This is a genomic window from Pelotalea chapellei (genome assembly GCF_018531195.1).
Lineage (GTDB): Bacteria > Desulfobacterota > Desulfuromonadia > Geobacterales > Pseudopelobacteraceae > Pelotalea > Pelotalea chapellei.
Genome location: NZ_JAHDYS010000013.1, coordinates 1 through 57671, shown reverse-complemented (window position 1 = coordinate 57671; position 57671 = coordinate 1). Strand labels below are relative to the sequence as shown.

General features: G+C 51.4%; 52 protein-coding genes, 1 other RNA gene and 1 riboswitch (1 of these 54 running past the window's edge). Of the genes, 49 read left to right on the top strand and 4 right to left on the bottom strand.

Annotation, left to right across the window (positions count from 1 at the left end):
* The 12 genes from xerD to KJB30_RS13470 all read left to right on the top strand — a co-directional run.
* On the top strand, positions 1-368 hold the end of the coding sequence (xerD, locus tag KJB30_RS13525) for a site-specific tyrosine recombinase XerD (RefSeq protein ID WP_214300184.1). 520 nt of this gene lie to the left of the window's left edge; 368 of the gene's 888 nt are visible here — the last part of the coding sequence; its start codon lies beyond the left edge, outside the window; the stop codon is at positions 366-368.
* Between the two features lie 197 nt (positions 369-565).
* On the top strand, positions 566-1336 hold the full coding sequence (locus tag KJB30_RS13520) for an MBL fold metallo-hydrolase (protein ID WP_214300182.1): 771 nt from the start codon (positions 566-568) through the stop codon (positions 1334-1336).
* Between the two features lie 138 nt (positions 1337-1474).
* Positions 1475-2770 (top strand): adenylosuccinate lyase, encoded by a 1296-nt coding sequence (gene purB / locus KJB30_RS13515; RefSeq protein ID WP_214300180.1) that lies wholly within the window; start codon positions 1475-1477, stop codon positions 2768-2770.
* On the top strand, positions 2763-3872 hold the full coding sequence (locus KJB30_RS13510; protein WP_367618988.1) for a mechanosensitive ion channel family protein: 1110 nt from the start codon (positions 2763-2765) through the stop codon (positions 3870-3872). The genes purB and KJB30_RS13510 overlap by 8 nt, the downstream gene beginning before the upstream one ends.
* A complete protein-coding gene (locus KJB30_RS13505) occupies positions 3857-6859 on the top strand; it encodes a phosphoribosylformylglycinamidine synthase subunit PurS (RefSeq protein ID WP_214300178.1) in 3003 nt (1000 codons plus the stop codon). The genes KJB30_RS13510 and KJB30_RS13505 overlap by 16 nt, the downstream gene beginning before the upstream one ends.
* Positions 6860-6865: 6 nt before the next feature.
* On the top strand, positions 6866-8674 hold the full coding sequence (recQ, locus tag KJB30_RS13500; RefSeq protein ID WP_214300177.1) for a DNA helicase RecQ: 1809 nt from the start codon (positions 6866-6868) through the stop codon (positions 8672-8674).
* A gap of 100 nt (positions 8675-8774) precedes the next feature.
* Positions 8775-9602 carry a phosphoribosylformylglycinamidine synthase subunit PurQ gene (locus tag KJB30_RS13495; protein ID WP_214300175.1) on the top strand — a complete coding sequence of 276 codons (828 nt, stop codon included), beginning with the start codon at positions 8775-8777 and terminating at the stop codon, positions 9600-9602.
* A gap of 45 nt (positions 9603-9647) precedes the next feature.
* Positions 9648-11066, top strand: coding sequence for an amidophosphoribosyltransferase (purF, locus tag KJB30_RS13490; protein WP_214300173.1), 1419 nt, complete (start codon positions 9648-9650; stop codon positions 11064-11066).
* 2 nt (positions 11067-11068) lie between these two features.
* Positions 11069-11617, top strand: coding sequence for an orotate phosphoribosyltransferase (gene pyrE / locus KJB30_RS13485; protein WP_214300171.1), 549 nt, complete (start codon positions 11069-11071; stop codon positions 11615-11617).
* Complete coding sequence (locus KJB30_RS13480) at positions 11617-12366, top strand: TlyA family RNA methyltransferase (RefSeq protein ID WP_214300169.1); 750 nt, start codon at positions 11617-11619, stop codon at positions 12364-12366. The genes pyrE and KJB30_RS13480 overlap by 1 nt, the downstream gene beginning before the upstream one ends.
* A gap of 10 nt (positions 12367-12376) precedes the next feature.
* Positions 12377-12721, top strand: a complete 345-nt coding sequence (locus KJB30_RS13475; RefSeq protein WP_214300167.1) for a histidine triad nucleotide-binding protein — start codon at positions 12377-12379, stop codon at positions 12719-12721.
* 17 nt (positions 12722-12738) lie between these two features.
* Positions 12739-13278, top strand: a complete 540-nt coding sequence (locus KJB30_RS13470; protein ID WP_214300165.1) for a DUF4124 domain-containing protein — start codon at positions 12739-12741, stop codon at positions 13276-13278.
* Between the two features lie 76 nt (positions 13279-13354).
* Here the strand turns inward: KJB30_RS13470 and KJB30_RS13465 are convergent, their stop codons facing one another.
* The 3 genes from KJB30_RS13465 to KJB30_RS13455 all read right to left on the bottom strand — a co-directional run bounded on the left by KJB30_RS13465 (position 13355) and on the right by KJB30_RS13455 (position 16512).
* Positions 13355-14653: an Nramp family divalent metal transporter gene (locus tag KJB30_RS13465; RefSeq protein ID WP_214300162.1), complete on the bottom strand. Its 1299-nt coding sequence runs from the start codon at positions 14651-14653 to the stop codon at positions 13355-13357.
* An 18-nt stretch (positions 14654-14671) separates the two neighbouring features.
* Positions 14672-15937, bottom strand: a complete 1266-nt coding sequence (locus KJB30_RS13460; protein WP_214300160.1) for a magnesium transporter — start codon at positions 15935-15937, stop codon at positions 14672-14674.
* A 61-nt stretch (positions 15938-15998) separates the two neighbouring features.
* Positions 15999-16164: riboswitch (M-box (ykoK) riboswitch) on the bottom strand.
* A gap of 147 nt (positions 16165-16311) precedes the next feature.
* Entirely contained in the window at positions 16312-16512 is a 201-nt protein-coding gene (locus tag KJB30_RS13455) for a GSU3473 family protein (RefSeq protein ID WP_214300159.1), read from the bottom strand.
* A gap of 173 nt (positions 16513-16685) precedes the next feature.
* Between KJB30_RS13455 and smpB the strand changes: the two genes are divergently transcribed.
* Together smpB and ssrA are read left to right on the top strand one after the other, a co-directional pair.
* Complete coding sequence (gene smpB, locus KJB30_RS13450) at positions 16686-17144, top strand: SsrA-binding protein SmpB (protein ID WP_214300158.1); 459 nt, start codon at positions 16686-16688, stop codon at positions 17142-17144.
* A 78-nt stretch (positions 17145-17222) separates the two neighbouring features.
* Positions 17223-17575: a transfer-messenger RNA gene (gene ssrA, locus KJB30_RS13445) on the top strand.
* 162 nt (positions 17576-17737) lie between these two features.
* On the opposite strand, the gene KJB30_RS13440 is transcribed toward ssrA, so the two are convergent.
* Entirely contained in the window at positions 17738-17974 is a 237-nt protein-coding gene (locus tag KJB30_RS13440) for a hypothetical protein (protein WP_214300157.1), read from the bottom strand.
* A gap of 339 nt (positions 17975-18313) precedes the next feature.
* Here KJB30_RS13440 and KJB30_RS13435 point away from each other — a divergent pair, with 339 nt between their 5' ends.
* The 35 genes from KJB30_RS13435 to KJB30_RS13270 all read left to right on the top strand — a co-directional run bounded on the left by KJB30_RS13435 (position 18314) and on the right by KJB30_RS13270 (position 57254).
* Positions 18314-19045, top strand: coding sequence for a type I restriction-modification enzyme R subunit C-terminal domain-containing protein (locus KJB30_RS13435; RefSeq protein WP_214300155.1), 732 nt, complete (start codon positions 18314-18316; stop codon positions 19043-19045).
* A 69-nt stretch (positions 19046-19114) separates the two neighbouring features.
* Positions 19115-19390 carry a type II toxin-antitoxin system Phd/YefM family antitoxin gene (locus KJB30_RS13430; protein WP_214300153.1) on the top strand — a complete coding sequence of 92 codons (276 nt, stop codon included), beginning with the start codon at positions 19115-19117 and terminating at the stop codon, positions 19388-19390.
* Positions 19391-19394: 4 nt separating this feature from the next.
* Complete coding sequence (locus KJB30_RS13425; protein ID WP_214300151.1) at positions 19395-19706, top strand: type II toxin-antitoxin system RelE/ParE family toxin; 312 nt, start codon at positions 19395-19397, stop codon at positions 19704-19706.
* A gap of 195 nt (positions 19707-19901) precedes the next feature.
* Positions 19902-20531, top strand: coding sequence for a transposase (locus KJB30_RS13420; protein WP_246545690.1), 630 nt, complete (start codon positions 19902-19904; stop codon positions 20529-20531).
* A gap of 697 nt (positions 20532-21228) precedes the next feature.
* Positions 21229-21783, top strand: a complete 555-nt coding sequence (tssJ, locus tag KJB30_RS13415) for a type VI secretion system lipoprotein TssJ (RefSeq protein ID WP_214300149.1) — start codon at positions 21229-21231, stop codon at positions 21781-21783.
* The gene (gene tssK, locus KJB30_RS13410; protein ID WP_214300147.1) at positions 21780-23174 is read left to right on the top strand and encodes a type VI secretion system baseplate subunit TssK; all 1395 of its coding nucleotides are present in this window, start codon (positions 21780-21782) and stop codon (positions 23172-23174) included. Before tssJ ends, tssK begins: the two co-directional genes overlap by 4 nt.
* A gap of 31 nt (positions 23175-23205) precedes the next feature.
* Positions 23206-23886: a DotU family type IV/VI secretion system protein gene (locus KJB30_RS13405; protein WP_214300140.1), complete on the top strand. Its 681-nt coding sequence runs from the start codon at positions 23206-23208 to the stop codon at positions 23884-23886.
* 1 nt (position 23887) lies between these two features.
* Positions 23888-27349, top strand: coding sequence for a type VI secretion protein IcmF/TssM N-terminal domain-containing protein (locus KJB30_RS13400; protein WP_214300138.1), 3462 nt, complete (start codon positions 23888-23890; stop codon positions 27347-27349).
* Positions 27350-27480: 131 nt separating this feature from the next.
* Entirely contained in the window at positions 27481-29850 is a 2370-nt protein-coding gene (gene tssA, locus KJB30_RS13395; RefSeq protein ID WP_214300133.1) for a type VI secretion system protein TssA, read from the top strand.
* A 78-nt stretch (positions 29851-29928) separates the two neighbouring features.
* The gene (tssB, locus tag KJB30_RS13390; protein WP_214300131.1) at positions 29929-30417 is read left to right on the top strand and encodes a type VI secretion system contractile sheath small subunit; all 489 of its coding nucleotides are present in this window, start codon (positions 29929-29931) and stop codon (positions 30415-30417) included.
* Between the two features lie 9 nt (positions 30418-30426).
* Complete coding sequence (gene tssC, locus KJB30_RS13385; RefSeq protein WP_214300129.1) at positions 30427-31908, top strand: type VI secretion system contractile sheath large subunit; 1482 nt, start codon at positions 30427-30429, stop codon at positions 31906-31908.
* Positions 31909-32019: 111 nt separating this feature from the next.
* Entirely contained in the window at positions 32020-32505 is a 486-nt protein-coding gene (locus tag KJB30_RS13380; protein WP_214300127.1) for an Hcp family type VI secretion system effector, read from the top strand.
* A 72-nt stretch (positions 32506-32577) separates the two neighbouring features.
* Positions 32578-32871 (top strand): hypothetical protein, encoded by a 294-nt coding sequence (locus tag KJB30_RS13375; RefSeq protein WP_214300125.1) that lies wholly within the window; start codon positions 32578-32580, stop codon positions 32869-32871.
* Between the two features lie 44 nt (positions 32872-32915).
* Positions 32916-33284, top strand: coding sequence for a hypothetical protein (locus tag KJB30_RS13370; RefSeq protein ID WP_214300123.1), 369 nt, complete (start codon positions 32916-32918; stop codon positions 33282-33284).
* A 364-nt stretch (positions 33285-33648) separates the two neighbouring features.
* A complete protein-coding gene (tssE, locus tag KJB30_RS13365; protein WP_214300121.1) occupies positions 33649-34059 on the top strand; it encodes a type VI secretion system baseplate subunit TssE in 411 nt (136 codons plus the stop codon).
* Positions 34034-35821, top strand: a complete 1788-nt coding sequence (gene tssF / locus KJB30_RS13360; RefSeq protein WP_214300119.1) for a type VI secretion system baseplate subunit TssF — start codon at positions 34034-34036, stop codon at positions 35819-35821. Before tssE ends, tssF (KJB30_RS13360) begins: the two co-directional genes overlap by 26 nt.
* On the top strand, positions 35785-38589 hold the full coding sequence (tssF, locus tag KJB30_RS13355; protein WP_214300117.1) for a type VI secretion system baseplate subunit TssF: 2805 nt from the start codon (positions 35785-35787) through the stop codon (positions 38587-38589). Before tssF (KJB30_RS13360) ends, tssF (KJB30_RS13355) begins: the two co-directional genes overlap by 37 nt.
* Before the next feature lie 23 nt (positions 38590-38612).
* A complete protein-coding gene (locus KJB30_RS13350) occupies positions 38613-39194 on the top strand; it encodes a lysozyme family protein (protein WP_214300115.1) in 582 nt (193 codons plus the stop codon).
* Entirely contained in the window at positions 39191-39892 is a 702-nt protein-coding gene (locus KJB30_RS13345) for a hypothetical protein (RefSeq protein ID WP_214300113.1), read from the top strand. Before KJB30_RS13350 ends, KJB30_RS13345 begins: the two co-directional genes overlap by 4 nt.
* A 219-nt stretch (positions 39893-40111) precedes the next feature.
* Entirely contained in the window at positions 40112-42205 is a 2094-nt protein-coding gene (locus KJB30_RS13340; RefSeq protein ID WP_214300111.1) for a type VI secretion system Vgr family protein, read from the top strand.
* Positions 42206-42236: 31 nt separating this feature from the next.
* Positions 42237-42743 carry a DUF6484 domain-containing protein gene (locus KJB30_RS13335; protein WP_214300109.1) on the top strand — a complete coding sequence of 169 codons (507 nt, stop codon included), beginning with the start codon at positions 42237-42239 and terminating at the stop codon, positions 42741-42743.
* Positions 42731-43984, top strand: a complete 1254-nt coding sequence (locus KJB30_RS13330) for a TIGR02270 family protein (RefSeq protein WP_214300292.1) — start codon at positions 42731-42733, stop codon at positions 43982-43984. Before KJB30_RS13335 ends, KJB30_RS13330 begins: the two co-directional genes overlap by 13 nt.
* Positions 43981-45024, top strand: a complete 1044-nt coding sequence (locus KJB30_RS13325) for a 3-oxoacyl-ACP synthase (RefSeq protein ID WP_214300107.1) — start codon at positions 43981-43983, stop codon at positions 45022-45024. The genes KJB30_RS13330 and KJB30_RS13325 overlap by 4 nt, the downstream gene beginning before the upstream one ends.
* 44 nt (positions 45025-45068) lie before the next feature.
* A complete protein-coding gene (locus KJB30_RS13320) occupies positions 45069-46193 on the top strand; it encodes a hypothetical protein (protein WP_214300105.1) in 1125 nt (374 codons plus the stop codon).
* Positions 46174-46728 (top strand): hypothetical protein, encoded by a 555-nt coding sequence (locus KJB30_RS13315; protein ID WP_214300103.1) that lies wholly within the window; start codon positions 46174-46176, stop codon positions 46726-46728. The genes KJB30_RS13320 and KJB30_RS13315 overlap by 20 nt, the downstream gene beginning before the upstream one ends.
* 42 nt (positions 46729-46770) lie before the next feature.
* The gene (locus KJB30_RS13310) at positions 46771-47151 is read left to right on the top strand and encodes a DUF4150 domain-containing protein (protein ID WP_214300101.1); all 381 of its coding nucleotides are present in this window, start codon (positions 46771-46773) and stop codon (positions 47149-47151) included.
* A gap of 29 nt (positions 47152-47180) precedes the next feature.
* Complete coding sequence (locus tag KJB30_RS13305) at positions 47181-47549, top strand: hypothetical protein (RefSeq protein WP_214300099.1); 369 nt, start codon at positions 47181-47183, stop codon at positions 47547-47549.
* 126 nt (positions 47550-47675) lie between these two features.
* Complete coding sequence (locus KJB30_RS13300; protein WP_246545689.1) at positions 47676-49571, top strand: amidohydrolase family protein; 1896 nt, start codon at positions 47676-47678, stop codon at positions 49569-49571.
* Positions 49568-50764 (top strand): TolB-like translocation protein, encoded by a 1197-nt coding sequence (locus KJB30_RS13295; protein ID WP_214300095.1) that lies wholly within the window; start codon positions 49568-49570, stop codon positions 50762-50764. Before KJB30_RS13300 ends, KJB30_RS13295 begins: the two co-directional genes overlap by 4 nt.
* 32 nt (positions 50765-50796) lie before the next feature.
* The gene (locus KJB30_RS13290) at positions 50797-52026 is read left to right on the top strand and encodes a hypothetical protein (protein WP_367618987.1); all 1230 of its coding nucleotides are present in this window, start codon (positions 50797-50799) and stop codon (positions 52024-52026) included.
* Between the two features lie 321 nt (positions 52027-52347).
* Complete coding sequence (locus tag KJB30_RS13285) at positions 52348-53190, top strand: T6SS immunity protein Tli4 family protein (RefSeq protein WP_214300093.1); 843 nt, start codon at positions 52348-52350, stop codon at positions 53188-53190.
* Between the two features lie 49 nt (positions 53191-53239).
* Positions 53240-54247, top strand: coding sequence for a T6SS immunity protein Tli4 family protein (locus KJB30_RS13280; RefSeq protein ID WP_214300091.1), 1008 nt, complete (start codon positions 53240-53242; stop codon positions 54245-54247).
* 32 nt (positions 54248-54279) lie between these two features.
* Complete coding sequence (locus tag KJB30_RS18055; protein WP_246545688.1) at positions 54280-54984, top strand: alpha/beta hydrolase; 705 nt, start codon at positions 54280-54282, stop codon at positions 54982-54984.
* Entirely contained in the window at positions 54981-56165 is a 1185-nt protein-coding gene (locus tag KJB30_RS18050; RefSeq protein ID WP_246545687.1) for a hypothetical protein, read from the top strand. Before KJB30_RS18055 ends, KJB30_RS18050 begins: the two co-directional genes overlap by 4 nt.
* Before the next feature lie 84 nt (positions 56166-56249).
* Positions 56250-57254, top strand: a complete 1005-nt coding sequence (locus KJB30_RS13270; RefSeq protein ID WP_214300089.1) for a DUF2169 family type VI secretion system accessory protein — start codon at positions 56250-56252, stop codon at positions 57252-57254.
* Positions 57255-57671 lie beyond the last annotated feature (417 nt).

Below are 57671 nucleotides of genomic sequence, written 5' to 3'. Positions count from 1 at the left end.
AACGGCTTGTCCCCATTGGCGAGTCAGCCTGTCAGCAGGTTGCTGCATACGTGGAAGGAACTCGCTTTAGACTCGATCCCCAGGGGCACAACATCCATCTTTTCCTTTCCCGCCTGGGGGATGCCATGACCCGCCAAGCGTTCTGGAACATCATAAAGAAGCGCTCTCTTTTGGCCGGCATCCGCAAGAATATCTCCCCCCACACCTTGCGGCATTCGTTTGCCACCCATCTGCTGGAAAACGGAGCAGATCTTCGCAGTGTGCAGATCATGCTCGGCCATGCTGATCTTTCCACCACCCAGATCTATACCCATGTCACCCGGGAACGGTTAAAAAAGCTGCATCAGCAGATCCATCCGCGGGGTTGATGCTCCTTATCAGCGAGGGCGGCAGGTCGTTGTGGTTTGTCTGGCGGCATGATTAACCTTGAAACTCTGACGCTCTTCTTGTATAAATTACGCTTCTGTTTTTTGCCCGCAGGCATCCGCTGCAAATAGTAAATCCCTAATTTTTAAGCAATATAAACAAGCAGCTTTATGTTCTGGCCGCTTGTACTGGAGCCTGTGTGAAAATCTGTTCGCTGGCAAGCGGCAGCAAGGGGAACTGTCTCTATATCGAGACCGGTGATACACGGGTACTGATCGATGTAGGCCTGTCCCTGCGCGAGACGTTGCTGCGCATGGAGGAGCGGGGTCTGGATCCGGCCGGCGTTCAGGCTGTTCTTGTTACCCATGAGCATATCGACCACATCCGTAGTGCAGGTTCCTTTGCCCGCAAGTTCAAAATTCCTGTGCTTGCCAGTCACCTGGTTCACCGCAAGGCGGAAAAATACCTTAAAAAAACCAGTGTCATCGAATTTGAGTCCGGCTGTACAATGAACTTCAGGGATATCCGGATTGATCCTTTTCCGATAACCCACGATGCCTGTGACCCGGTCGGTTTTGTCCTCGAATCGCATGAAGGAACCTGCGGATCTGCGACTGACCTGGGAGTAGCGACGCGTCTGGTAACCGAGAAGCTGCGCGGCTGTCGTTTCCTGTATATCGAGTCCAATCATGACATGGACATGCTGATGAACGGTCCCTATCCCTGGGAGCTGAAGCAGCGTATCAAATCCCGCCATGGCCATCTATCCAATGCAGAATCACTGGAGCTGCTGCATGAACTGGCCCATGAGGGGCTGGAGGTGCTGGTGATGGCCCATCTCTCCGAAGTGAACAATCATCCCGATCATGTTGTTCGTTCCACAGGGAGCTTTCTGGCTGATCAGAATATCTGCGCACCGGCTGTTATCATCGGTGATCAGTTCCGGGCCAGCCAGGTGATTGAAATCTGAATTTTTCCACTATGCTTCTTCTTTCTTGCTTCTACGTGTACTTATCAAAAGCTTTAACCACGAAGAATATGAAGGGTCAGAAGCCAAAACTTAACCTTGATCTTAAGCTTGTATATTTAATCCAAAGGAGTTTTTAAAATGATCCCACGTTACACCCGTCCAGAGATGGCAAAAATCTGGGAGCCGGAAAACCGGTTCCGTATCTGGCTTGAAATCGAGACTCTGGCATGTGAGGCCCAGGCAGAACTGGGCGTGATTCCCAAGGAAGTGGTGCCGGTTATCCGCGCGAAGGGCAACTTCAATATCGAGCGAATTGATGCCATTGAGGCCGAAGTCAAGCACGATGTCATTGCTTTCCTCACTTCGGTGTCCGAGTTCGTCGGCCCTGAAGCGCGTTTCATTCACCAGGGGATGACCTCCTCCGATGTTCTGGATACCTGCCTGTCGGTCCAGCTGGTGCAGGCTGCCGATGAACTGCTGGCCGACCTTGACATGCTGTTGGAGTCTCTCAAGCTGCGCGCCCTGGAGCACAGGGATACGGTCTGCATGGGGCGTTCGCACGGTATTCACGCTGAGCCGGTAACCTTTGGTCTCAAGCTGGCTTCCTTTTATGCCGAAATGCAGCGCAACCGCGTGCGTCTGGCGGCTGCCCGGGAAAATATCGCCACCGGCGCCATTTCAGGAGCGGTCGGCACTTTTGCCAATATCGATCCTTTTGTGGAAGAGTACGTCTGCGGCAAGATGGGACTTAAGCCCGAGCCGGTTTCGACCCAGGTCATCCCGCGCGACCGTCATGCGGAATATTTCTGCGCCCTTTCCATTATCGCCTCCTCCATCGAGCGCATCGCCATTGAGGTGCGTCACCTGCAGCGCACTGAAGTGCTGGAGGCGGAAGAACAGTTTACCAAGGGGCAGAAAGGCTCTTCAGCAATGCCCCACAAACGCAATCCCATTCTTTCCGAGAACCTGACCGGCCAGGCCCGCTATGTCCGTTCCTTCTGCATTCCGGCCCTGGAAAACGTGGCGCTGTGGCATGAGCGCGACATTTCTCATTCCTCGGTGGAGCGCTACATTGCTCCTGACGCTACGGTTGCCCTGGATTTCTCCCTGCGCCGCCTTAATGGCCTGATCAAAAACCTGGTGGTCTATCCAGACAACATGCTCAGGAATCTCAATCAGATGAAAGGACTGGTCTTTTCCCAGAAGATCCTCCTTGATCTGACCCAGTCCGGTGTCTCCCGTGAAGATGCCTATCGACTGGTGCAGAAGAACGCCATGAAGGTTTGGGAAGAGGGGAAGGATTTTCAGACCGAATTGCTGGCAGACCAGGAAGTTGTCGGTGCCCTGGGTGAAGCCAAGATTCGCGAGTCTTTTGATCTCAATTATCACCTCAAACATGTAGCCACCATCTTCAAGAGGGTCTTCGGTGAATAGACTGCTTGCATTAATTCAGGGATTGTTTTTTCCCCAGGATACAGATGACACCATGCTGCTCTGGGCCAAGGAAATTCTTGGCGCCCTGCTGATTCTCGCATTTTTCTATATGCTGGCACAGCTGGCAGCACTGGCTCTTGGAAAGTGGGGCAAGAGGCTGGCGAGTTTTACTTCGACAGATCTTGATGATCGCATCCTGCAGCGCATCATTCCCCATGTGTCGCGCCTGCTGATCACGCTCGGATTTTATCTGGCCGCCCAGTCACTTCCGCTGCCGGGAAAGGCCGTACCTGTCGTTTCAGGAATCATCTTTATTGTCCTGGTTGTCATCGTCTTCAACCTTGCCTACCATATTCTTGATGAGCTGCTGAAATGGTATCTGGCCGGCAAACAGTCTGCTGATAATGCTTTGCTGTCACGCCAGATGGTGCCCATCGTGGAGAAGATCGCCACGCTGTTCATGATGGGAATCGCACTGATCACCATTCTTACTCATTTCAACTATGATGTGTTCTCCCTGGTGACGGCATTGGGTATCGGTTCTCTTGCTATCGGTATGGCTGCCAAGGACACCTTGGCTCACATGATTTCAGGTTTTACCCTCATGCTGGACCGCCCTTTCCATATCGGAGACCGCATCAAACTCTCCAACGGAACTGTTGGCGATGTAATTGATATAGGTCTGCGCTCTACCAAAATCCAGGGGCTGGATGCGACGCTGCTGATCATTCCCAATGCTGATTTGTGCAACTCTACCGTGATCAACATGGTGAGACCGTCATCTGTTACCCAGGGTCGTATCTCTGTTGGCGTCGGATATGGCAGTAATATTGAGCAGGTCAAGAACCTGCTGGTGGAATTAGCCCGTGAAGATGCTGAGACCATTGAAGAGCCGGGGCCGCTGGCCCAATTTACCTCATTCGGCGAAAGTGCCCTTAATGTCGTGCTGCTGTTCTGGGTGAGCGATCCAAACCGCATCGGGGCAGTAACTGATCGTCTGAACTGTGCCATCCTGAACCGCTTCCGCGAATCACAGATCGAGATCCCGTTTCCCGTCAGAACGGTGATTATGGAGAAGGAACTACCATGCCCAACAGAATAGAAATAGCCCTTAAAGATGGTGTCCGCGATGCCCGTGGTGAGCGGATCAAACGGGAAATCGAACATTTTCTGCACCTTGCGGTTGATGAAGTGCGCACTATCGACGTCTATACCGTTGATGCGGCCCTTACACCCAATGAGCTGGAGCAGGCTGCTGCAGGCCCGTTCAGCGACCCGGTCATTCAGACATGGAGTATCGATCGCCCACTGGCCCATGGATTTGACTATGCAGTGGAAGTAGGTTTTCGTCCCGGTGTGACAGACAACGTGGGGCGTACGGCCCGGGAGGCTGTGGAATATCTCACTGGAAGGAAGTTTGCTGCCGGTGAAGGCGTCTACTACGCGGTGCAGTACCTCTTCAAGGCGCAGCTGCAAAGCGCTGATGTCGATAAGATAGCCACCGGCCTGCTCTGCAATACTCTGATCCAGCGCTACAGCGTGCTTTCAGCGTCTGACTTCATGGCTAGGCGCGGATTTTCTGCCACAGTACCAAAGGTCAGTGATTCGGTAGGGACGGCCGGCCGGTCGCCCGTGCAGGAAATCGACCTGAACGTTTCGGATGAAGAGCTGATGCGGATCAGCAAGGAGGGGGTGCTGGCCCTGACTCTGGATGAGATGCAAATCATTCAGGCCCACTACCGGGATCCGGAAGTTGTGGCGGCCCGTTCAAAGATCGGCCTGGGAGCAAAGCCGACTGATGTGGAGCTGGAGTGCCTGGCCCAGACCTGGTCGGAACACTGCAAACACAAGATTTTTGCCGGCACCGTTCAATATGAAGATGAAAAGGGCAACAAGCAGGAGATCAAGTCCCTCTTCAAATCGTTCATTCAACGTACTACCAAGGATGTGCGCGAGAAGCTGGGGGAAAAGGATTTCTGCCTGTCCGTTTTCAAGGACAATGCCGGAGTGATAAAGTTCAACGAAAAGCATTCGCTGGTCTTCAAGGTGGAAACCCACAATTCCCCCTCGGCCCTTGATCCCTACGGCGGGGCTTTGACCGGTATCGTCGGCGTGAACCGCGATCCTTTCGGTACAGGCCAGGGTTCCAAGCTGATCTTTAATACCGACGTATTCTGCTTTGCCGACCCGTTCTATGAGAAGCCGCTGCCCTCACGCCTGCTGCATCCCCGCCGCATTTTCGAGGGAGTAGTGGAGGGCGTTGAACATGGCGGCAACAAGAGCGGTATCCCGACTGTCAACGGCTCACTGGTTTTCGACGATCGTTTTGCCGGCAAACCGCTTGTTTTCTGCGGTACCGCCGGGCTGATGCCCGCCGAAGTGAACGGCCAGCCTGGCCAGGACAAGTTCATCAAGCCGGGCGACCTGATCGTGATGACCGGCGGCCGCATCGGCAAGGACGGCATCCACGGCGCCACCTTCTCTTCTGAAGAGCTGAACGAGAATTCACCGGTTACTGCCGTGCAGATCGGCGACCCGATCACCCAGAAGCGTATGTTCGACTTCCTGATCCGGGCACGGGACAAAGGGCTGTACCGGTTCATCACCGATAACGGTGCCGGCGGGCTCTCTTCATCCATCGGCGAGATGGCTGGAGAGTGCGGCGGCTGCAGGATGGACCTAGCCAAGGCGCCGCTCAAGTATCCGGGACTGACCCCCTGGGAAATTTTGATTTCCGAAGCCCAGGAGCGTATGTCCCTTGCGGTGCCCCCCGAGAAGGTCGATGAATTCCTGGCCATGGCCGGCAGGTTTGGCGTCGAGGCAACGGTGCTGGGCGAATTCACCGACAGCGGCGTGTTCCATATGCTCTATGGTGAGCGTACTGTGGCCTGGCTGCCGATGGATTTCATGCATGAGGGCTTGCCCCCCATGCAGCTGCCGGCAAAGTGGACACCTCCACAGCACGATGAGCCGGTGCTGGAGGAAAAGAATGACTATACCGCTGACCTCAAGGAGCTGCTGTCATCGCTCAACATCTGCTCCAAAGAGTCTGTCGTCAGGCGTTATGACCATGAGGTGCAGGGTGGCTCGGTGGTCAAGCCATTCACCGGCGTAGCTAACGACGGCCCTTCGGACGCGGCTGTAGTGCGGCCGATCCTGGAATCTTTCGAAGGTGTGGTTACTGCCCACGGCATCTGCCCGCGCTATTCGGATATCGATACCTATCACATGACCGCCAACGCCGTTGATGAGGCGATGCGCAACTATGTTGCCGTGGGAGGTTCGCTTGATCTGGTGGCCGGCCTGGACAACTTCTGCTGGTGCGATCCGGTCCTGTCCGAGAAGACTCCCGACGGCGACTACAAGATGGCCCAGTTGGTGCGCTCCAACCAGGCACTTTACGACATCTGCATGGAATACAACCTGCCGCTGATTTCCGGCAAGGACTCCATGAAAAACGACTTCTACGACGGTTCCACCAAGATTTCGATTCCGCCGACGCTGCTTTTTTCGGTGATCGGCAAGATTGAGGATGCCAGGAAGAGCGTGACCATGGATGTCAAGCGACCGGGCGATATCGTCTATATTCTCGGAAAAACAGGTAATGAACTTGGGGCTTCGGAGTATCTCACCCTCAAGGGCTTCACCGGCAATACGGTGCCTCATGTGGATGCAGCCAAGGCATATCGTCGCTATCAGGCCTACCACCAGGCAGTACTGCAGGGCGTGGTTGCATCCTGCCATGACCTCTCCGACGGCGGCCTGGCGGTTGCAGCTGCAGAATCAGCCTTTGCCGGAGGATATGGCCTGCAGATAGATCTTTCCCGCATGCTCTGGAAAGGGGACGCTGCTGCCCGAAACGATTTGGCGCTGCTCTTCTCCGAGTCAGCTTCCCGGCATCTTGTTACTGTCCGGCCGGACCAGCGGGAGGCATTCGAATCAGCCATGAGCGGCAACTGCTTTACTTCCATCGGAACGGTAACCGAGGAGAAAGAGCTGGTTATCACCGGCCTTTCCGGCGCTGTCGTGGTCAAGGCGGATCTGGCCGGGTTGAAGGAAGCCTGGCAACAGACGCTGCGGGAACTGTAGCGTATTGTGACCGCAACCATCCATCATACCCTTGCCACTGTTTTTGGTTTCCATGAATTTCGGGCGCCCCAGCAGGAGGTTATCGAGCGGATTGTTGCGGGTGAAGATGTTTTTCTGGTCATGCCGACCGGAGGAGGCAAATCCCTCTGTTACCAGATTCCGGCGCTGCACCGGAATGGATTGGCGATTGTCGTCTCACCGCTGATCTCTCTGATGAAGGACCAGGTTGACAGCCTGGTTGCAAACGGTGTGGCAGCCGCTTGCTTCAACTCCTCGCTTTCGGCAGATGAAGCGAGGCGTGTATCACTGCAGATGGAGAAAGGCGAACTGAACCTGCTTTATGTGGCTCCAGAGCGGCTGATGCAGGCGGATTTTCTGGAGCGTCTGGCAGGGATGCAGCTTTCCCTGATTGCAATTGACGAGGCCCATTGCATTTCCCAATGGGGACATGATTTTCGTCCAGAATATACGCAGCTTGGCCGGTTGCGCGGCCTGTTCCCACGGGTGCCGATCGTTGCCATGACCGCCACGGCTGACCCGGAGACCCGCAAGGACATCATCCGCCAGTTGGGCCTTGAGCAGATGACGGTGTATGTGGCGGGCTTTGACCGTCCCAACATCACCTATACCGTGCTTCCGAAGCACAAACCGTTCAACCAGCTTGAAACGTTCCTGGCCGGCCGGCGGGATGAGGCCGGTATCGTCTATGCCCTGAGCAGGAAGCGTGTCGAGCAAATTACGGAACGCCTGCGGAGCGCCGGAATTGTTGCCGGTGCCTATCATGCCGGACTTTCAGACACAGAGCGCAAGCGGGTGCAGGATGCCTTTCAGCGTGACGATCTGCGGGTTGTGGTGGCGACAGTGGCGTTCGGCATGGGTATCGACAAGCCTAATGTGCGTTACGTAGTCCATTTCGACATGCCAAAGAGCGTGGAGAGCTACTATCAGGAGACCGGCAGGGCGGGGAGGGATGGTTTACCCTCCGAGGCTCTGATGTTGTTCGGCATGGGTGATGTTATGACCGCCCGCGCGCTGATCGAGAACAGCAACAATGCCGAACGTGTACGGATCGAGATCCAGAAGCTGAATGCCATGGTTGCCTATGCCGAGGCGTTGACCTGCCGGCGTCGGGCACTGCTCTCCTATTTCGGGGATCAGAGAGACCATGACTGTGATAACTGCGATATCTGCACAAATCCTCCCCGGCGCTTCGATGCCTCGGAACATGCCCGCAAGGCCCTTTCCTGTGTCTATCGGGTCGGCGAACGCTTTGGTGCGGGATATGTGATAGAGGTTTTGCGCGGCAGCAAGAGCCAGCGCATCATTGACCTGAAACATGACCGGCTTTCCACCTACGGAATAGGCGCCGACCTTTCGGCCGGTGAGTGGGAAAACATCATCCGTCAGCTGATCCATCTCGGCTATTTGGTGCCGGATTACAGCCGCTATGGTGTGCTCGGTCTCTCTCCTGCTGCGCGTCCCGTTTTAAAGGGTGAAACAGAGGTTATTCTAGGTCTGCCCCGTGAACCCATAAAGGTTGCCGAGCGGGTACAGAAGCAGGTTGCCGCAAAAAAAGTGTACGACAAGGAGTTGTTCAATGTCCTGCGGGCTACCCGCAAGGCAATTGCCGACGAGGCGAGCGTGCCCCCTTTCGTGGTATTTTCCGATGCGACTCTGGTGGAAATGGCTTGCATGCTGCCGGGCAATGAACGGGAACTGAGGCAGATCAGCGGAGTGGGGGATCATAAACTGAAGCTGTACGGAAGAGCTTTTCTCGAGGCAATTGCCGAATATCCGGCACTCGCTCAAACCTGAAAAAGCGATCCGGAAGGTTGAAATATTCTAAAGGACACGCCGGTCGCGATTTAGTAAGATGAACAAGATTGCTGCTGATAATCAAGGAGAACAGGAATATATGGCACAGACACGCGCAATAGTCATAACCGGCAACGGCACCAATTGCGAGATGGAGGCGGCCCACGCCTGCCGTCTTGGCGGCTTTGACGAGGCGGTTATCGCCCATATTGCCGAAATTCTTTCCGGCGAAATCCGGCTGGACGATTTTCACTTCCTCAATCTCACCGGCGGCTTTCTGGACGGTGATGACCTAGGGAGCGCCAAGGCACAGGCCAACCGCCTGAAGCACGCTACAGTCGCCGGCACAGGGGAGAAACTGGTAGAGCAGTTCACCCGCTTCATCGCTGACGGCAAGCTGATTCTTGGGGTCTGCAACGGATTCCAGCTGATGGTCAAGATGGGCATGCTGCCCGGATTCGATGGCAACTATCTTTCCCAGACAGTGACCCTTACCCATAATGACTGCGGACGTTTTCAGGATCGCTGGACCTACCTGAAAGTTGACTCCGCTTCCCCATGCATCTTTACCCGCGGAATCGAAAAAGGCATCTATCTGCCCATGCGACACGGCGAGGGCAAATTCATGTGTGATACGGATGAAACATTGCAGCGTATTGAGCGCGAGCATCTGGGAGTATTTAGATATTCGGACCCTGACTATGCAGCAGCAGCCATGGAATTTCCTGCAAATCCCAATGGATCCCAGAATGCCATTGCAGGTATCTGTGATCCTAGCGGACGTCTGATGGGGCTTATGCCGCACCCTGAAGCTTTTGTCCACTATACCCAGCACCCCCGCTGGACCAGAGAACAGTTGCCGGAAGAAGGGGATGGATTGATTCTGTACAGAAACGCGGCCGAATACGTGAAAAAGAATCTTATCTGACGAGCAGGGAAACCTACAGGTTACCTGCATGGAGAGTTTTTACTTATGAATCTGTCCCGGCCACACGAAGAATGCGGAGTTTTTGGCGTTTATAATCATCCCGAGGCATCCAACCTGACCTACCTGGGTCTGTATGCCCTGCAGCACCGCGGCCAGGAAAGCTGCGGCATTGTATCCTCTGACGGAAACACACTTCATGCCCACAAGCGCATGGGTCTGGTGGCTGATGTTTTCGGCAATCAGGATGTTTTCAAAAAGCTTCCCGGAAGTTCGGCAATAGGACATGTGCGTTATTCAACCGCAGGTGCTTCGGTGGAGAAGAACGTTCAGCCGATCATGGTTGATTACTCGCGCGGTTCCATTGCCGTGGCCCACAACGGCAACTTGGTCAATGCTCAATTGCTGAAGGCGGAACTGGAAGCCTACGGCTCCATCTTCCAGACCACCATGGATACCGAAATCATCATTCATCTGCTGGCCATTGCCCGCACCAACTCACTGGAAGACCGCATCGTCGAGGCACTCAATCGGATCAAGGGAGCCTACTGTCTGCTGTTCCTGACCGAAACCCGTATGATCGCCGTGCGGGACCCCAACGGTTTCCGGCCGCTCTGTCTGGGCAAGATCGGCAACGGCTGGGTCGTTGCGTCGGAAAGCTGCGCACTTGATTTGATCGAGGCTGAATTCGTGCGGGAAATCGAGCCTGGCGAGATGGTAGTCTGCACCAGCGATGGCGAGATCAAATCCATGTTTCCCTTTAGAAGTGTGGAGCCTACGCCGTGCATCTTCGAGTTTGTCTATTTTGCCCGTCCCGATTCCTATATCTTTGGCAAAAATGTCTACCTGACCCGCAAGGAGTTGGGGCGTCAGCTGGCCCGGGAGTACAAGATAGATGCCGATGTGGTCATAGCCGTGCCCGATTCCGGAGTTCCGGCAGCCATGGGCTATGCCGAGGAGGCTGGTATCCCCTTTGAACTGGGGCTGATTCGCAACCACTATGTTGGTCGGACTTTCATCGAGCCTGCCCAGGCCATCCGCCATTTCGGAGTAAAAATCAAATTAAATCCGGTGCGCGAGATACTGGCAGGCAAGCGAGTGGTGGTGATTGACGATTCCATCGTGCGCGGCACAACCTCGCGCAAGATCGTCAAGATGGTGCGTCAGGCCGGAGCAAAAGAGGTGCATATGCGCATCTCGTCTCCCCCCACCAGCTATCCCTGCTACTACGGCATAGATACTCCCAATCGCAAAGAACTGATTTCCTCTTCCCACACCCTCGAGGAAATCTGCAAATATATAACCGCCGATTCACTCGGTTATCTGTCGGAAGAAGGACTTCTGAAGTCGGTCGGAATGAACAATACCAATTTCTGTAAAGCCTGTTTTGCCGGAGATTATCCGGTTGCATTCCCCAAACCTGCGGACCTGCCGCAGATGGGACTTTTCGAAGAGGGGCAAAAATAACCATGAGTGAACGTGAACGACTGAAGCAGATCATACTGGAACTTTCCTACGAAAAACGCCTGGTAAAGCTGGCCTCGGGACGCGAAAGCGATTTTTACTTTGACGGAAAACAGACTACGCTTCATGCGGAGGGTGGCTTTCTGGTGGGTAAACTCTTTTATGAGGCAATCAAGGATGTGGAAGGTGTTGAGGCGGTGGGTGGCATCACCCTTGGTGCAGACCCGATCGCCACCGCTACTTCCATTGCCGCACATCTTGACGGCAAGAACATGCATGCCTTCATCATCCGCAAGGAACCCAAGGGGCACGGTACCGGCCAGTGGTTGGAAGGGCGCAAGAATCTGCCTCCCGGTACAAAAGTGATCATTGTCGAGGATGTTGTCACCACTGGTGGTTCTTCCATGAAAGCTGTTCGTCGCGCTGAAGAGGAAGGGCTGAAGGTTCTGGGCATCGTTACTCTTGTTGACCGTGAAGAGGGTGGCCGGGAGAACATCGAGGCTGAAGGCTACTGGCTGCGGACGATCTTTACCAAATCGCAGCTGGTCAGTTAATGGCGGAAAAACAGCGCCTGGATAAACTGATGGTCGAGCGTGGTCTGGTCCCTTCACGGGAGAAGGCGCAGGCTTTGATCATGGCGGGTCAGGTGGTTGTGGGCGATCACGCGGTACACAAGGCGGGGCAGCAGATTGCCGGAGATGCGGAAATACGAATCAAAGGTGAGGTGCTGCCGTTTGTGAGCCGCGGCGGTCTCAAGTTGAAGAAGGCGCTGGATGAATTTGATGTAGATGTAACCGGTCTGGTGGCCATTGATGTAGGAGCCTCTACCGGCGGGTTCACTGATTGCCTGCTGCAGGCCGGGGCAGTCCGGGTGTTTGCAGTGGATGTCGGATATGGTCAGCTGGCCTGGAAGCTTCAGCAGGACCCCCGCGTAGTCAGCATGGAAAAGACCAACATCCGCCACCTTGCACCCGAACAGCTTGATGAACAACCGGATCTGGCGGTTATTGATGCTTCATTCATTTCCCTGACCAAGGTGTTGCCGTCCACTGTCCAGATTGTAAAGCCGGGCAGTCGGATTATAGCCCTGATCAAGCCGCAGTTCGAGGTAGGCAAGGGAGAAGTGGGTAAGGGGGGCATTGTGCGTGACCCTTCAGCCCATGAAAAGGTCATCGAAAACATCCGTCAGTCTGCCAGGGAAATGGGGCTGAACGTAGCGGGTGTGTGTGAATCTCCCATAACCGGTGCAGACGGCAACCGTGAATTCCTGATCATGTTGGTAACACCTGAAAAACAAGATTGAGGAGGCTGATGTGGAAAACTGCATTTTCTGCAAGATCATTCAGGGCGAGATTCCGGCAAAGAAGGTTTTTGAAGATGAGCAGATTCTGGTAGTGGAGGATGTATCTCCCCAGGCTCCCCTGCATCTGCTGATCTTTCCCAAGCGGCACTTTGTAAATTGCCTTGATATGTCTCCTGATGATGATGCTGTCGTTGGGTACATCTTCCGTAAGGCAGGCGAGATTGCACGGCAGAGGGGCGTTGATGGATCAGGCTTCCGCCTTGTGCAGAACAATGGCGCCGGCGTGGGACAGTCAGTTTTTCACATTCATTTTCACCTGTTGGCAGGGCGCACTTTCGGATGGCCTCCGGGCTAGCGGGAAAGGATATGACAATGACACGAGCGTTACTGGTATCACTTGCTTTTCTGTCTGCCATGTCCCTGTCAACGGCGGATGCTGAAATTTATACCTGGAAAGATGCACAGGGGACGATGCATTTTGCTGAAGATCTGGGAAAAGTTCCTCCCAAATTCCGCAAGAAAGCCAGGAAACTTGATTCAGATGATTCTCCTTCTGTGACGACTCCTTCATCACCTTCAGTGACCAAAAAGCCGGAAGCACCGGCAGATCCAGTGGCACCATCTGTTGCAGGCAAGGGGGAAGCTGTAGGCGGCGAACGTTTTGCCGGCAGGACATATGACCAGTGGAAAAAGGATCTTGCAGACAGGGAAGCGGCAATGACAGATATCCGCAAACGAATTGATGAAATTGTCCCCCAAGTGCAAAGCCCTGCCCTGAAAAGGGGAGAGCAGGAAAAACTGATCTCTGAGCACCGCGCTCTGGTCAAGCAGTTTAATGAGATGAAGGGACAGTATAATCAGCAGGTGGAAATCGCCCGCAAGGCAGGACTAAGGGTTGATATTCAACAGTGATTCTACTAAAAGCAGGCACAAAAAAAGGCCCTTCGGATGATTCCGGCGGGCCTTTCTGCTTTACGGGAGCGGATTGTTACCTTGGGATCAGTTTATTGAACAGGCCGGGAACAGCCATGTCCATGGTCATGGTCATGGTCAGAAGGATCATGATGATAACTGTCAGCCAGGCAATAATGTTGAATGCCGGTCCGTTGACATAGCTGCCCATCAGGTTCTTGTCGTTGATCAGCTTCAGCATGAAGATCAACACAAAGGGGAGCACAGCGCCGTTAACGACCTGTGAGATGAACATGATGGTCAGCAGCGGGGCGTTGGGTATCAAAATCAGACCAGCGCTGATGGCGATGATTATGGTAAAGAGCCAGAAGAATTGAGGGGCCTGTTCGAAATCCTTGTCCACTCCCGACTCCCATCCCATGCCTTCGCAAATATAATAGGCCGTGGAGAGCGGCAGGATACAGGCTCCGAAGAGTGAAGCATTGAAGAGGCCAAAAGCAAAAAGAGACGAGGCGTGCTGCCCTACAAGAGGCTTGAGAGCCATGGCAGCATCGGCGGCTGTTTCGATTTTAAGCCCATGCAGGTGGATGGTTGAGGCACAGGCTACCATCATGAAAAAAGCCACCACAATTGCCATGATGCACCCGAAGATTACATCGATGCGGGAGAAGTTGTAGTGTTCCGCAGTGATGCCTTTTTCCACCACTGCGGACTGCTGATAGAATTGCATCCAGGGGGCTATGGTCGTTCCGATGATGCCGATCAGAGTCATCACATATTTACTGTCAGGTTGGAAAGTTGGGGTAACAGTGGCTTTGAGGACAACATCCCATTTGGGGCCGGCCATGAAGGCGGCGATGGGGTAGGCGATGTACACCAGGCACGCAACCAGGAAGACTTTTTCCACAACCTTGTACGACCCCTTTACTATCAGCAGCCAGACAGCCACTGCACTGAGCGGAACTGATATGTACTTGCTGACGCCGAAGATTTCAAGACTGGCGGCTATGCCGGCAAATTCAGAGATGGAATTGCCCATGTTGGTAAGGAACAGTGCAATCATCACGTAAAAGGTGACTTTTACGCCAAAGGATTCGCGAATCAGGTCGGAGAGACCTTTTCCGGTAACAGCGCCCATACGGGCGCACATTTCCTGAATTACAACCAGTGCGATCGTGGTGGGGATCATCATCCACAGGATTGAATAACCGTAATTGGCAGCCGCGAGAGAATATGTGGTGATGCCGCCGGCATCGTTGTCCACATTGGCGGTGATTATGCCCGGCCCGAGGATTGCCAGAAAAATCATGATATTTCGCGGGCTGAAGCTTTTCAGCGGCTTCAGGAACCTGAACTGGGAGAGACTGGAGAACATTGAAAACCTTCTGAGCAGCTATCTGCGCTTGATCTTTATTATCTGTGGCAGGTAATGGGCAAGGACATCGTCCACGGTGACAATTCCCGCCATGTGTTCATCCTCATCCAGTACGGGAACAGCAATGAGGTCGTATTTTGCCAGTGTTTCCAGCATATCTTCCGGCTCCGAGTCGACATGCACGAATTTTACATTTTCTTCCATGATGTCGGTTAGCAGGGTTTCCGGCGAATTCAAAAGTAGTTCCTTGAGGGACACAACCCCCTCCAGTCGATCTTCCGAGTCAACGATGTAGCCGTAGTACACCGTCTCCACTTCTTCAGCACATTCCTTGAGCAGTTCCAGGGCGCGCCCTACAGTAATCTGGGATGTCAGGCGGAAGTACTCAGGGGTCATCAGGCCGCCGGCAGAATCTTCCTCATGCTCCAGCAGTTCCTGAATATCCTCTGCATCCTCCTGGTCCATCATATGCAGCAGTTCCTGGGCTTTCTGTTCCGGCAGGTCGCTCAATACGTCGGCAGCTTCATCCGGTTCCATCTCTTCCAGAATGTCGCTGACCCGTTCATCATTGAGTTGGCTGATAACCATATTGCGCATGTCAGCTTCAAGTTCGTAGAGAGTCTCCCCGGCAGTTTCGGCGTCCATGGATTCAAGCATCATTCTGACGTTTTGAATGGGGATGTTTTCAATGATGTCAGCAAGGTCGGCAGGATGCATTTCCTTCATCTGATCGCGGGCAATATTAAGGGCCAGTTTGGAGGAGTTTGCCTCCAGAGGCTGTACGTACTCCCAGCTTATTTCAGTGTGAGGTATCTGCTTGCCTATGGCCTGCGCAAAGCGCTCTCCGAACCCTTCGTAGCCCAGTCGTCGCAGCAGGCCGCGAAAGCCGATGTCAACCGAGAAAATACACAGTTTCGCATTCAGGTCTCCCAGTTTGATGTCGTTGACCCGCACAACCTTGGCGCCATCCACGTCCACGATCTGCTTGTCGAGCAGATCGCGCTTTACAAGAATCTCCCCTTCACTCGGCTCATAGTCGGAAAGCCCGCGGGGGCGGACACCGCTGCAGGAAATAACCACGTGAGTGAAAAGAGCTACTTCATTCCAGGGGAGCGTCTTGAGGCCTCTGCGCGATTTGATCACAAGATGAGAAACTTCGGGAAATACCTCGCCCGGCACCATGATCAGGTCGCGCAGTACTCCCATCCCGTCACCCTTGCTGTTGATGACCAGGCGCCCGATTACCGAGCTGAGATATATTTCCTTGAATTCTGTGGTGGTCATAGGCAGTCCGGAAAAAACAAAAGGCCCTTCCGGAGAAGGGCCTTGAATAAATGATGCGACGCCACTTCCCCCTGGTTGGTTTTCGGCAGTGCACAACGTAGGATTGGGACCAGCTACATTGGGTTAAGCCTTAAGCCGACAAAACCTGTTGACCGCATTGGCGTCTTTCGACGTTTCTGGGTAGTAGCCTGTGTTTGTGCAAACGCCTCATTCTAACGAGGAATTGTATGTATTTTACTCTTGCGGATGGAGGGAAGGACATGCCCTGCGTCAGCTTGAAACGATCAGTTTTATAACATTAATAGCCTGAAAGGGTAAAGCTAAATCTCCAGCATGATTGTGGCTGGTCCTGCTCAGATAGTCTGTCTGGCAGGTTAGGCAACCAGTTCACGCAGGTCATCCGACCAGAGCGCATTAAACTCTCTCTTTCCTTTTCTCACCGGATCTGTACCGACAGTCACCCAGCCGCTGTTTCTTCTGAATCTAGCAACCATACCGGATTCAATCATTGAATCCAACATGTTGTCTTTGACATAATCATAACGGTTATCTGTGTATTTGACATGTATGAGCATAATATCTCCTTAATCTTCAAGGATAGGGATGTTACTAGGTACAGTTTACCTGCAAACATCGCCGTGAAAGATCAGAAGATGTCCTATTCGGCCATAGGCGAAGTTCTCATGGCCCGTGCGGATTGCCTTAATCATTCCCTTTTGGCCATCTATCTGGTAGTATTCAAAACATTATGGGCGAGAAATTGATCTGCAATAACAAGAAGGCCTATCACGACTACTTCATCGAAGACAAGTTTGAGGCCGGCATGGTGCTCCAGGGAACGGAAGTTAAATCCCTGCGCGCCGGAAAAGCCAATCTCAACGATTCCTTCATGATGGTGAAGAATGGCGAGGCGTACCTTCACAATCTCAACATTTCGCAGTACGAATTCGGCAACCGCCAGAATCACCAACCTGATCGCCACCGGAAACTGCTGCTGCATCGCAAGGAAATCGACAGGCTATATGGCAGGATTCGGGAACAGGGTTATTCAGTTGTTCCTCTGAGATTGTATTTTAAAGACGGACTTGTTAAGGTTGAGATCGGTCTGGCCAAGGGAAAGAAGAATTACGACAAACGGGAAGATCTCAAAAAGAAAGATACACAGAGAGAAATCTCTCAAACGTTGAAAAGCAGGAACAGGGATTAAGGGAAGAATCAGGTTGAGTTTGAGAATTAAGGTTGAGCGTAACCTTAATCCTGAACCTCAGCCTTAATACTGATTTCAGGGGGTGTAAAGGTTTCGACGGGGAAGTGAATTTCTGGATTGCACCGGGTCGGGGCAGGTGGCCGACCTTAATAAACCTGCAACGGCTTAATTGCCGACAATTATAACACTCCTGTTGCACTAGCTGCTTAACAGGCGTCCCCAATGAAGATGCCGGTGGTACAACGGGGACGTCATTCACTACCGGATAGGGATGCGCGACGCCCGTAGCGCAACCCGAGATCAACGGGACCGCCGATCAACTGCTTTGTCAGGTGCGCAGGTGATCGGTTAAATTGAGCAACTGACTAACGGTGTAGTAATTCAGTTTGTAGGTTCTTCGGACAGGGGTTCGACTCCCCTCACCTCCACCAATTGAAAAAGCCCCTGAGAAATCAGGGGCTTTTTCTTGTTGAATGAATCTAAATCATGGTGTGTTTAAAATTTTACAACAACAAACTCCATCGCAGTACGCAATAAAAAAAGCCGCATCTCTATTAGATGCAGCTTTTCTTTATTAAACTGTAGAACTTAAATTACTTTGCAGCAGGTGCAGCAGGCTCAGCAGCAGGTGCTGCATCTTTTTTCTCTGCTTTTTTGGCGGCTTTCTTTACTTTTTTGTGCTTCTTGACAGGTTTTTTTACTTCTTTTTTCTCAACAGTTGCAGGAGCAGTTGCATCAGCAGCAGGAGCAGCAGCATCAGCAGCAAATACTACAGCAGAGAAAGACATGGCAACCAGCGCAGCAACGATTGAAGACAGAACTTTTTTCATTTGAATTACCTCCAGAGTTTTTTACTTCCTTGATCATAGCTATTGCATCAGCAGTGCCAAACCACTGTTAAATACTTTAATAGCAGAATATCAAGTTGTTATCTTCACTGGCCTCAGGTCTTACGGAGATGTATATTCTGAATTGAGTTGTGAATCACCTGATTTGAAGTAAAAAGTTTTAGGACGTGGGTTCGACTCCCGGCACCAATTGGAAAAAGCCCTTGAGAAATCAGGGGCTTTTTCTTTTTGTTCGGATTAAATCAATTGAAACGAAATCTTCCATGGAGTAAACAGGATGTATTCATTGTTATGATGCAGTACCTCAGGAGCGGCCTCCGATTGTCACCCACCCCCGAACAGGAAGCACGCCAGGAAATTGACCGCATGCTGGAACAGGCCGGCTGGTTGGTGCAGGACGTGAAGAACGTCAATCTGCATGCCGGACGGGGTGTGGCTATCCGCGAGTTCCCGCTGGAGCGCGGTTTTGGTATCGCCGAGTTCCGCACCAGCCCCATGCCGCGCATCGCCGTTACCGTGGACATGATTGCCACCGGCACCGACATCAAACCATTTGAAATCGTATTTTTCATGCGAATGATCCGTTCCCGCTCCTTCTTCGAGCAGATGAAGGGACGCGGAGTTAGGGTAGCCGAACTGATCGAGAAACCACCGTATCTCTGGCGCATCGACCGCTTGTGGGATGCCTATGCGGCGCTGGAGCAGTCCAAAGTCAAGGGTGCAGGCAGTCGGCGACTCTGGACGGACATCGTTTCGCTGGTCCGCTTTGCCCTGCATCAGGAACCGTTGTTAGAGCCGTTTGAGGAGCATGTCCATGAACGTTTTGCCGCCTGGATTGCAAAGCAGGAGGCGCAGGGGAAAACGTTCAACGCAGAGCAGCGCTGGTGGCTGGAACGGATTCGTGATCATGTCATCGGCAGTATCGAGATTGGGCGGGATGATTTCGAGTTTACGCCGTTCAAGGAGAACGGCGGGATAGGGAAGGTGTATCAGTTGTTTGGAGAAGAGTTGTGGGGGATGCTGGAGGAATTGAATGAGGTGCTGGCGGCATAACTATCGTTTGCATGGTCGTTGAACAGGTGCTATTATCAGGTCAGATAAAAGCACCTGTCAGGAGGTCGTATGAACACTAACACGAAATTCTCCGAGGATATCATTCCCCTGTCTGATTTGAAGGTCAATCCGGGGCGCATCGTCAGCCAGGTAGACAAGACCCGCCGGCCGGTGCTCCTGACGAGCCGGGGCCGGGGAGTAGCCGTCGTGCAATCCATTAGGGATTTCGAAGAAGAAACCGAGGAGCGGGCATTCCTGAAGGCGGTTGTACAGGGATTTGTTGACGTCGAACAGGGGCGGACCGTCAGCCTGGCCGACGCTAAGAAGCGTCTTGGTTTGGAATGAACACATGGTACGCAGGACAGTCATAGAATTTGCTGAATCGGCAGTTGGCGACCTTGAGGATATCCTTGCCTGGTATGCCGACCAGCAGATTCCCGAGGTGGGTAAACGCCTAGTGCGAGAGGTTGTCTCCCAGGTGGAGCGCCTTGCCGATTTTCCGGAAAGCGGGCGCATTGTGCCAGAGTTCGGGCTAACAAAGCTGCGCGAGATCATTTACCCGCCGTTCCGCATTGTCTATAGGATTGAAGCCGCCCACATCTGGATTATCCGTGTGTGGCGCAGTGAGCGGTTGTTGAAGTTGCCGGGCAATCTGGAATGAGTTGTTTGGAGAGGAGTTGTGGGGGATGCTGGAGGAATTGAATGAGGTGCTGGCGGCGTGAGTGATACGTTGATGCAGGTTGTAGGGGCGAAGCAAGGCTGTATTTGCTTCGCCCGATTTTAGAATGATGGCAACATTGTTGGCAATTGCAACAAGGGCGAAGCAGGTGAATCATTTGCTTCGCCCCTACGATAAATGTACGAACGGATTGATATGCCCTACAACTCCGCCATACACCACCGCCGTTCCATCCGCCTGCGGGCATTCGATTATCGCAGCAACGGCACATATTTTATTACAATTTGCGCCTTCCAGCGGGAAAGCCTGTTTGGTGAGGTGGTGGATGGTGATATGCGGTTGAATCGGTTGGGAATGGCGGTGGATGCCTGTTGGCAGTCAATCGCGAATCATTTTCCGAATGTGCAATTGGATGAATTTGTGATCATGCCGAACCATTTTCACGGAATCATGAATATCGTCGGACATGTAGGGGCGAAGCAAGGTTCATCTGCTTCGCCCGGTTTTGGAATCGAGGGTAACAATGTTGGCAATTGCAACAAGGGCGAAGCAGGTGAAGCGATTGCTTCGCCCCTACGAGACGGAACGGTATCCGGCTCGTTGGGCGCTGTTATCCAGAATTTCAAGTCGATCTCGACCAGGAAAATCAACAAAATACGCAACAACCCCGGTTGCCCGGTGTGGCAACGCAATTATTACGAACACATTATCCGCAGCGAATCCGACCTGACCAACATCCGGCAGTATATTGCGAACAATCCCCTGAAATGGGACATGGACGATAACAACCTGGTGAATGTTCCGTAGATCCGTATTTTGTTTGTAGGGCGAAGCAAGGTTCATCTGCTTCGCCCGGTTTTGGTGATGATGGCAATATTGTTGGCAATTGCAACAAGGGCGAAGCAGGTGAATCATTTGCTTCGCCCCTACGAAAAATGAATGAACAAGGAACGATTCCTGTAATTGACCAGGGCGAGGCGTTAAAGTCTTGCTACCCTAATGCAACAAACGCCACCCTTAGAGGCATCGCTGAGAATGCAGGGGGGAGGGCGTGTGAAAGCCGTTTTAAAAGCATCTAAAGATTAAAAAAAGGCTCCCGTTTTTTCGGTAGCCTTTTTTTGTTTGAATTCCCTGCTCTGCCCGGTTGAGCTTTCGAAAGATCGGCTGATCTGTAATGAAATTTTAAAAAAAATTATAATAAAACATACAAATTAATCGAATAGAATTGACAAAAATTAATTCTATGTGGTACTAAGCCTACCGGTACTGAAACAGCGGAATGTGCGGGTAATGATTCAGAATTATGTAATGTGTCTGTTATTTTCTCTCTATTAATACCCTCCCTTCGCACCACAAATCCAGCGCTGTTTTTCTTCAAAATTAAATAATTTTTCAAAACTTTTTCTGGAACAGCTCTTCTATTTTTCCAGTGGTAATGCAGCCACTGATTTCTGCTCCAGTCTCTGGTATCTGCAACCATTTAAACCGGGCAAGGAGTTTCATAATGCGAAATTTTGTTGCCGGATCTGCCTTGGTCTGTCTGTCAGTTTTGCTGACCGGCTGTTCCTCGGGTCCACTCGTCATCGTTCCCCCGGATTGGCGGTATGAAAAAGATGCAATCAATTTGAATATCAAGGCGGACAAGCATCTCAACGTTTATCAGAAAACTTCTCATGCACTGCTTCTGTGCGTCTATCACCTGCGTGATACCAATGCATTCAACCAGTACCTGAATGAAAGGGATGGTCTGACGAAACTGCTTGAATGTGGCCGCTTTGATCCCTCCGTGGTCCTGGCTCGGCAGATGATTATTCAGCCGGGACAAGAGCTGACTCAAGTGATGGATCGAGCCGAGGGAACCCGTTTCGTGAATATTGCAGCCGGTTATTACAACCTGCGTACGGACCAGGTGACGCGCTCCTATCCTGTGCCGCTTGATGAAGTAAAGCGTGGCGGCAACCTGATCCAGACAACAAAAAAACTGACAATTGATCTCCGTTTGGGACCTGCGGCAATAGATGGAACCCCGGAAATTCAGGAGGCAGGGAAGAAAAGATGAAGATCCAGTCACCGCTATTCTGGCACCAGGGGCTTTTTCTGCAGCCCCAGCACTTTCAACTTCAGGACCAGGCTGTCCAATCCCGGCTGATACCGTTTCAGCATTATCTGCAACCTCATTTTTGGGGAGTCGGCTCGATGGAAATCGAAAAGAGCGCTCTAGGAAACGGAAGCTTCAGCATCCTGGGAGGGCATTTTCTCTTTCCTGACGGCAGTTATATTGAACTCCCCGGCAACGCCCGCATCGAGCCGCGACATTTTTCGGAAGGTTGGCTGGAGGGGGGGAAACCGCTTCAGGTTTATCTTGGACTGAAAAAGTGGCAGGAGATGGAGCCAAATGTCACCACAATTACCCGGCGGGAAGAGATGGCACAGGCGGCAACCCGCTTTATTGCCCAGACCGATGCTGAAGAGGTGCGGGACCTGCATGGCGGTGGGCCGGATGGCCAGGTGAAGCGACTCCAGTATGTGCTGAAGGTTTTTTGGGAGAATGAGCGGGAGCAACTCGGTGACTATCTTCTGATCCCCGTGGCCCGACTCGAGAAATTCGGCGCTGCGATTCGTCTTTCACCCTCTTTTGTCCCCCCCTGTCTGGATATAAGCGCTGGCGCATCGCTGGAAAAGCTGGTTCGGGAGATACGCGATCAGCTGGCGGCGCGTAGCCATCAGCTGGAACAGTACAAGCAGCAACGGGGGGTGCAGACGGCTGAGTTTGGCTCGCGCGACATGGTTTATCTCCTTGCTCTTCGAACTCTCAATCGTCACGTTCCGCTCCTCTTTCACCTTACGGAGTGCCAACCGGTTCACCCCTGGGCAGTCTACGGGGCGCTGCGGCAACTCATCGGTGAACTCTCCTCATTTTCACTGCGCGTTAATCACCTGGGCGAACTGGATGGCGGCTATCAGATGCTGCCTGCTTACGATCATATGGCGATCTGGGAGTGTTTCTCCGCGGCTCAGGACCTGGTGACCCAACTCTTGAATGAACTGACCGCCGGACCGGACTATGTCGTGAGGCTAAACTTCGACGGTGCCTATTTTGCCGGGGATCTGAAGCCGGCCCATCTCGAAGGTGGCAGCCGCTATTACCTGTCCCTCAAGACCGGCGAAGAGCTGCAGACCTTGCTTACCTCCCTTGAAACCAGCGCAAAACTGAGCGCCCCGGAACACTTGCCGGTACTGGCCTCCCGATCCCTGCCGGGCCTTGGGCTGATTTATCTGCCGGTGCCCCCCCAGGAACTGCCGCGTCGTGCCAATACCGTCTACTTTGCCGTCGACAACCATAACAATCAGTGGGACCTGGTGTCCCGTAACCATTCCCTTGCCCTTTACTGGGACAGTGCACCCGAAGATCTTGAGGTGGAGCTGATGGTTGTGGAAAAGGCGCGCTGACAGGAAAAGAACACCCCATGGGAGCTACACGATGCACCTGACAGATTGTTTCATGGAATTATTCGCCTATGTCACCAACTTTCTGAAGACAGTGGCTGTCAAACAGCCATCCCATGATGTGGTGCGGGGATCTGTGTTTCGCCTTCTTGCCCGGAGCGAATCGCGGGTTGGGCAGGGACAGTTCTCCAGGGAAGATTTTGATCTGGCTCGTTTTGCAGTCTGCGCCTGGGTGGACGAAATGCTGCTGGGGTCTCAATGGGAGCAGAAACATCTCTGGCTGCGGGAACAGCTGCAGCGCACATGCTTTGGAACCACTGATGCCGGTGAGGAGTTTTTTGAGCGTCTGAACGGTCTGGGGCTGCATCAGCGTGAGGCGCGGGAGGTTTTTTACCTCTGTCTTGCCCTCGGCTTCACCGGCCGATACTGCACCCAGGGTGATGAATACCAGCTTGAGCAGATCAGGACGGCACAGCTGAAGCTGCTCGTGGGAAGTTCCGTCGGTCTCCCATCACTGGAACGGACCGAACTCTTCCCTGATGCCTGGCCGGCTGAGGCTCCCATCACGGCTCAGACCCACCAGCCCGCACGCTTCTCCCCTTTGTCCGTCGCATGCCTTGCCGCTCCCGTTGTCCTGTTCGCCATTCTCTTCCTGGTCTACCGCTTCACGCTTTCCGGCGTGGGGGAAAATTTCTTAAGGACGGTGCCGTACTGAGATGAAAGAACTGTTTCTCAAGTCATTCAAATGGGTACTCATCCTGGGAGGGCTGCTGCTGGTCGGCCTGATCGTCTTCGGCGTGGTTCTGGTACTTAATTGGCCCTGGTGGGCCGCCCTCTGTCTCCTGCTGTTGATTACCGCCGCCTGTGTCGGTCTTTATCTGCTTCGTGCCCTGCTGCTGCGGCGTCGGGAGCAGTATTTTGTCCAGGAAGTAGTTGAGCAGGATAAAAGCGTTCTTCAGGCGATGGGGGGGCGGGAAAAGGAACATGTTTCTCTGCTTATGAAGGAGTGGAAGGCAGGTATCGCCATCCTAAAGGGGTCGCACCTCAAGCGTCAGGGCAATCCCCTTTATGTTCTGCCCTGGTATCTGATCATGGGCGAAAGCGGATCGGGCAAAAGCACCAGCCTTGCCAGTGCGCGGCTCGCATCTCCCATGACCGATTCAACGCGGGGCGCCGATCGCTCCGGTACCCGCAACTGTGACTGGTGGTTTTTTGAAGAATCCATTGTTCTGGATACCGCCGGCCGGTATGCAGTTCCCATTGATGGAGAGAAAGACCGGGAGGAGTGGCAGAAACTGCTGGCGCTTCTCGTCAAATACCGGCGGCGGGAGCCCTTGAATGGCCTGATTGTCACGGTGGCGGCAGACCGGCTGCTCAATGGATCTCCAGAGACCACTGCCGAGGAAGGGCGGACGATGCGCCGCCGCATCGATGAACTGATGCGAGCCTTGGGCATTCGGGTGCCGGTCTATGTGCTGGTTACCAAATGCGACCTGATCCTCGGGATCGATCGCTTCTCTTCCCTGCTTCCCGACGCCTCGCTGCGCCAGCCGATGGGAATGATAAACCGCGAACTCTCTTCAGATGTCGCAACCTTCACTGCAAAAGCACTTGCGGGAGTCACCGAACGATTGAGAAGTCTCAGGCTTCAGGTTCTGCACCAGCCCGGCGCACGGGAGGCAGGTCCTGCTCTCACCCTTTTCCCGGAGGAATTTGCCGTACTTGGCGACGGCCTCACCACCTTCATGGAAGGTACATTTCGTGAAAATCCATATCAGGAAACCCCCATCCTGCGCGGGCTCTTTTTCGCCAGCGGCCGTCAGGAGGGAGTTCCCCTGTCACGCTTCTGTGAAACAGTTGAACAGGTTGCAGAGCGGACCGAGCTTCCCGGCACCAGCCGCGGACTCTTCCTGCATGACTTCTTCGCCCGGGTTCTGCCGGCAGATCGCCGGCTGCTGTTTCCTACCCGCCGGGCAGTCCAGTGGCGTTCCGTCACCGGCAATCTGGGGCTGGTTTCATGGATGCTTTGCGGAGTGGCGCTGTGCGGCCTGTTGTCCTTCTCGTTCGTCAAGAACATGAGCACCGTCAGGGAAGTATCTCGCCAGTTCGAAAAGACTTCGCGTCTTTCAGGCGATCCGGTCAGCGACCTGCTGGTGCTCGATAGCTTCCGCCAGGGCATTCTTAAGGTGGAGGAACGCAATGGCTCATGGTGGATTCCCCGTTTCGGACTCACCGAGAGCGTCAAGGTCGAGCGTGCACTCAAGGAGAAGTTTTGCCGCCAGTTTCGGGACGGTTTCCTGATCCCCTATGATCGGCAACTTGCAGCAGGTGTTGGCGGTCTCTCCGGCGCAACTCCCGACGAACTCTACGCCCAGTACGCCATTCACCTCGCCCGGCGGATCAATATCCTCAAGGCCAGCATGGAGGGCAAGCCGGTCGGCCAACTCCAGTCGATGCCCCAGGCAGCTTCGGTTTCGTTCCTCAGCAGCGAAACCCAATCGGCCAGTGAAGCTCGCAAGCAGTTTGGCGTCCTTTATCTGCATTACCTCGCCTGGCGGGCGGATTCACCCGATCTGGCGAAAGAGATGAACCAGCTCCAGGTATGGCTTCGGCAGATAATTCCTCTCAAAGGGCAGAGCCTTGCATGGCTTGCTCCGTGGGTAGACCGGTATTCCGGCATACCTGGAGTGACATTGGCGGATTTCTGGGGGGGCAGCGTGACGTTCTCCGGTGAGCGCACTGTTCTTCCTTCATTCACCCGCAAAGGCAAGGAACAACTGGACAGAGCTGTGCAGGAGGTCGAGACCGCACTTGGCGATTCGCGCCTGCTGGCCGCTTCCCGTCAGAACTTTGCAGCAGGTTACCGCACTGCCTGTCTCGGATCGTGGCAGGCATTTGCCGCCATGTTCCCTCGTGGATCGGAGCGGCTGCGTGGCCATCGTGAGTGGCAGCAGGTGGCAGCCAGGATGGCCACGGAGCAGAGCCCTTATCTTGCTCTGATGAACCGGATGACTCAGGAACTGGAAGTTCTGGTCGGCAAAGAAAGCGTGCCGCCGTTCGTTTCCCAGGTCTATGCACTCCAGTTAGCCAGAGCCGGCGGCGCGACCTCTGGCGTAGTCACTAAAACCGCTGACAGCGGCAAGCGATTGATCGGTTCCATTGGCCAGAAGTTAGGCGCAGAGGCGGTTGCCAAGAACATCGAACTGCCGCTGGCAGCATCCAAGACGTGGCAGGAGTACCAGTCTGCCCTGACAGCCATCACCCCGGCCGCTTCGTCCCGGCAGGCGGCGTTCCAACTCGCTACCCAGACTTTTGGTGATGATCCGGCCACAGGCAAGAGTCCTTTTTATGCAGCAGCGAACGCCGCGGCCCGCCTGAAGGCTACCCTGGGGGGAAATGCCGGGGATGAGGCTCTCTGGCGGCTCGTTACCGCACCCCTTGATTATCTCTGGAGCTATGTTCGACAGGAATCGGCCAGTCAGCTTCAGACTCTCTGGGAGGAACAGGTTTTGGCTGCCACCCTGGGAATGACGCCCCAGCAGGCCGGGCCGATACTGTTGGGAGCCGATGGTCTCGCCTGGCGCTTTGTCAAGGGACCGGCCGCACCTTTCATTCGTGGTTCCGCATCGGGCTATGCCCCGCGGCAAGCCTTTGGCGGTTCATTGCCGCTGGAAGGTTCCCTTTTCTCCTTCCTGACCAAAGGCGCCAACGTGCAAGCCGGAGCAGCCGGCCGTCAGCCCAACTACTCGGTAGCAATCAAGGGACTGCCTACCGATGCCGACGCCGATGCCAGGATCAAGCCGCACGCTACAAGGCTCGAAGTTCAGTGTGCCGGCCAAACCCAGACCCTGGTCAACCGTAATTTTCCCGTTGGAAAAACTTTCTACTGGTCTCCCGACACCTGCGGCGACGTCATCTTGCAGATCGAAGCGGGGGATCTGGCACTGACCAAGCGTTACGGCGGCTCCGAAGCTTTTCCTGATTTCCTCAGGGAGTTTTCTTCCGGCTCTCGCAATTTTTCTACACGTGAATTTCCCGGGGAGCGGGACGCCCTGTCACGCATGGGGATCACACACATCAGGGTCAATTACCAGTTCATCGGCAGCGGTGCGGTCATCAAGCAGGGTGGCGCAATGGCCGGTGCTACGGCGCCCCGGCAGATCGCACGGAGTTGGTAGTGCATGTGGTTGATTTCCCATGCATGTGCTGTGAACGGATGCGTTTTTTAAAGGCACTGACCAAAGACGAAGAATGGCGATAAGCATCGTGGGATGTCGAGAAAGATCAAATTCTGTAAGTCAGGTGAATCATGACCCCCATTGTAGAAAATTTCGGCTGGCGCTGGTCAGCTTTTGGAAAACATCCGGCAGCGGCAGATTACTTTCGTCTCGGTGAAAGCTCCCCTTTTGTAGAGGGGCTCACTACCTGGGTGGAGAGTGGTTACCGTTTGCTTGCGGGACAAAAGGAAGCGTCGCTTCCGTTCTGTTCATGGCGCTTCTGGGCCCGGGGCTTTGGCAAAGAGTCCCTGGTGCTGGGATTGGTGCGTGTTTCCAGCGACAGCCTTGGTCGTCCCTATCCCCTGTTCATCATGGGGAGCGGTCCTCTTGAGGGGTGGGAAGAGCGCTGGGACCTGCTTCCCTTTGCAGGTGAGCAGACCTGGTGCCAGATCGAGTATCTGGCCACCAACACATTTGAAGATCTGAAGAAACTGGAGGAAGGGCTTCAGACCCTGCGCCCACCGAACCCGGCGTGGGACGAACTGCTGGCCCAGCGCACCGGCCTGAACCGGCTTGGGTCCCAGCGCGACCCGTATGCTTCCTTCCTTGACCTGCCCGAATTGGAGCGACTTGCCGCGACCCACGGAGGTAAAGGAGAGCTGCTGATATCCCTGGATCGGGGACCGGTCAACGACAAAATAACTCTTGTGAGTCTCTGGCACCAGTTGACATGTGCTTCGGCCAAGGGGGTGCCCAACGCTCTTTTCATGGGGGGAGGCCTGGAACGTTCGTTCATGGCCGTTTACCGCCGTGCACTGGCGCCCGGCGATTTTCTCCAGCTCTGGTCGACCTCCGCGTCGGGAGGAGTAACAAACAGCATCGGAACGGAGTACGCAATGGATATCGCAAGTCTTGGGAAAGATCCGGTCCGCCCTGACCAACCGGTGGGGCAGGACGTTCGGTACGAGCCCCTTTTTGATACCCTTCAGGCAGAGGTGGACAAGCTGACTTCTCCAGCCGTTGCCGGCGCTGTTGACTGGGAGAAGGTTGTCCGGCTTGCTGCAGACATCCTTGCAACCCGCTCGAAAGACCTGCTGGTGGCAAGCTATCTGGCGGTGGGTCTTGTTCAGACCCGCAAGGGAGACGGATTTGCCCTCGGGCTCAAAGTGTGGCGGGATCTGCTGGAACATTTTTGGGCAGATCTTTACCCGGTACGGATGCGAGGGCGGCAGCGAAGTGTCGAGTGGTGGATCGAGCGAACCGAGGTCGCACTCAGGCAGCTGGATGACGAAATACTGCCCGCCCCGCAAGCGGTTGTGGTCGGCGAATCGTTGGCGGCTATCGAGCGTTTGCTTGGCAACCTTCTGGAGAATGCTCCCTCACTTGGGGCCATCCGGGCACAGATTGACCGTCTGACCGGCCACATTTACACCGAGGAGCTGAAGCCCGCCCAGGTCGCAAAAATTACCCAGCCAGCCCATGACACCAATACTCCACTGCTGCCGTTGCGAATCCCTTCGGTGCCGCCGATGCCTGTAGTCGATGATGTCATCTCATCCCCATTGGAGGTAATCGATGCGGGGCTCAAGCGAATGGGTGAAGCTGCCGGCCAATTGCTGCAGCAGGATCCGGCCAGTCCTCTTCCCTACCGATCCCTGCGCGTCGCGGCCTGGATTACGGTTACAGCTATGCCGCCGTCAGTGAATGGCCGTACCAGGATTGGGGCGCCTGAGCCCCAGGTCCAGACCATGCTCCAGGAACTGGCAAAACATGGAGATGGAGAGGCGTTGCTGAAGGCGTCCGAGGCCCGGCTTATACAGTTCATCTTCTGGCTCGATCTGAACCGGCTTACGGTCGATGCTCTCTCCCGTCTTGGCGACCGCTTCGCCGCTGCCCGCGACGCTGTCTGCCGCGATACTGCTTCATTTCTGCAGCGATTGCCCGGCCTTGAAGAACTCTCTTTCTCCGACGGCACCCCCTTCGCTTCCCCGGATACACGACAGTGGCTTGCAGGGCTGGTTTACAAGGAAACTGCACCCGAACGATCCGTAGTGGCAAGCGAGGCCGCTTGTCGGGAGTCTGAAATTGATCGGGAAATGGAAGAAGCTCAGAGGCTGGTACGCGGGGGCAAGCTTGTCGATGCGGTAGAGCATGTCCAGAAGCGGCTTCGCAAGGGTGCATCGCGAAAGGACAAGCTCCTCTGGCGTCTGGCAATGGCCCAGATGCTGGTAAATGCCGGTCGTTCCAGGCTGGCTCTGCCGCATCTGGAACAGGTTATGGAGGAGATTGAGTCCTTCAATCTGGAGGAATATGATCCACCACTGGCCCTGCAGGGGCTCAAGCTGGCCTGGCATGGATTCGAGTCCCAGGCCGAGCCGCATTTCAAGGAGAAGGCCGTGGAGACCCTACACCGCATTGCCCGCCTTGATCCGGCGGAAATGGTGCGGCTTGCGAAGGGATAAACGTTCAGAAGTATCTGCAAAAAATCAGTTCATATATGTCGGTTAATAATTCGGATTCAGTAATAAAAGGAGGAAGTCATGAGTAAGGAAGCATCTGTAGCGCCCAAGGAGAGAGTAAACATCGTCTACCGTCCAGCTGACGGGGACGGAAAAGAGGATGTGGAACTGCCGCTGAAGATGCTGGTCATGGGGGATTTTACCGGTCGTCCTGACGATCGTCCCATAGAAAAACGTGATCCTGTTGCCATCGACAAGGATAATTTTAACGATGTGATGAAGGCCCAGGGCATCACGCTCAACCTGTCGGTTCCCAACAGGCTCGTGAGCAGGGAAGGGGAAGAACTTCCCGTCAGCCTGAAGGTTGAGTCCCTCAAGGATTTTGGTCCCGAGGCGGTTGCCGAACAAGTGGAAGAGATGAAGACCCTGCTTCAACTGCGCGAGGCCTTGCGGGCTCTCAAGGGGCCTCTTTCCAATGTTCCCGAGTTCCGCCGGAAAATTCAGGAACTGATCACTGACGACGCCACACGCACCAAACTCTTGGCCGAAATCGGCCTAGCGGAAGGGTAGGGGGAAACCATGAGTACAGTATTGAACAGCGCAGCATCCTATGACCAGACCGTGGGTGAGGCCTCCCTGCTGGAGGAGATCGTCCAAGCCACTAAACTGCAACCTGCCGATGAGGCCTACTCCATCACTAAAAAAGGGGTCGAGGCGCTGATTGCACAGCTTCTGGAACCGGGAACCGAGACGCCTAAAGTGTCCAAGGCGATTCTAGACGACATGATCGCCGAGATAGACCGGAAACTGAGCCGCCAGATGGACGAAATTCTCCATAACGCAGAATTCCAGAAACTGGAGTCATCCTGGCGTTCACTGCACTTTCTGGTAGACCGCACCGACTTCCGCGAAAACAACCGCATCGAGATCATGCATGCCACAAAGGAAGATCTGCTGGATGACTTCGAGGATGCGCCCGAGGTGGCTAAATCGGGCCTCTACAAAACCATATACTCGGCCGAGTACGGTCAGTTTGGCGGCAAGCCCTTCGGCACCATCATCGGCAACTACGAATTCGGCCCCGGTCCCCAGGATATCAAACTCCTGCAGAATCTTGCCGCGGTGGCCGGCATGTCCCACGCCCCCTTCATCGCCGCCACCGCCCCACAATTTTTCGGGTGCGATGACTACACGGAATTGCCGAACCTGAAGGACATCAGCTCCATCCTGGAAGGTCCCCAGTACACAAAATGGCAATCCTTCCGCGAGAGCGAAGATGCCCGCTATGTGGGACTGGCGCTTCCCCGCTTCCTCCTGCGCCTGCCCTACGGTGAAGCCACCAAGCCGGTGAAAAGTTTCACTTACGAGGAAAATGTCTCCGACAGCCATGAACGGTACTGCTGGGGTAATGCGGCCTTCGCCTTCGCTACCCGGATCACCGACAGTTTTGCCAATTTCCGCTGGTGCGCCAATATCATCGGTCCCCAGGGTGGCGGTGCCGTCCATGACCTGCCGCTTCACCAATACGAGGCCATGGGCGCCATCCAGACTAAGATCCCCACGGAGGTGCTGGTCTCGGAGCGACGTGAATTCGAACTGGCCGAGGAGGGATTCATCGCCCTCACCATGCGCAAGGGGAGCGACAACGCCGCTTTCTTTTCCGCCAATTCTGTACAGAAGCCGAAGTTCTTCGGCAATTCCAAAGAGGGAAAAGAGGCCGAGCTCAATTACAAGCTCGGGCTGCAACTTCCCTACATGTTCATCGTCAGCCGCCTGGCCCACTACCTCAAGGTCATCCAGCGGGAGCATATCGGCACCTGGAAGGAAAGGGGCGACCTGGAGAACGAGCTCAACCTCTGGATTCGCCAGTACGTCTCTGACATGGATAATCCCATGCCCGGCGTCCGCAGCCGCCGCCCGCTGCGCCAGGCCCAGGTAACGGTCGAAGAGGTCCCGGGCGAGCCGGGTTGGTACCGCGTCGGCCTCAAGGTCACCCCCCACTTCAAATACATGGGGGCCTACTTTACGCTGTCATTGGTCGGCAAGCTGGATAAGGAGTGAGCCGCACGCTGAGGGTGAATTCAAAGAACCTGAATGCAGATAGAAGCCTTTTCATCGGCTCTATAATAAGGTGACTTATAGCGTTACCTAAACCACAGGAGGTAGTACACAATGGCAATGCCCGCACACCTCACCCTAACCGGTGAAAAACAGGGAAAGATCGAAGGTTCCTGCGACATGCATGGACGTGAGGGGACCATCCTCGTCTACGCAATGGGTCACGACGTCACTATTCCGCGTAGCCCGACCGACGGACTAGCCACAGGCAAGCGCGTCCACGGACCACTGACCATCACCAAAGAGTTTGACAAGAGCTCACCAAAACTCTACCAGGCTCTCTGCACCGGCGAGCACCTAAAAAACGTTACCCTGAAATGGTACCGCATCACCAAGCAGGGCACCGAAGAGCATTATTTCACCCACGTGCTTGAGGACGCCATCATCGTATCCATCCGCCCTTCCATGCCTGTTACGCTTCTGGCAAGCAACGAGCCTTTCCGTCATATGGAAGACATCTCATTCACCTACAAAAAAATTAAGTGGACATGGGAAGCAGACGGCATTGAAGCTGAAGATTCCTGGTCAGTACCCAAATAATTTCAAGTTCAATCGGAAGATTCCGAGGTTTTTAAACCTCGGAGGTCTTCCACGACTGGAAAAGGGGATTATATGAAATATCGATGGGTTGTTGTAGCAATGGTTCTGGTCTGTATGGGGCTGGGCCAGAGTGCTTTTGCTGATGAGTTGAGCCTCAAAGCAGGAGATACCATCCAAAAAATACTGGAAAACTCCAAAGGAAAGCAGGTCACACTACGCCTGGCGCACGGTGAAGAGATGACCGGTAAAGTTCGCTCCGTCACCAAAGAGCTTGTGCTGTTGTCAGAGCTAAGTGACCGTAATTATTACGATGGAATCATTGATGTCGGACAAATTTCTGCGGTTGTCATGCGTGTGAAGAAATAAGATGCCAAAAGAGTCGATGCAAAGGCCAAGAGGAGGAACAAAAATTGGCAAACAATTTTTACTCATATTTTAGGCAAAATATGGAATCCATGAACCTTCCAGCCCCGGAAAATTTGTTTGGCACGTTAGGTTTAGCTGTAGCAAGTGCTAAAACTATACTTTCTGAAATAGACAAATTTGGCCCAACAGTGACCGTAGCAGAACTTATTGTGGCGGGAACCAAGCTTGAAATCCTCGGTGTAATTGGTGCTTGTTCCGCAATGTTCTATGCTGGTGCTGTTATTGGGAGTATTGCTGTCGCAACTGGACGTTCAATCTCTGGCGGTGTGTCAATTGCAGACGTTGTATTTACCGCCAATCAATACAACCTCAATCGCACTTGGCTAACAAGCGCATTAGCCAGTGGACGTTAATCATATGAAAGACTCTATTTTACTCCTCGTTACAGCCTCTTGTGCAGCGTTAGTTGCATGGTTGTTTTGGTGTTTTGTTGGAAAAATAGGTTTGGATGCATTTATATTTTTTGTTTTGACAGCTTTGTGCGTAGACAACATACGACTAAGACGCAAACTCCGCAAAAATGAGATTAATTAACAAATGATGCAATTTCAAGCAGCTACCTGACGTGATTGAAAGTAAACATGGGAAGCTGACGGCATCGAGTCGGAAGATTCCTGGGCTGAATCCAAGTAGGATGTTTCCGGGGCGGATGCTTGGCATCCGCCCTTTGCGCTTAAAGAAGAAACACTTTGTCAGATAAAGGCCGCGGTAAACAGCATGCATGAAGAACGATTACTGGAACGGATTCGCTCCGCCAAATGTGAGCCGCTGCGCCGTGGCGGCGATAATCAGCGGCGCTGCATGGATTCAGTGCTGTCGCACCTGCAGCGGATTCTCAACACCCGCCAGGGCAATGTACCCATTGCCGCAGATTACGGGGTTCCCGATTTTCTCGACTTTCTCCAGAGCTATCCGGAGTCGGTGAGCGCAATCGAGCGCAACATCAGGAACGCAATCGACAGATACGAACCGAGACTTTCAGGCACCAGCGTGAGTTACGTTCCCGATGAGGAAGATACCTTGACCCTGCGGTTTCAGATTGTCGCCAGCCTGACCATAGAAGGCGGGCGGAAGATCTTTTTTGAGACCGTTGTCGACACGGATGGCAGAATCCATATTCACCGGTGAGCATCCCCGCAGATCCCTTTCAGAGGAAGAAGTGACCAATCCGTTTTTTCATTCAGATCTCAGCCTGTTGCACGAGTTTGCAGCGGAGTTTGCCAGCGCCAATCCGGCACTGGCTCCGCTTTTAGATGACAAGAAGACCGATCCGGACGTAGAGCGGCTGCTGGAAGCTGTTGCTTTCCAGAACGCCATGCTCCGCCGGAAACTGGCCGATGATTTTCCGGAATTGATCAAAACACTTGTTCAGCTGATTCTGCCCCATTACCTGCGCCCGATTCCTGCCACTACTTTAATCGGATTCACTCCCGGTTCAGGGTTGGAACAAACAATCACCATCCCTGCCGGTACCCAGTTTGCTTCGGCGCCGGTGGACGGTACAGCGTGCCGCTTTACCACAACCGCTGCTGTGGAGCTGCACCCCCTTAGACTTTCCAATGCGACCTTTACACAGCTGCCGGGGCGGATGGGTGAGATTCGCCTGGACCTGGCGCTGCAGGGACTGCCGCTGTCCCAGTGGCGTCCAAAAAGTCTGCGGCTGTTTCTGGGAGGTGATCAGGCCACAGCCAGTGAGCTGTATCTGCTGCTCAGCCGGCATGTCAGCCGTATCATTCTGACTCCCCGTGACGGCGGTGCCGACTGCGTGCTGTCGGCGAATTGTCTCAGGCAGGCCGGATTCATCGAAGGTGAGGAGCTGCTTTCCTATCCCTCCCAGGCCTTTCCCGGCTACCGCTTGCTCCAGGAATATTTCAGCACTCCCCAGAAGTTTCTCTGTTTTGACCTGGACGGCTGGGAACAGTGGCGGCAGCGCGGGGAGGGGAGCGACTTCACGGTCAGCTTTGAACTTGAAAGCCTGTCCATTGGGCCGCAACGGATACGATCTGAAAATTTCATCCTGCATGCCGTCCCGGCCATCAATCTGTTTGCCCATGATGGCGACCCGGTGGTGGTCAATCATCGCAGCTCCCGGTATCCAATCCGTCCGTCCGGTCCCAACCCCGTTCACTGTCAGATTTTTTCCGTTGATCGGGTAACCGGTTACACACGTGCCAGCGGTCATCAACGGGACTATCTCCCCTTCGAGTTGTTCGGCGGAGATATCAACAGCGATCCGATCTATCACCTACAGCTGGCCCAATCCCGTCAACACGGTGGTTATGATGTACATATCGGCCTCAACGTTTCGCGAGAGGTTACTGCTGCGGAGGGGGTATCCCTTTCCATTGACCTGACCTGCACCAACGGGAGTCTGCCCGAAAAGCTGCGTGTGGGGGATATTCGCGAGCCGCTTGCCGCTTTGCCTGATGGGGTGTCGGCCTGCAATATCACCTCGATCAACCCGGGCCAGAATCCGCCCATGGGATCGGGCCTGTTGCGGCAGCTGACCAGCCACCTCTACCTGAACCACCTCTCGCTGGAGCGAGTGGACCATTTGAAGGCGCTGCTGGAGTTGTACGTGTTTCCTGGCAAGAACGGCGCGGCTGGAGCTGCCAATCTGAAGCGGATAGCTGGGATAGAATCAATGACGGCGGCCGCCGGCGAACAGCGGATCAACGGGATTGTGATGAGGGGACGGCACTTAAGCATCAGGGTGCGCCAGGACCATTTCGCCGGAGCGGGTGACATGTACCTGTTCGGCTGCGTGCTGGATCAGTTTCTGGGGCGCTCTGCCGCAATGAACTGTTACACCCGTCTTGAACTGGTTGAGACTCTAAGGGGAGGAATCTGGCAATGGCCGCCACGGCTTGGCAATCACCCTCTCCATTAATCGACGACCTGCTCGCTCGCGGGCACGAATTTTCCTTCGACCAGGTCATGCGTCTGGCGCGCAGTGTGCTGGGACCGGACACTGCTCCGGAGTTGCCGGAAAGTGCCTGGCAGGAGCGAGTCCGGGTGCGGCCTGATCTCTCCCTCGCCTTTCCTGCGGCTGACGTGGCGCGGGTAAAACAGGATGGCGCGGGACTGCTGATTGAGACTACCTTTCTGGGGTTGTACGGTTCTTCCTCGCCCCTGCCGACCCATTACACCGAAGACCTGCTGGACGAAGCCGGTGCCGACTGCTCGGTCAGCCGCGATTTTCTGGACATTCTCCACCAGCGGATGTATCAGCTCTACCTCCAGTGCTTTAACAAGTACCGCCTCTTCAATCAGGTGGTGGAGGAACAAAACCCTCGCGACCGGGAGCGGCTGTTCTGCCTGATCGGCCTGGGTGAGAAGGAGTTGCGCGAGGGACTGCCGGACGCCTGGTCATTGGTGCGATACGCCGGGCTTTTGAGTCAATTTCCCCGTTCTGCCTCGGGACTGCAGACCTTGCTGCGGGACGCTCTGGGAGTGCACCGGGTGAAGGTGGAACAATGCGTTCTGCGTCAGGTGCTGATTCCGGTTGACCAACGGATGAAACTGTCGCTTAGCGGAATGTGTCTGGGGATGAACAGCATCCTGGGGAGCGAGATGCCGGATCGTTCTGGCAAGTTCCGCATTCATCTCGGCCCGCTGAAGAAAAAGGAGTACGACTCCTTTCTGCCCGGCACCCCCCGGCATGAAAAGCTGGTGAGACTGATCAGGCTGTACATAACAGACCCCTTGGACTTTGACCTGAAGCTTGTTCTTGCAGAACGCGAAGCCGAGCCGATCCGGTTGGGCGAATCAAACGGTGCCCGTCTGGGATGGAATAGCTGGTGTTTTGCCGGTGATGCGCTGGATGAAACCAGTGCCTTGTTCCCCCTGGCACACTCTGCAGCGCAAACGACCACGACTGTTGCAAAGGCCTCCGGCTGTCCGACTGAAAGAAAAGAATCGTCAAAACTGATCGACTATTACCAACAGGAGCTGGCAATACTTCGCGATCTGGCCACCGGCTACGCTGAGGTACATCCGGAGCTGAGCTCCATGGTCAGCGGACATCTGGCCGATTCCGGAGTGGAGCGGCTCTTCGAGGGAACTGCCTTTCTGAATGCCAATCTTCGCCGAAAGCTGGATGATGATTTTCCGGAGATTATCCACGAGTTGACCGAGGCGCTGCATCCGTGGGATTTACGCCCGATACCCGCTACAACCATCGTCGCCTTCAGTCCCAAGCCGGAGCTGGTGCAATCACTGCTGATTTCCGCCGGAGCCGAAGTCGCATCGATTCCGGTGCAAGGCACCAAATGTCGGTTTCAAACCTGCTTCGACGTAGTAGTTCACCCTTTGACGCTGCTGGAGACATCCTTCTCCCAACCATCCGGCCAGGCTCCCTCTATCAGGTTGCAATGCGAATTGCACGGCATGGGTCTTTCCGGCTGGAAAGTAAAGACACTGCGCTTCTTTCTCGGCGATGACTATCCGGCAGCCTGTGATATGTACCTGCTGCTGATGCGCTATCTGAAGCGTATTGTGATCACTTCACTCGACAACGGCGCTGCCATTGAGCTTCCAGCCGACAATCTAAAGCCGGTCGGGCTTGCTGATGGCGAAAGCATGCTCACAAAAGAACCCAGTCTCCTGCCTGGGCATCTGCTGCTTCAGGAGTACTTCCTGTTTCACGACAAGTTCCTGTCCATCGACCTGACCGGTTTGGGGGCCTGCCGCTCCCTTGGCGGCGGCTCCCGGTTTGAAATAAGATTCGAGCTGACCGCCACCCCGCCGGTTGTACCGCAGGTGAATGACAAGAGTTTTATCCTGTTTGCCACTCCGGTGGTCAACCTGTTTGAGCATCAGGCGAAGTCGATATCATTTACAACCGAGCTTCAAAAACAAATAATACGCCCAGTCGGGGAACAGCCCAGCCATTACCAGCTATATTCAGTAGATCAGGTTGAAGGCCTGGCCAAAAAAAATTCAGCTAAAATCACATACAACGTACAAAACCCATTACTCCGACACACCAAAGACAGTCATATCTGCAACATCACTCGAAGCAAATCACCTGACGGAGATGGATTCGATACATTCCTTTCAATTCCACCGCTCAAAAACGAAACCAATACCTCCAGAACAAAGCTCAATATAGATCTAACCTGTACCAACGGAACACTACCGGATCAGCTAAACATCGGCGATGTTTGTACGGCAATTAATGGCACTCCCGAATCCGTCAACCCTATGAATATAACGGCTGTAACAGCCGCAACTTTTCCGGAAAACCGACAAAACCGTCAATGGAGTCTTCTTTCCGGTTTTTCATTGAACAGCATCTCTTTGAATGGGGTTGATAATTTCCTCGCCATAATAAGGCTCTTCATCCTTACTAATTGCAGAGATTTGACGTTTGTGGAGGCAAATAAAAAAAGGATCGACGGGATTATCGAGATTGAGGTACTGCCGACCGACAGGCTCATGAAGGGTAGGATGTTTCGCGGATATGAGGTCTGCCTGAAACTGAATGGTGATCATTATACAGGATCGGGCGATCTATACCTGTTCAGCTCGGTTCTGGAACGGTTTCTGGGTGGGTATGTTACGCAGAATTGTTTCATTCGACTTGTTGTTGAGGAAATCGGCAAAGGGTATCGGCTTGAGTGGCCTGCGCGGATGGGAGATCGGTGCGTACTGTAATTCAATAAATTGAGGGAAATTTAATGGCTGAAATTGCTGGTAAAAGGAAACAAGCGCCAGGCGGCTTAGGACGACATAAAACCGGTCCCAAGCCTGTCGACATCAAGATGCGTCAGGAAAAACGGATTGACGAAAACAAACAGTATCTGGAAAATTCGAATGTTAAAGCTTTCCTTAGTGCAATTGCAGAAGCTGAGAGTGGAGATTACAACTTTGAATATGGTGCAGTAAAAGGCAAAAAAAACGATAAATGGCGATTTTCTGATTTTTCAACACACCCTGGTCCTGGTTACGGTGGCGTGAGCACACCAGCGGGCAGGTATCAAATCACCCGGCCTACTTGGCGACAACTTGGGGGAAAGTTAGGCTTAACGGATTTCTCTCCTACAACGCAAGACTTAATGGCTATCGAGATGCTGAGAGAACTTGACATTATTGATGAGATTGTATCGGGTGATATTGATTCCGCTTTAAGTATAGCTTCACATAGATGGGCAGCGCTGCCACAAGGTCCTGGGAAACCTAATCGACACCCTCCTCAACCTTACATGAAGTATGATAAATTCGTGGCGACTTACAAGAATCAAGGGGGGAACATAAAATGAGGTGTCTTGCGCAGAAAACAATTCATCTACTGATTCTTCTAGTAATTGTTCTTCCGACTGCTGTTCATGCAAAGGAATTAGAGATAGGAATGTCAATTTTTGCTGCTCGAAAATTGCTAATAAACAAAGGCTGGAGACCAATAAATATTAAGGACAAGATTCTCCCGAATAGCGAATTAGAGAAAAGTTTTCTAAATGCTCATATTATCGAGGTTGAAAGCTGTGCCATGGATATGCCCAGCTGCATATTTAATTACAAAAAAGGCGACAAGTGCCTTCGGCTTTACACCTTGGGCGAGGAAATTAAAGATATGCGTGTCAATTATTGGACATATGACTGTGCCGATAAGAACATCAAAGCTCAAAATAAGCAGCCAGATTCTGCAGACAAAAAGGAAGAAATGGGAAAGCCGTTTCTAGATAATGGAAAGCCATTTATTGCTATTCGAAAATTGCTCATAAACAAAGGATGGAAACCAGTAAATGTTCATAAAAGTGATGACTACAAGTCGAATGACATGACTAGTAGATTATTAATTTATAATATTATTGAAGTTGAAAGCTGCAACATAGACATGCAGAACTGCATATTTAATTATAAAAAAGGCAAAGTGTGTCTTCGACTTTTTACAGTGGGGGAGGAAATAAATGATCTGAATGTCAACTATTGGACTTTTGATTGTCTCGATGAAGACTAAATATGAACTGTCTGACATAGAGACATACGTTAAAAGTATTTCTGCTTATAAAATGTCCAAGGTTGTATATCGGTTCAATCAATATTTTAAAGGTTAATTACTAAAGATCATGAGAAAGTATCGTAATTATTTGTTCATTTTTTTCATGATTTCAGCCGTAGTAGTGCCAAAGCAGAAGCACTAAATTATAAAGTCTCATATTGGACCAAGGAGTCAAGTATGGCTTACAACCCGGCCTCAGAGGCGAAATTTTTATTTGAATTATTGGACGTTGATTATGATTTGTCGGTAGTTGATTTTGATGTCACAGAAGCAGTATCCGATATTTTTGTAGTTAATCTGACTCTTGCCAGCAAAGATAAGATCAATTTTGAGGATGTAAAACTTCAAGAAGGATCATTGACTGTTGTAGGTGGTATCGGTGCCAGCTTTAACGATGAATCAGGTGATCGTTATTTTCATGGCATTATCCGCAAATTCAAACATTTCGGCACATCTGGAAGATTGCAGCTCTATCAAGCACAGATAGTCCCTTCGCTCTGGCTGCTCTCTCTGAAAGAGAATTGCCGAATCTTTCAGGACAAAAAACTTCAAGATGTCATCGGGATACTCCTTAAAGAGCAGGATATAACCAGTGACTTGTATGAATTCAGACTTGACCGGGCCGATATATTCATAAAATTCTCGATACAGTATCAGGAAACCAACCTGAATTATCTCTCCAGGCTTCTCGAACACGAGGGCATACACTATTTCTTCGAGCATTTCGAAGACAAACACGTCCTGGTATTTTGTGATAGTGAGGCCTACTATCAGGAGATTACTGGTCAGTCCTCACTGGTTTTCAACACTAACGGCCTTGTTGCAGAAAAGGAAAACGTCTTTGCCTTTAATATTTCAGAACGTCTCCGCCCAGGAAAACTCGCCCAAAAGAACTATAATTTTAAAACTCCTTCCGTAGATCTTTCAACCGAACATAAAGTAAAAATAGAAAAAGATTATGAAGTTTATGAGTATCCAGGCCCATACGGTGAAACAGCTTCTGGGCAGAAACTATCCCAAATTCGCCTGGAAGAGATACAGGCTTTGGGGAAAAAAGGACATGGCAGCAGTTGCTGTCCTCGTTTCCAACCGGGCGCCACGTTTACCCTAGCGGACCACCCGCACAATGACTTCAATGCTGAATACTTTCTCTTCAAGGTAACACATGAGGGTGAACAGCCCCAGATTCTGCAGGAGCATGGATCAGGAAGTGGCGCCCATTATTCCAACAGTTTTTTTGTCATTCCGTCTTCCGTAACCTACCGACCTGAGCGCACCACACTTAAACCTATGGTCCCCGGCCTCCTGTCCGCCATCGTCACCGGCCCCAAAGGCGAAGAAATCTGGCCTGACGAGTACGGCCGCGTCAATGTGCAGTTCCACTTTGACCGCGAAGGCAAGATGGATGAAAAAAGCTCCTGTTGGTTGCGTACCATGCAGTTCTGGAACGGTACAACCTGGGGCAGCCAGTTTATTCCCCGCATCGGCGACGAAGTGTTGGTTTCTTTTATCAATGGCGACATGGATTATCCCATCATCACGGGCAGCGTCGTCAATGAAGCCAAACAACCCAACTACAGCCTACCCGCCAACAAGACCCAAAGCGGCATCAGGACCCGAAGCACCCCCGGTGGAACTGCCGCCAACTTCAATGAACTGCGCTTTGAAGACAAAATGGGCTCGGAGGAGGTCTACCTGCAGGGCGAGAAGGACTGGAACATCCTGATCAAGAATGACAAGGGGCAGAGGGTTGGACATGACGAAACATTGACTGTCGGCAATGACCGCTCAAAGTATGTCGTTATGAACCAGAGCGAAAGCATTGGAGTCAACAAGACTATTCAGGTGGGTGTAAATCACACTGAAACCATCGGCGCCAACATGACCCTGACCGTCGGCAGCTGCCAGACCGAGACGGTGGGGATCAACTCCATGGAAACCATCGGTGCTGCCAAGGAACTGTCCATCGGTGGTTTGTACCAGGTCTCTGTCGGCGGGATCATGAACGAAACTGTTGCCGGTGCAAAGACCGAGGAGGTCGGCTTGGCTAAGGCGGTCTTTGTCGGTGCAACCATGGCCGAGAATATCGTGGGCAGCAGGACAACAAACATTGGAGCAGATCTCACCGAAACCATCAGCGGGAAGTATTACTCAAAGGCAAATGAATATGTCATCGAAGCGCCCAAGATCACTTTCAAGGCCGGTTCTTCAACCATCACCATGGATGGCAGCAGCATTACCATCAAGGCCAGCAAGATATTCAGCAACTAAAGCTTAACAGGAAGTGGTCCGGAGATTAGATGTGAAAAAAGTGCACGTTACAGCCTTACAATTTGAAGAAAACCCCCCCCCCATCGAAGGATTACGCGTTGGCAGAATTGTGCGAATCAACGAGAGCGGACTCATCCTCGTCGACTATAGCGGAAACAGCCTGGGTCCGATTATTGCCCGAACCACCTCCTCGTCCAATGCAAAACTCCTTGGCAAAGGTATACCTGCGGGCCGGGAAGTATTGCTCGCATTTGATAACAACGACCCCAGACATCCCATCATTGTTGACACCATGTATTCCCTGATTGAAGAGATTACAGAACCGGCAGCCACTGCTCTTGAAGCTGAAAAACCGCAAGAGGCAATCATAGACGGACAAAAAATATCATTTGATGCCGAAAATGAGATCGTGTTGCGGTGCGGAAAGGCAAGCATCACCCTCACCAGGGCAGGAAAAATCCTGATCAAGGGAGAGTATGTTCTCAGCCATTCCTCGGGAGAGAACAGAATCAGAGGCGGTTCGATATCAATCAACTGACTACAAGCATAATTTCTCAATTTGTCGCTGAAGCGGCATTCCTGTGGGTACTCCGCTCAAGGTTAGTTGATGCGCCTCATTTCTCTCTTCAAGATCTGGCACAGCTTGACGAACGCCTGGAAGCCCACCTTGACGGCCTGCGTGTAGCCGGAGAAGCGGGCTGGGGTATCTGCAGAGATGCCCTTGACGGCCAGTATGCGGAAACTTTTTTTCCCGCCGCTGTTCTGGCATTTGAGAGTGGAGATAAAGACCGCATTCAGGTGGTAATTGAGTCGCTTAACAATGATCCGGCATGCGCTAAGGCACTTATCTCGGCACTGGGTTGGCTGACGTATGAACAAGCTGCACCGCTCATTGAAAAACTGCTCACGGATCAATCAGCGTATCTTCGTTACATCGGCATAGCAGCATGCGCCATACACCGCCACGATCCCGGGCAACATTTGAACAAGGCCGCATGCCATGTGTATCCGCTACTGATTGCGCGTGCTCTCCAGGCCTATGGTGAATTGGGCAGAAGCTGCGAACTAGATAATTACAACCTGCCTAACCTGCTGGCAGACAGTGATAACGGGATACGTTTTGCTGCGGCCTGGTCGGCATCCATTGCAGGTATCCCTGCTGCGGTTGAAACACTGAAAAGCTTTGCGGCAACAGAAGCACCTTACAGCGTAAAAGCTCTGAACACAGCCTTGCGGCAAATGGAACAAACTGCCGCCATCACCTGGCAGAAACAGCTTGCAGATTCGCCCGCCACTATCCGGCTTGCAACCATCGGCGCGGGTGTCATCGGCGACACTATTCTTGTCCCCTGGCTCATCGAACAGATGAAGACACCGCAGCTTGCACGCATTGCCGGTGAGGCCTTTACTTTGATCACCGGCATCGATAACGAGCTTGACGAGATGAAAGGTGCCCAGCTAGAAGGTTTTACCGCTGGGCCTAACGATGATGCAAAAGATGACAACGTAGCGCTGGATGCCGATGAAAACCTGCCCTGGCCGAATGCCGGACTGATCGCCGCCTGGTGGGACAACAACAAAGGCAATTACCCGAGCGGAACCCGCTATCTGCTCGGCAAAACTGTCACAGTGGACCACCTTCGGCAGGTTCTGAAAACCGGTCTCCAGAGACAACGGTCGGCAGCCGCACTCGAACTGGCGATCCTGCAACCCGGTCGGCCGTTGTTTGATGTACGGGCGCGAGGATGCAGACAGCTGGCAGCAGGTGGCAGCGCATGAAGACACTGGCGATGACAGCAGTAAACAGTATTACCGCCGTAGGGCATGACGGCCGCATGACTGCGGCCTCTGTCCGGGCAGGGATTTCCCGTTTATCGGAATATGATGACTATTTGGATAGTGATGGTAACCCCATTACCGTGGCACGCATCAGAGATATTGAGGATGACAACCACGACACAGCCTCGCGTCTTAGCAGCATTGCGTCGAAGTGCCTTGAAGAGATGCTTGGGGATTATTTTAAGGATTGTACATCAAGGCCTTCAACATTCCATCTCATCCTGGGTGTCGCCTCGGAAGATCGCCCCGGTCCACGCTATGAAGAAAGTTGCCTGTATCCGCTAAAAATGGTCATGGATGAATGGGCTGACAAGGTCGAATTAGAAGTTGTCCCGCAAGGCAACGCTTCCATGCCATATGCCCTTGCACAGGCAGCAGAGCTGATTGAAAGCAATCCGGCAACCCTGTGCATCATCGGCGGAATCGATTCATTGCTTAGAGCTTCAACCCTGAACTGGTTCGAACAGGCTGGCCGCCTGAAATCTGTCAGCTACGGACGTCATCAGGGGCTGATTGCCGGGGAAGCGGTTGGTTTCATGATCATCGAAGACCCGGCACGGGCAGAACAGGCAAGCAGACCGATACTGGCGCGCATCACTGCGCTTGGCTTGGCGGAGGAATCGTCACCACGCGCATCAAACTCGCCAAGTCGGAACAGTGGACTGACCGACGCCTGCCATGCAGCGCTGAGTGGAGTGCAAGACAAGGAAATCCGCGCCATGTTCGGCGACCTGAACGGCGAGAATTCTCGGGCAGTGGAGTGGAGCATGGCTGACATGCGCTGTTTCAAAGAGCGTTATGAGCAGAGACAGCTCTGGACACCGGCCAATTGTTACGGCGACATCGGCGCCGCCAGCGGCACGGTGATAGCAAACATCGTTACACAGGGCTTTACACGCGGATGGCTGCAATCACCGGCTCTGATGTTTTGTTCCGATGACCATGGTTCATGCGGGGCATTGGTTCTGGAAAAAGGCTGAAATCAGAAACCGCCGACATCGTAATTGGAATTTGTGGGGGGATCATGGAAGTTTTAAGCACATTGGAGAATATGGAAAGCACTATCGGAGATCTGAAAAGGACCCGCTGCGAGCAGCGTTTCAAGATTATCAGTGACTACAAGGATGCCTTCGGGTCCAACTTCGACAAACTGGCGTTTCTGAACTATTCAACCGGCCAAAATGACGTAACAGGCGCCATGCTCCGTGATGCCCAGACCGGCTGCGAGATCTACGAGAAACTCTGTTGGGACGGAGCAGAGCATAATAGCGAACACTTTCATAAATGCGGCTGCAAACAGTTTGATGAGCAACTGCAGTTTGTCTCAGAGAAAAAGGTGCCGCTCTCCAATATCGACTATAGATTGACACTGGCAGATGGCAGAAGCGTGAGAGGCAGAACAGATAGCGACGGAAAAACCAAACGCATCAAAAGTGCCACCAAAGCCATTGCCATTGAAAAGGCGGAATTTTTTGTGCCCGACAATATTCCGAGATGCCCCGATAGAATATGTGATTCGGGCAAATCGGAAGAGGCCATAAAAACGATTGAGATTGAAGGTATCGAGACTAATCAGGAACAGGTGGGAAGTTCGGTTCAGACAGTGACGGTGAAAGTTAAGTCACGCCCGCTTACGGCCGGTGAAGTCGCCATGGCACGGCTGGTTTTCAAGGATTCCGTCAATTACTCCACGGTCAAAATACACAACGGTGAGTATCTGCCATTTGGGTTTCAGGATGATAATACTGCGATGACACCCAATGGGGGGATGTATTTCAATTCTGACAGATTTGTACATGATTTTTCAATTGAAGATAAGTATTCGAAAATATGGTTTATGCATGAAATGACACATATTTGGCAGTATCAGTTGGGCTATTCGGTCACGTGGCACGGGTTCTGGATAACGATTTCCGGTGGTTACATTGGAGGACGTGCTTATAGAATTGATCCGTCAGAGACAAAAGACAGCCCGGATAAAAACAAGATATTTTCTAACTTTAACATGGAACAGCAGGGCAGAATTATTGAAGAATACTTCGGCGCAACACATTTAAATGACACAAGGTTCTTACAAAACATGCCGTTCTATCAACGCGTCTTACAGGAATTTATAAGGAACCCCAAGAATGCAAGACTTCTTCCGTAATGGCCTTATCTGTTGTCTTGTCGTGCTGTTGCCTGCAACAGTTATCGCAAGGTCAAACAAAGATGCCGATGCTGTGGTTACCTTACGTGACGACAAGCCCTGCTTTTCCTATCCTAAGGATGAGGAAATACTGAAAAGACCATATTCGTTTAGCTATCTCGGTGTTTCAAAAAATACCGGTGGGGTTGTATGGGAGATTCAGATCACAAGCTATGAGAGGAAAGGTCTGATTGAACCGAACAGCCCGGAAAACTGCATTGGATACGGGATTGTCAACCCCGGAATGAAAGAGGACAAAGCAGCAAAACAACTGCTGCCTGACTTGCCATATCATGTGTTTATAAGTGTTGCAGAAGCACCCGGAGGGAGGAACAGTTACGACCGCAAGTTTGCCTTAGATTTCTGTATTAGCAATAATGAAAAAGGAGAACCGATTATTCTTGGTGCTTCAGGGGACGGCAAGGGAATGTGGCATTGCCTGAAGCCGGGCGAAACCCGAAAGCGTGGTTTTTGGGGCTGGTTGTTTGGGAAGTAATCCATATTCAAGTATTGACACGAATACAGGGGGCAAGCAGTCATGGGAAATTCTACAGTTTTTGCAAACGGTCAGGGGATAACCAATAAAGGCAGTGGAGCTGTTGTCGTAAGCGGGCCGGATGTCTGCCTTACCCCGATGGGCAGCTCGGTTGTGCCGATACCTTACACCAACACCGCCCGCTCCGCCACGCTGGCCGATGGCACAAAGTCGGTGAAGATAAACGGAAACATGGGTGCGATAGACGGATGCTGTTACAAAACCAGTACCGGCGATGAACCCGGCAGCAAAAAGGGCGTGGGTTCCGGCACAACCTGTGGCAAAGCCGAGTTCATCAACAGCTCATTCGACATCAAGATCGAGGGTAAAGGGGCCTGCCGCAACTCCGACCCCATGACGCAGAATAATAAAAATGCCATGTAGAAGCACCTTATCAGTAAAGGAGTACCATAATGGGAGTAAACAACGATTCAACCGCTGACAATTCAGAAGCGACACAAACAGTGCCACCTGATAGTGCTGACTTCTGCTGCACAGTAATAGAGCATCTTTCATGGGATGCGTACGATAAAGAAAAGAAATGCTTCACACCCTGCGACAGTAAAAATAAACCGATAGCGAACAGAGCATTGAAAGTAAAAATGCCAAGTGACAGCATTGTTCCAATGACCACAGACGCTAACGGTTATATTGAAATTAAGGGCGAGAAAGCAAATGCAAAATTTGAGATAACCTTTGAACCGGAAAATGCCAAATTAAACAATAAATTTCTTCTTTTCCATAATGATATAGCCGTAATTAAACCACTCGAAGCAGAGTAACGACAATCGAGGCAGAACATAATTCGTCCATTGCAAGGATACAGCATGCCTAACGAGAAAACAGACGCAACGGAAAACCCAAAGCAGAAGAAACGAACCGAACAAAATGATCCCAAGGGTGCTGTATTGAAATTCATCAAGCCGGATATGCTGTGCGGAGAAATACATCAGATAAGTGTCTGGCAACCAACAGTTATCATTGATTCGCACATGCATATTCAGAGTGGTCACTGCGCTACGGAGCAATTTGTACAATACCAGGGACCGCTTGCGCCGGTTCAATCCGGATTGAAGTTTTCCCGTGGCTTGATAGAGGGCAGTGGCGAAATTTTCGGTGGGTTGTTGACACTATTTGAATGGTTTGCAACAAAACCGGTTAAACAAATAGCAAAAGTTTTCAGCGACAAGCCCGAGAACCCACAGGAGGGGTATCTTACAAAAAATGCGGTACTGGACCTTGTAACGATGCAGGCCAAATCAACGAGTGATATTGCGGACCTGTTCATAAAGGAGAGAAATAATCTAGTCGATGATTATTTCAAAAATCCGGAGAAATGCCCATTTTACAAGGATGCACCTTACCTGTTCTTTTCTAGTGTCGTCATGACCATGGATATGGAATACAGCCACATAGACGGCTACTTCGGCATCAGGGTTTATAATCCGCTCTTTGAAGAGGGCCAACCCATTGATGTCACCCAGCCTTCCCGCTATTGGTCTCCCGCACATGGTAAATGGGTAGAAACATACGATTACGAAGGCAATCCGATCAACGGCAGGGTTCTGGTAAAACCGCGTAACAAGACGGTTTACAAAAAAATTGACGACCCAGCCAAAGTCGTTCTGATCGATAAGCTTAATAGCTTTAATGATTATAAAGAAATTGAAAAAACCGGAATCATCATAGGTAATTGCTGCGACCCGCAAAACGGAGAATTAAGGCGCGTCAGCATAGAGGCTGCTCCGGTGCTGATGTCCGACGCTGAAACTGAAAAATATGAAAACTGGGAGAAACAACTCAAATCAACAGAAGAAGCAGTCATCAAGTATCCGTTAAAATTTCTGCCCATGTTTCACTACGACCCTCGACGTTGGCAATTTAAAGGGGAAGGCGTCAATGCAGACCTAATAACAAAAGTAATGGGCGAAAATGCACTTTATCTGGGTTTCAAGATGTACACCGCTCAGGGATTCCGCCCATGGGACGTACGCCGTCTGCCGACTTTGAAGGATTTTTACGCGAAATGCTGCAAGAACGGCATCCCAATCATGAACCACTGCACCCCCGGAGGTGCGAGATCCCATGAAGACAATGAATTCTACAACTTCGAACATCCCTTTGATGATGAATTTGAAGAGCAGGAACAACGCAAAGGTAAAAATCAAAATACATACTTTGAAGACAACTTCGTTTCGCCCAAAGCGTGGGAAAAGGTATTTAATGCAACTGTTGATCTCAAAGATGGAAAGCAGCCTCTAAACACCCTGCGACTCTGTCTGGCACACTTCGGCGGGCCTGCAAAACCAGGCCCTGAATGGAGTCAGCAGATCATAGATATGATCACAAGTAACAAGTATCCCAATCTGTACACCGATATTTCATCATCCTTTGCAGATGAAAAATTCCGTAAATATTTCAAGGAACTTTTCACAGGTAAATTATCTGAAGAACAAAAAAAGAAAATGAGAAGCCGGATACTTTTTGGAACCGACTGGTACATGACACTTGCATACGGTGCATTAAACAAGAAAAACCTATGGGATTACTGTACCGAGACCAAAGATTGGCTGGATACATTCGACACCAGCTTGTGGCCATACTTCACCCAGTACAACCCATATAGGTTTTACAAGCTGGAGACCGAGGTTCCGCGGATAACTAAGAATATAATCAAAAAAATGGAAAAGAATAAGAAGGTGTTTGAAGAACTTGAAAACTATCAAATTGAAGAAATAGAACAAGAAGCCGCCTGGATCCAGGCGGCCAACAAGGCCCATGTCTGCTATGAGGAGACACCATGAATTGCATAAAAAATATTTATCTGATCATTATCTGTACTCTGTTATTTTCAACTATTGCACACGCTCATGGAGGTAAAAAAATGGAATCCACATATTTGTACGAGATAAATGACTTTAAATCAGCACAATCTCTATTGCCAAAATCTTTTAGCATCGGCGGCTACCGCAACGTGTCCATCTTTCCAGTACCCCACAACAATGCCGTAGGCAGTAACGACATGGGTAACGCAATCACCATCATCTCCTTTCCCAAAGGCAAGATCGACTACGACAAATATTTCCACAATGCAGAAGACATAATAGGTAGCGGAAAATATATGCCACCGATATCACAAGACCTCATTGGCTTTGGCCAGGAAAGGGTTTTTCATCTTTTTGATTTCAAACGGAAAATCTACCGCAAATACCGAATTGTCTTTCCTGTCACACAATACATAGAAAAAATCGCCATAGCCGATGCCAAGCAGAGGCATTTTTTATTCGAAATTGAGTCGCAAAAACCGAACACCAAGGATCCATTAGATGTAAACTCATACTTGCAACTACTTGATTTAACTGGAGATTCACATAAGCTGATAAAAGAAATTGATATAGGTAAATCCATATGGACAACCACAAAAGATAGGGTTTTTGTTTATAACCTCGAATCAGAGCAATTGCAGGTATTGGACCTAAATCTTGAACCTGCCCATCATCCACTGAAAGATGTAATAAGGCAGAATAAAGCTAAAATTAGTTTTTCAAGGATATATATACACCAGTCACTTCCATTTGCAGTTCTTCGTGGGAAGAAGGGTGCTGTATATATTGGTTGGGGCAAAGATAAGAATACTGTCCCACATCTTCTAATTAGTGGGGCATCGCAGTTTGCATTCTCACCAGATGGTAAGTGGCTTATTTTAAAATATGATCGTACTGGTCCTGCAAAAACCTTCATCATGCCTGTATCCGAAAAGTACCCCTACTACCTTGGCTCGCCGATATTGATTTCTGATGAATCTTTTCCAGATAGATCTGGTTCCTGGACAACTAACCCTACCGGCTTTGTTGGCACATCTCTTGACAGAATCTACCATTGGGACTTGGAAAACCAGGATTATCCCGGCAAGGGCAAGATGTCATTCCATGACTATATCGTGCAGGAAGACATGAAGAAGCTGACCAGAGAAAAGCGGCAGGGGTTGGGTAAGTAGAAGACAAGGATAAGTAAAAGGGAGAAAGCTTTGTGGGCATTGTCAGACCAACATTAAGGATCATAACCATTGCGGCTTGTTTAGGTGTGATGGTGTTTTCTGGCATCGCCCACGGAGGAAATAAAATGGATCCCGAATATTTGTATGAAAGAAAAAATTATCAGACAAAAGTAATAGCCCTGCCACCCCAAACCTTCAAAATAGGTGGCCTATTTGGCGGCCACAACCACATATCCATCTTTCCTGTACCGCAGGACAACGCCGTTGGCAGCAACGACATGGGCAATGCCATCACAATCATCTCTTTTCCGAAAGGTAAGATAAGCTACGACAAATATTTCCGCAGTGCAGACGATATAATGGGCGGTGGAAAATATCTGCAACCCATTTCACAAGACTTAATTGGATTTGGGCAGGTAAGAGTATTTCACCTGTTTGACTTCAAGAAAAAACTTCACCGTGAATACCCTATTGTCATCCCAGTTTCACAATACATAGAAAAAATTGCCATTGCCGATACACGGCAAAGACATTTTATTTTTGAGATTGAGTCGCAAAAAGAAAACCCAAAAAACTCATTTGACGTTGATAAAAGTCTTCAATTAGTGGACCTGAGTAGTGATAATACAAAATTGATAAAAGAAATTCCAAAGGTGCGTGGTACCACATGGTCAACAACAAAGGACAGGGTGTTTCAGTATCACCCTAAAACAAAACAACTAACAGTTCTGGATATGAACTTGGAACCGTCGCATCATCCGCTTGAGAGTGCGGTAAAGCAATATAAAGACCAACTGGAATTTTCATTCCTAAACATTCATCCAAACCTACCGTTTGCTATTTTATCTGGTGGAAAAATTGGCTCCACCTTTATTAGTTGGACAAACGACAGGACTAATAATCCACATTTGTTGATTGCAGATGCAATAGATTTCACCATATCCCCTGATGGAAAATGGGTTGTTTTCAAGCATTATTTTAACTCAAACACCAATCAAACCTACATCATGCCAGTCTCAGAAAAATATCCTCACTTCCTTGGTACACCGATATTGCTGTCAAATTATTCTTTTGAAGTCGGTCGGGGTGCCTGGACTACCAATCCAACTGCCTTTGTCGGCACATCCCTTGACAAAATTTACCGTTGGGACCTGGAAAACCAGGATTTTCCAGCCAAAGGCAAAATGTCGTTCCATGATTATATCGTGCAGGAAGACCTGAAAAAGTTAACCAAGGAAAAGAAGCAAGGGCTGGGAAAATAATTGAAGAACTTCGTGGGCAGTGTCAGGGCAACATTAGCAATCCGGGGCCACAAATGCCGAGATAGGCGAAAAATTTGGTGGTATTAGTTATTCGGCGGTTGCCAAGATATCGCAGAACTTTTCAAAGCAGTTGATACGCGATAAAGCGTTGCAGAGGGAAATCAAGAAAATTCAGCAGCAATATTCTATTTTCAAGGGCTGACCCCTTTACTTTACCCCTATTTTCAAGGGCTGACCCCTTTACTTTACCCGGCCGAGAAGCCAAAAAACAAACCAACGGAAACAGCGAAAGGTTCACAACAAAGTATGAAGACTTACTATATGGGTAGATTCGCCATTGACGTGCCGGCGGAGTTTAAATTGGCGGTACAGAGCCAACGATTCAGGCTTACTGAAATTGTAGAATATCCAAACGTTAAGGATGCTGAACAAGAATGGCGGAATCATCTCGCCAAAATTGAAAAGACGAAGAAACCAAAAGGCGTAAATAAAATCATAATCAAGGAACTACCGATAAATAAGATGGGGAAATGGGCCAAAGGAGTGCTCTATTACAGCGACAGTATGGCTGATGATGAATGTAATTGGGATATTTTCGTTTCTTATGGAAACAGTGCTGCACTGTTTCCACTTAAAGGCCTTCTTGACAAACAGCAATCAATGTTTACCTGGGTGCAGGAAATTGCCAATGCTTACATTCCAAATTTGAATCAAAGATCAATAAAAGGAAATCAATTTCATACAACACATGGTTCTATTGATTTGCTTTACAAACGGCAGGAAGAAACCTATGCCCGCTTTGAAGGGCACCCGTTTGGGCTCAAGTTGGAAATTCAGATGGAGGAAACACACAAGGTGGAAGAAACAGGTGTTATGGATCGGTTGACGGCATCGCTGGCCACCAATTTTGCACCTGGTGTCGATGTAGACAAAATAAGAACCGGCAAGCGAACAGTTGCAGGCCTTTCAGGGCAAGAAATCGTTATTAGTATGAGTGGCAAAAACGATCCAGAGCTGTTTTTTGCCTGGGACTATCAAGGCAAAGAAAATTCTGGGGAACATCCTGAAATCAAGATTGGGCTTGAATGTTCTGATGGGAACCTGGAAGAGAAACTCAAAATATGGGACAAGACGCTTGATTCCTTCCGCCCTGTAACTAAATGATTTCAATCACGGCAACACAGAAACGACAGGGAATATTAAGGAGGAAATTTTGCGGATTTTACATCAACTAGTGTTAGCGGCGTTTATAAGTCTGGTCCTGAGCGGATGCAGCAACGCTGCTGAGAAAAATAAAATCAAACCAACGGCAACACCGAAAGGAGCGCAACAAGGTATGAAGACTTACTATATGGGAAGATTCGCCATTGACGTGCCGGCGGAGTTCAAACTGGCGGTACAGAGTCAAAAGTTTCGATATATTGAAATAACGGAGTTTGACTGGCCACAAAACACACCTCGGGAAACAGCAAGAAAACAAATATGGGGCACTAAAATTGAGGAAATAAGCAAACTCAAAAGTCCAAGAGGAATCAATAAAGTCCTAATAAAGAGCAAAGACATTAATAATGTAGGCAAATGGTGTAAGGGCGTACTTTATTATGGCAACAATATAAGTAATAAAAAAGGCCAATGGGACGTACTGATTGATTTTGGAGCAGTTGGGTTGTGGTTAAAACTATCTGGTCTAGTTGAATATGAACAGGAAATGCTTACTGATATTTTAGAAATGGCTGCCTCATATGATTTTTTAGGTTCCGACAACCATAAGACTTTAACCACATCAAAAGGGTTTTACTCGCAAAAAGGGGTATTTACTCTTCCCTATTTGGAACAGGAAAAAACCTATGCCCGCTTTGAAGGGCACCCTCTGGGACTCAAGTTGGAAATACAGATGTCGGAAACACACAAGGTAGAAGAAGCGGGTGTAATGGATCGCTTGGCAGCTTCAATGGCTGCTAATTTTGCTCCTGGTGTCGATGTAGACAAGATTAGAACCGGCAAGCGAACGCTAACTGGCCTTGTCGGGCAAGAAATTGTTACTCGCATGAGCGATAAAAACAGTACGGAACTGTTCTTTGCCTGGGACTATCAAGGTAAGGAAAATTCTGGAGAACACCCTGAAATTAAGATTGGGCTTGAGTGCCCTGATGGGAACCTGGAGGAGAAACTTAAAATATGGGACAAGACTCTTGATTCCTTCCGCCCTGCATATAAATAATTGAACAGATTAACATTGAAAGAGAATCTGCCATGTCAAATGTCCCTAAATCTAAGGAAGTGGGAAGTAAAGCACTATATAAACCTGTCGAAGGCTTCGAGACAGAGAACCAAAACCGTTTGGTTATTGAGCGTGAAGTACTTCCTATCATCTTTGTACCGGGCATAATGGGCAGCCGATTAGGAGATCCAAAGGGCGTTACGGCCTGGGACCCAGATGATGCAAAATTCATGTTAAAAAAGTATGGCCTGTTGTGGGCAGCTACTGCAAAAAGCAGAAAAGATCTAATCATCGGTAGTGAATTTAATCAAGGCTACCTGCACGTTTTAAACGATGACACCAAACACAATGCGGTTTTTGCCGACGAAACTGACACGACCCGTGGCAAACGCGGCTGGGGCGGAGTGTCGTGGAACAGTTATGGTGACATCCTCAAGACATTGCAGACTCGTGAATGGGATCAGTCGGTGAATCTTTTCTACGAATTTCCAGTTCACGCCTTTGGCTATAACTGGACCGCATCCAACTATTTTGCAGGAGAACAGCTTGCTGCAGAAATCAAAAAGGTGATCAAAGAGTATGTCGACGCGGGAAGAAAGTGCGAAAAGGTGCTGCTTGTAACCCATTCCATGGGTGGTCTGGTGGCGCGTTCTGCCATGGAGCAAAGGACAGCGTATTTGGTGTCATTCACGGCGTACAACCCTCGGATGGCTCACCTGCCGCCTACTGGCGGATGAAAGGCGGATTTGATCGACCGCACACTATTCCGGATATTGATTTTATGCAGTGGTTTAGGAATCCGGTCAAAACATTCAATCACTTAAAGGGGAAAATGGTCAACAGCGGGCTCCTGGGCATTCCCTTTACTGATCTGAAAATCGGTGCAGGAAATATCACCGCTTGGGTATTGGGGACTGATGGTGAAGAAGTAACCGCCCTTCTCGGCAATATGCCGGGCGGTTTGGAACTGCTCCCCAATAAGCAGTACAAGAACAATAATGGCTGGGAACGCTGGCTGGAGCTGCTTGATGCCCAAGGCAACCGGACGGCATTGCCTAAAGCTAACCCGTATGAAGAAATCTACAGAGGACAAGATATTTACTATCGCTTGGTCAATCCGGAATGGTTGAACCCTGGTGCCATATCAAAGTCTGGTAAAAAATATCAAGGTTCAACTTCATGGGATTCTTATTTGGAGTGTTTAGACGAAGCCGAACAGTTTCACGACGCTCTTGCCAAACTTCCTGAAAAAGCCCATCCCGAAACCTATCAATTCTATTCATCGGGCATTGCTAGCCCCGACCGGGTGGTTTTCACCAGTGCAGACGACACGATTTGGGAAACGTTCAAGCGGCTTTTTTCTACGGCGAAAACAAACGCACCGGATGACCTCAAAAGCGAAGCAACATCGTTGGTTTTCAAGTCAATCAAGGAAGCAGGAGCCTCTTTGTTACCAGTACTGATCGATGCTGCCGCATCGCTGCCCAGCGTGGCTGGAAAGATTGCCGGTTCAGCCCTGATAACGGATTCCGACTGGTACGCCAACCGCGGCGGCTACCGGGACCGCGTCGATACCGACAATATCCCCACTAAAAAAGGTAAATTGCAGTTGGTAACCATGCAGCTTCCCGATGGCGCTGGAGACGGCACGGTACCTGAATCGTCGGCCATGTCGCTCAAACTGGGCGAGGATAAACAGCGGACCTTTTGCATTGCCGACATGCGTGAGTTCGAGTCGTCGTTCGTGGAGAAAAAAGCGAAACGCCTCAAGCCGAAGAAAAAGGTGGACTTTGACGAGGGGTACTTCGATCGGGGACATGAACCAATATACAAAACCAAGAGCGCCCAGTTCATCACCTTTACCGCTATCGAAAATATCTGCCGGAAAGAGATAGATCGGATACTGAAGAAGGGGTAATCAGATAATCGAAAACATCACCCCATCTATTACCGGGGTGATAATTAACTTTTCATTATTACAGTCTGATCGGAACGTAATTCGATGAATATCATTAACAACTCCCCCTTTTCAGCCGCCCCTTTTTTCCTCATGGATAAAAATGGCGCCGAAACCCTGCTGATAGTAGTGAAAGGCACCTGGTCCATCGGCAGCGACGGTACACTCACTATTGCCGACGAACAGATACCGATCCTCTCCGAGCCGGTTTATTCCGGCGAGCCGGGCCAGTCGAGCCTGATCTATGACACCGATGTTGTTCTGGAAAAACCGGGCACGGACTGCGTGCTAATCGGTCACGCTTGGCCCCCCCTCAGCGGAGCGCCGCATGTTGATGTTACTTTTTCCGTGGGGCCGGTTAAAAAGCAGGCCCGGGTGTTTGGGGATCGCAAATGGATGAAGAGTGGAACGGGAGCTGCTTCCATTTCAAGAGTTACGCCCTTTGAAAAGATCCCCCTGTGCTGGGAGCGCGCCTTTGGTGGGGCAGACACCAACCCACCGGATCCGGCGGATCATCAGTACTGCCTGGAAAACCCGGTTGGGCGGGGAATCATGACCGGCACGTCGAAGATTACTATTGATGGCCAATTGTTGCCGAATATCGAGAATCCGGCTGATCTCATCCAAAGTCCGGATCAGCGCCCAAAGCCGACAGGTTTTGGGATGATCGCCCCCTACTGGCAGCCGCGCGCCGGTTTCGCCGGGACCTATGACGAAAACTGGCGAAGGACTCTCAACCCGCTGCCGCCGGCAGACCTGGACCCGCGCTTTTATTCAAGCGCCGCGCCCGGACTCTGCACCCCGCAGCACCTGACCGGCACGGAGCAGGTACTGGTGGAGGGAGCATCCCGGAACGGTGTGCTCCGCTTTGAGCTGCCTGGGGCAACTCCACGGGCCTCGGTGCGCTTACGGCAGAGAGAAGATGATATCCCTCTTCGGTTGGATACGGTCATTGTAGAACCGGATGAAGCGCGCTTGGTATTGATCTGGCGAGGGACAGCAAACGTTCACGGCAAGGTGAATGAAATTTATTCAGTGCGAGTCGAGTAAAATTTCTGAGCGGCAATTCTAAAAATGGGCCTTTCGGTTAAATCAACGAAGGATGTTTCAAATATTCTGACCCCCAAAAACAACGATAGGATGAACAGGAAACGTGTCAAACACATTCAAAACCCGCATTCTGCTGACCTTGCTTGCAGCCTCGCTGGGCATTTCAGGCTGTTCAATTAACCAACAGATTCCACCGCCCGTATATGCTCCCTACACCGATTAGTTGCCCTGCACAAATCGTATCGGGCGCTGTTTTGACGCCACCATTGGAGGCTATCCCGTGATTGCGATTGCCGATAAAGCACGGCATGAGCAGCTAACCCGCATGGCGCGCGAGTCAAGTAGAAACTAGGGACACTTCCCAGTTTTTTGTGGCCTTCCCGGTTTTTTGGGTCTTACTGGCTGATTTAATTGAAA

What these genes read in the sequence shown, in the direction of transcription:
- purB (WP_214300180.1), top strand. Translation starts at nt 1,475, where the DNA reads ATGATCCCACGTTACACCCGTCCAGAGATGGCAAAAATCTGGGAGCCG.
- KJB30_RS13505 (WP_214300178.1), top strand. Translation starts at nt 3,857, where the DNA reads ATGCCCAACAGAATAGAAATAGCCCTTAAAGATGGTGTCCGCGATGCC.
- KJB30_RS13495 (WP_214300175.1), top strand. Translation starts at nt 8,775, where the DNA reads ATGGCACAGACACGCGCAATAGTCATAACCGGCAACGGCACCAATTGC.
- purF (WP_214300173.1), top strand. Translation starts at nt 9,648, where the DNA reads ATGAATCTGTCCCGGCCACACGAAGAATGCGGAGTTTTTGGCGTTTAT.
- pyrE (WP_214300171.1), top strand. Translation starts at nt 11,069, where the DNA reads ATGAGTGAACGTGAACGACTGAAGCAGATCATACTGGAACTTTCCTAC.
- KJB30_RS13480 (WP_214300169.1), top strand. Translation starts at nt 11,617, where the DNA reads ATGGCGGAAAAACAGCGCCTGGATAAACTGATGGTCGAGCGTGGTCTG.
- KJB30_RS13470 (WP_214300165.1), top strand. Translation starts at nt 12,739, where the DNA reads ATGACACGAGCGTTACTGGTATCACTTGCTTTTCTGTCTGCCATGTCC.
- KJB30_RS13465 (WP_214300162.1), bottom strand. Translation starts at nt 14,653, where the DNA reads ATGTTCTCCAGTCTCTCCCAGTTCAGGTTCCTGAAGCCGCTGAAAAGC.
- KJB30_RS13460 (WP_214300160.1), bottom strand. Translation starts at nt 15,937, where the DNA reads ATGACCACCACAGAATTCAAGGAAATATATCTCAGCTCGGTAATCGGG.
- KJB30_RS13455 (WP_214300159.1), bottom strand. Translation starts at nt 16,512, where the DNA reads ATGCTCATACATGTCAAATACACAGATAACCGTTATGATTATGTCAAA.
- smpB (WP_214300158.1), top strand. Translation starts at nt 16,686, where the DNA reads ATGGGCGAGAAATTGATCTGCAATAACAAGAAGGCCTATCACGACTAC.
- KJB30_RS13440 (WP_214300157.1), bottom strand. Translation starts at nt 17,974, where the DNA reads ATGAAAAAAGTTCTGTCTTCAATCGTTGCTGCGCTGGTTGCCATGTCT.
- KJB30_RS13430 (WP_214300153.1), top strand. Translation starts at nt 19,115, where the DNA reads ATGAACACTAACACGAAATTCTCCGAGGATATCATTCCCCTGTCTGAT.
- KJB30_RS13425 (WP_214300151.1), top strand. Translation starts at nt 19,395, where the DNA reads ATGGTACGCAGGACAGTCATAGAATTTGCTGAATCGGCAGTTGGCGAC.
- KJB30_RS13420 (WP_246545690.1), top strand. Translation starts at nt 19,902, where the DNA reads ATGTACGAACGGATTGATATGCCCTACAACTCCGCCATACACCACCGC.
- tssJ (WP_214300149.1), top strand. Translation starts at nt 21,229, where the DNA reads ATGCGAAATTTTGTTGCCGGATCTGCCTTGGTCTGTCTGTCAGTTTTG.
- tssK (WP_214300147.1), top strand. Translation starts at nt 21,780, where the DNA reads ATGAAGATCCAGTCACCGCTATTCTGGCACCAGGGGCTTTTTCTGCAG.
- KJB30_RS13405 (WP_214300140.1), top strand. Translation starts at nt 23,206, where the DNA reads ATGCACCTGACAGATTGTTTCATGGAATTATTCGCCTATGTCACCAAC.
- KJB30_RS13400 (WP_214300138.1), top strand. Translation starts at nt 23,888, where the DNA reads ATGAAAGAACTGTTTCTCAAGTCATTCAAATGGGTACTCATCCTGGGA.
- tssA (WP_214300133.1), top strand. Translation starts at nt 27,481, where the DNA reads ATGACCCCCATTGTAGAAAATTTCGGCTGGCGCTGGTCAGCTTTTGGA.
- tssB (WP_214300131.1), top strand. Translation starts at nt 29,929, where the DNA reads ATGAGTAAGGAAGCATCTGTAGCGCCCAAGGAGAGAGTAAACATCGTC.
- tssC (WP_214300129.1), top strand. Translation starts at nt 30,427, where the DNA reads ATGAGTACAGTATTGAACAGCGCAGCATCCTATGACCAGACCGTGGGT.
- KJB30_RS13380 (WP_214300127.1), top strand. Translation starts at nt 32,020, where the DNA reads ATGGCAATGCCCGCACACCTCACCCTAACCGGTGAAAAACAGGGAAAG.
- KJB30_RS13375 (WP_214300125.1), top strand. Translation starts at nt 32,578, where the DNA reads ATGAAATATCGATGGGTTGTTGTAGCAATGGTTCTGGTCTGTATGGGG.
- tssE (WP_214300121.1), top strand. Translation starts at nt 33,649, where the DNA reads ATGCATGAAGAACGATTACTGGAACGGATTCGCTCCGCCAAATGTGAG.
- tssF (WP_214300119.1), top strand. Translation starts at nt 34,034, where the DNA reads ATGGCAGAATCCATATTCACCGGTGAGCATCCCCGCAGATCCCTTTCA.
- tssF (WP_214300117.1), top strand. Translation starts at nt 35,785, where the DNA reads ATGGCCGCCACGGCTTGGCAATCACCCTCTCCATTAATCGACGACCTG.
- KJB30_RS13350 (WP_214300115.1), top strand. Translation starts at nt 38,613, where the DNA reads ATGGCTGAAATTGCTGGTAAAAGGAAACAAGCGCCAGGCGGCTTAGGA.
- KJB30_RS13345 (WP_214300113.1), top strand. Translation starts at nt 39,191, where the DNA reads ATGAGGTGTCTTGCGCAGAAAACAATTCATCTACTGATTCTTCTAGTA.
- KJB30_RS13340 (WP_214300111.1), top strand. Translation starts at nt 40,112, where the DNA reads ATGGCTTACAACCCGGCCTCAGAGGCGAAATTTTTATTTGAATTATTG.
- KJB30_RS13325 (WP_214300107.1), top strand. Translation starts at nt 43,981, where the DNA reads ATGAAGACACTGGCGATGACAGCAGTAAACAGTATTACCGCCGTAGGG.
- KJB30_RS13320 (WP_214300105.1), top strand. Translation starts at nt 45,069, where the DNA reads ATGGAAGTTTTAAGCACATTGGAGAATATGGAAAGCACTATCGGAGAT.
- KJB30_RS13315 (WP_214300103.1), top strand. Translation starts at nt 46,174, where the DNA reads ATGCAAGACTTCTTCCGTAATGGCCTTATCTGTTGTCTTGTCGTGCTG.
- KJB30_RS13310 (WP_214300101.1), top strand. Translation starts at nt 46,771, where the DNA reads ATGGGAAATTCTACAGTTTTTGCAAACGGTCAGGGGATAACCAATAAA.
- KJB30_RS13305 (WP_214300099.1), top strand. Translation starts at nt 47,181, where the DNA reads ATGGGAGTAAACAACGATTCAACCGCTGACAATTCAGAAGCGACACAA.
- KJB30_RS13295 (WP_214300095.1), top strand. Translation starts at nt 49,568, where the DNA reads ATGAATTGCATAAAAAATATTTATCTGATCATTATCTGTACTCTGTTA.
- KJB30_RS13285 (WP_214300093.1), top strand. Translation starts at nt 52,348, where the DNA reads ATGGGTAGATTCGCCATTGACGTGCCGGCGGAGTTTAAATTGGCGGTA.
- KJB30_RS18055 (WP_246545688.1), top strand. Translation starts at nt 54,280, where the DNA reads ATGTCAAATGTCCCTAAATCTAAGGAAGTGGGAAGTAAAGCACTATAT.
- KJB30_RS18050 (WP_246545687.1), top strand. Translation starts at nt 54,981, where the DNA reads ATGAAAGGCGGATTTGATCGACCGCACACTATTCCGGATATTGATTTT.
- KJB30_RS13270 (WP_214300089.1), top strand. Translation starts at nt 56,250, where the DNA reads ATGAATATCATTAACAACTCCCCCTTTTCAGCCGCCCCTTTTTTCCTC.